General features: G+C 63.6%; 56 protein-coding genes and 1 tRNA gene (1 of these 57 running past the window's edge). 18 read left to right on the forward strand and 39 right to left on the reverse strand.

What is annotated here, in order from left to right:
* From OXT71_09740 to OXT71_09780, 9 genes are all read right to left on the reverse strand, one after another.
* Positions 1–1,583, reverse strand: a 1,583-nt coding sequence (locus OXT71_09740; protein MDE2926666.1) for an aminotransferase class I/II-fold pyridoxal phosphate-dependent enzyme, incomplete at its 3' end; no start/stop codon positions are given.
* 218 nt (positions 1,584–1,801) lie between these two features.
* Positions 1,802–2,464 carry a peroxiredoxin gene (locus OXT71_09745; protein ID MDE2926667.1) on the reverse strand — a complete coding sequence of 221 codons (663 nt, stop codon included), beginning with the start codon at positions 2,462–2,464 and terminating at the stop codon, positions 1,802–1,804.
* A 113-nt stretch (positions 2,465–2,577) separates the two neighbouring features.
* Complete coding sequence (locus OXT71_09750; GenBank protein MDE2926668.1) at positions 2,578–3,603, reverse strand: Gfo/Idh/MocA family oxidoreductase; 1,026 nt, start codon at positions 3,601–3,603, stop codon at positions 2,578–2,580.
* The gene (locus tag OXT71_09755; protein ID MDE2926669.1) at positions 3,596–5,641 is read right to left on the reverse strand and encodes a heparinase II/III family protein; all 2,046 of its coding nucleotides are present in this window, start codon (positions 5,639–5,641) and stop codon (positions 3,596–3,598) included. The genes OXT71_09750 and OXT71_09755 overlap by 8 nt, the downstream gene beginning before the upstream one ends.
* Positions 5,638–6,705, reverse strand: a complete 1,068-nt coding sequence (locus OXT71_09760; protein MDE2926670.1) for a glycosyltransferase family 4 protein — start codon at positions 6,703–6,705, stop codon at positions 5,638–5,640. Before OXT71_09760 ends, OXT71_09755 begins: the two co-directional genes overlap by 4 nt.
* A 29-nt stretch (positions 6,706–6,734) precedes the next feature.
* The gene (locus OXT71_09765; protein ID MDE2926671.1) at positions 6,735–7,673 is read right to left on the reverse strand and encodes an aldo/keto reductase; all 939 of its coding nucleotides are present in this window, start codon (positions 7,671–7,673) and stop codon (positions 6,735–6,737) included.
* A 35-nt stretch (positions 7,674–7,708) separates the two neighbouring features.
* Positions 7,709–9,319 (reverse strand): sodium/solute symporter, encoded by a 1,611-nt coding sequence (locus tag OXT71_09770; protein MDE2926672.1) that lies wholly within the window; start codon positions 9,317–9,319, stop codon positions 7,709–7,711.
* 226 nt (positions 9,320–9,545) lie between these two features.
* On the reverse strand, positions 9,546–9,818 hold the full coding sequence (locus tag OXT71_09775; protein ID MDE2926673.1) for a hypothetical protein: 273 nt from the start codon (positions 9,816–9,818) through the stop codon (positions 9,546–9,548).
* Between the two features lie 3 nt (positions 9,819–9,821).
* Positions 9,822–11,168 carry an aspartate aminotransferase family protein gene (locus OXT71_09780; GenBank protein MDE2926674.1) on the reverse strand — a complete coding sequence of 449 codons (1,347 nt, stop codon included), beginning with the start codon at positions 11,166–11,168 and terminating at the stop codon, positions 9,822–9,824.
* A 104-nt stretch (positions 11,169–11,272) separates the two neighbouring features.
* On the opposite strand from OXT71_09780, the gene OXT71_09785 reads away from it, so the two are divergent.
* Positions 11,273–12,817 carry a hypothetical protein gene (locus OXT71_09785; GenBank protein MDE2926675.1) on the forward strand — a complete coding sequence of 515 codons (1,545 nt, stop codon included), beginning with the start codon at positions 11,273–11,275 and terminating at the stop codon, positions 12,815–12,817.
* A gap of 198 nt (positions 12,818–13,015) precedes the next feature.
* On the opposite strand, the gene xylA is transcribed toward OXT71_09785, so the two are convergent.
* Entirely contained in the window at positions 13,016–14,188 is a 1,173-nt protein-coding gene (xylA, locus tag OXT71_09790) for a xylose isomerase (GenBank protein ID MDE2926676.1), read from the reverse strand.
* A gap of 3 nt (positions 14,189–14,191) precedes the next feature.
* Positions 14,192–15,721: a xylulokinase gene (xylB, locus tag OXT71_09795; protein ID MDE2926677.1), complete on the reverse strand. Its 1,530-nt coding sequence runs from the start codon at positions 15,719–15,721 to the stop codon at positions 14,192–14,194.
* A gap of 439 nt (positions 15,722–16,160) precedes the next feature.
* On the opposite strand from xylB, the gene pdxH reads away from it, so the two are divergent.
* Positions 16,161–16,754, forward strand: a complete 594-nt coding sequence (pdxH, locus tag OXT71_09800; protein MDE2926678.1) for a pyridoxamine 5'-phosphate oxidase — start codon at positions 16,161–16,163, stop codon at positions 16,752–16,754.
* Positions 16,755–16,905: 151 nt separating this feature from the next.
* Positions 16,906–16,981 (forward strand) — tRNA-Ala (locus OXT71_09805).
* 14 nt (positions 16,982–16,995) lie between these two features.
* Here the strand turns inward: OXT71_09805 and OXT71_09810 are convergent.
* The 4 genes from OXT71_09810 to OXT71_09825 form a co-directional block, all read right to left on the reverse strand.
* A complete protein-coding gene (locus OXT71_09810) occupies positions 16,996–17,286 on the reverse strand; it encodes a hypothetical protein (protein MDE2926679.1) in 291 nt (96 codons plus the stop codon).
* A 153-nt stretch (positions 17,287–17,439) separates the two neighbouring features.
* Complete coding sequence (locus tag OXT71_09815; GenBank protein ID MDE2926680.1) at positions 17,440–17,889, reverse strand: hypothetical protein; 450 nt, start codon at positions 17,887–17,889, stop codon at positions 17,440–17,442.
* A 138-nt stretch (positions 17,890–18,027) separates the two neighbouring features.
* Positions 18,028–18,468, reverse strand: coding sequence for a DUF86 domain-containing protein (locus OXT71_09820; GenBank protein ID MDE2926681.1), 441 nt, complete (start codon positions 18,466–18,468; stop codon positions 18,028–18,030).
* Positions 18,465–18,917, reverse strand: a complete 453-nt coding sequence (locus OXT71_09825; GenBank protein ID MDE2926682.1) for a nucleotidyltransferase domain-containing protein — start codon at positions 18,915–18,917, stop codon at positions 18,465–18,467. The genes OXT71_09820 and OXT71_09825 overlap by 4 nt, the downstream gene beginning before the upstream one ends.
* 368 nt (positions 18,918–19,285) lie before the next feature.
* Here OXT71_09825 and OXT71_09830 point away from each other — a divergent pair, with 368 nt between their 5' ends.
* The 4 genes from OXT71_09830 to OXT71_09845 all read left to right on the forward strand — a co-directional run bounded on the left by OXT71_09830 (position 19,286) and on the right by OXT71_09845 (position 20,656).
* Positions 19,286–19,468 (forward strand): hypothetical protein, encoded by a 183-nt coding sequence (locus tag OXT71_09830; GenBank protein MDE2926683.1) that lies wholly within the window; start codon positions 19,286–19,288, stop codon positions 19,466–19,468.
* A 270-nt stretch (positions 19,469–19,738) separates the two neighbouring features.
* Positions 19,739–19,936 (forward strand): hypothetical protein, encoded by a 198-nt coding sequence (locus OXT71_09835; GenBank protein ID MDE2926684.1) that lies wholly within the window; start codon positions 19,739–19,741, stop codon positions 19,934–19,936.
* Between the two features lie 35 nt (positions 19,937–19,971).
* A complete protein-coding gene (locus OXT71_09840) occupies positions 19,972–20,262 on the forward strand; it encodes a hypothetical protein (GenBank protein ID MDE2926685.1) in 291 nt (96 codons plus the stop codon).
* Positions 20,249–20,656, forward strand: a complete 408-nt coding sequence (locus OXT71_09845; protein MDE2926686.1) for a PIN domain-containing protein — start codon at positions 20,249–20,251, stop codon at positions 20,654–20,656. The genes OXT71_09840 and OXT71_09845 overlap by 14 nt, the downstream gene beginning before the upstream one ends.
* Here the strand turns inward: OXT71_09845 and OXT71_09850 are convergent.
* The 4 genes from OXT71_09850 to OXT71_09865 all read right to left on the reverse strand — a co-directional run bounded on the left by OXT71_09850 (position 20,620) and on the right by OXT71_09865 (position 23,467).
* Complete coding sequence (locus OXT71_09850; protein ID MDE2926687.1) at positions 20,620–21,336, reverse strand: AAA family ATPase; 717 nt, start codon at positions 21,334–21,336, stop codon at positions 20,620–20,622. The two genes, OXT71_09845 and OXT71_09850, sit on opposite strands and share 37 nt — an antisense overlap.
* 133 nt (positions 21,337–21,469) lie before the next feature.
* Positions 21,470–22,087, reverse strand: coding sequence for an aquaporin (locus tag OXT71_09855; GenBank protein MDE2926688.1), 618 nt, complete (start codon positions 22,085–22,087; stop codon positions 21,470–21,472).
* A 97-nt stretch (positions 22,088–22,184) separates the two neighbouring features.
* The gene (locus OXT71_09860; protein ID MDE2926689.1) at positions 22,185–22,595 is read right to left on the reverse strand and encodes a hypothetical protein; all 411 of its coding nucleotides are present in this window, start codon (positions 22,593–22,595) and stop codon (positions 22,185–22,187) included.
* Positions 22,592–23,467: a deoxyribonuclease IV gene (locus OXT71_09865; protein MDE2926690.1), complete on the reverse strand. Its 876-nt coding sequence runs from the start codon at positions 23,465–23,467 to the stop codon at positions 22,592–22,594. Before OXT71_09865 ends, OXT71_09860 begins: the two co-directional genes overlap by 4 nt.
* A 201-nt stretch (positions 23,468–23,668) precedes the next feature.
* On the opposite strand from OXT71_09865, the gene OXT71_09870 reads away from it, so the two are divergent.
* Together OXT71_09870 and OXT71_09875 are read left to right on the forward strand one after the other, a co-directional pair.
* Positions 23,669–23,956 carry a hypothetical protein gene (locus OXT71_09870; protein ID MDE2926691.1) on the forward strand — a complete coding sequence of 96 codons (288 nt, stop codon included), beginning with the start codon at positions 23,669–23,671 and terminating at the stop codon, positions 23,954–23,956.
* Positions 23,953–25,422, forward strand: a complete 1,470-nt coding sequence (locus OXT71_09875; protein ID MDE2926692.1) for a menaquinone biosynthesis decarboxylase — start codon at positions 23,953–23,955, stop codon at positions 25,420–25,422. The genes OXT71_09870 and OXT71_09875 overlap by 4 nt, the downstream gene beginning before the upstream one ends.
* A gap of 19 nt (positions 25,423–25,441) precedes the next feature.
* On the opposite strand, the gene OXT71_09880 is transcribed toward OXT71_09875, so the two are convergent.
* Positions 25,442–26,866: a HEAT repeat domain-containing protein gene (locus tag OXT71_09880; protein MDE2926693.1), complete on the reverse strand. Its 1,425-nt coding sequence runs from the start codon at positions 26,864–26,866 to the stop codon at positions 25,442–25,444.
* Positions 26,867–27,144: 278 nt separating this feature from the next.
* On the opposite strand from OXT71_09880, the gene OXT71_09885 reads away from it, so the two are divergent.
* Positions 27,145–27,999, forward strand: coding sequence for a hypothetical protein (locus tag OXT71_09885; protein ID MDE2926694.1), 855 nt, complete (start codon positions 27,145–27,147; stop codon positions 27,997–27,999).
* Position 28,000: 1 nt separating this feature from the next.
* On the opposite strand, the gene OXT71_09890 is transcribed toward OXT71_09885, so the two are convergent.
* Together OXT71_09890 and lysA are read right to left on the reverse strand one after the other, a co-directional pair.
* Positions 28,001–29,074 (reverse strand): hypothetical protein, encoded by a 1,074-nt coding sequence (locus OXT71_09890; GenBank protein ID MDE2926695.1) that lies wholly within the window; start codon positions 29,072–29,074, stop codon positions 28,001–28,003.
* A 211-nt stretch (positions 29,075–29,285) separates the two neighbouring features.
* The gene (lysA, locus tag OXT71_09895) at positions 29,286–30,530 is read right to left on the reverse strand and encodes a diaminopimelate decarboxylase (protein MDE2926696.1); all 1,245 of its coding nucleotides are present in this window, start codon (positions 30,528–30,530) and stop codon (positions 29,286–29,288) included.
* 89 nt (positions 30,531–30,619) lie between these two features.
* Between lysA and OXT71_09900 the strand changes: the two genes are divergently transcribed.
* From OXT71_09900 to OXT71_09915, 4 genes are all read left to right on the forward strand, one after another.
* Positions 30,620–33,400: a VCBS repeat-containing protein gene (locus tag OXT71_09900; protein MDE2926697.1), complete on the forward strand. Its 2,781-nt coding sequence runs from the start codon at positions 30,620–30,622 to the stop codon at positions 33,398–33,400.
* Positions 33,401–33,490: 90 nt separating this feature from the next.
* Complete coding sequence (locus tag OXT71_09905; protein MDE2926698.1) at positions 33,491–34,741, forward strand: O-antigen ligase family protein; 1,251 nt, start codon at positions 33,491–33,493, stop codon at positions 34,739–34,741.
* A gap of 183 nt (positions 34,742–34,924) precedes the next feature.
* On the forward strand, positions 34,925–35,119 hold the full coding sequence (locus tag OXT71_09910; protein ID MDE2926699.1) for a type II toxin-antitoxin system VapB family antitoxin: 195 nt from the start codon (positions 34,925–34,927) through the stop codon (positions 35,117–35,119).
* Positions 35,116–35,517, forward strand: coding sequence for a PIN domain nuclease (locus OXT71_09915; protein MDE2926700.1), 402 nt, complete (start codon positions 35,116–35,118; stop codon positions 35,515–35,517). Before OXT71_09910 ends, OXT71_09915 begins: the two co-directional genes overlap by 4 nt.
* Positions 35,518–35,544: 27 nt before the next feature.
* Here the strand turns inward: OXT71_09915 and arfB are convergent, their stop codons facing one another.
* Complete coding sequence (gene arfB, locus OXT71_09920) at positions 35,545–35,967, reverse strand: alternative ribosome rescue aminoacyl-tRNA hydrolase ArfB (protein MDE2926701.1); 423 nt, start codon at positions 35,965–35,967, stop codon at positions 35,545–35,547.
* Positions 35,968–36,154: 187 nt separating this feature from the next.
* Between arfB and OXT71_09925 the strand changes: the two genes are divergently transcribed.
* Entirely contained in the window at positions 36,155–37,255 is a 1,101-nt protein-coding gene (locus tag OXT71_09925; GenBank protein ID MDE2926702.1) for a glycosyltransferase, read from the forward strand.
* 18 nt (positions 37,256–37,273) lie between these two features.
* Here the strand turns inward: OXT71_09925 and OXT71_09930 are convergent, their stop codons facing one another.
* From OXT71_09930 to OXT71_09980, 11 genes are all read right to left on the reverse strand, one after another.
* A complete protein-coding gene (locus OXT71_09930) occupies positions 37,274–38,488 on the reverse strand; it encodes a Gfo/Idh/MocA family oxidoreductase (protein ID MDE2926703.1) in 1,215 nt (404 codons plus the stop codon).
* 226 nt (positions 38,489–38,714) lie between these two features.
* On the reverse strand, positions 38,715–39,485 hold the full coding sequence (locus OXT71_09935; protein MDE2926704.1) for an SDR family NAD(P)-dependent oxidoreductase: 771 nt from the start codon (positions 39,483–39,485) through the stop codon (positions 38,715–38,717).
* A gap of 36 nt (positions 39,486–39,521) precedes the next feature.
* Complete coding sequence (locus OXT71_09940) at positions 39,522–41,468, reverse strand: family 10 glycosylhydrolase (GenBank protein ID MDE2926705.1); 1,947 nt, start codon at positions 41,466–41,468, stop codon at positions 39,522–39,524.
* A 12-nt stretch (positions 41,469–41,480) separates the two neighbouring features.
* Complete coding sequence (locus tag OXT71_09945) at positions 41,481–43,298, reverse strand: cytochrome b N-terminal domain-containing protein (GenBank protein MDE2926706.1); 1,818 nt, start codon at positions 43,296–43,298, stop codon at positions 41,481–41,483.
* On the reverse strand, positions 43,295–43,807 hold the full coding sequence (locus tag OXT71_09950) for a Rieske (2Fe-2S) protein (protein MDE2926707.1): 513 nt from the start codon (positions 43,805–43,807) through the stop codon (positions 43,295–43,297). Before OXT71_09950 ends, OXT71_09945 begins: the two co-directional genes overlap by 4 nt.
* A gap of 138 nt (positions 43,808–43,945) precedes the next feature.
* Positions 43,946–45,250 carry an OFA family MFS transporter gene (locus OXT71_09955; GenBank protein MDE2926708.1) on the reverse strand — a complete coding sequence of 435 codons (1,305 nt, stop codon included), beginning with the start codon at positions 45,248–45,250 and terminating at the stop codon, positions 43,946–43,948.
* Positions 45,251–45,264: 14 nt separating this feature from the next.
* Entirely contained in the window at positions 45,265–46,008 is a 744-nt protein-coding gene (locus OXT71_09960) for a hypothetical protein (GenBank protein MDE2926709.1), read from the reverse strand.
* 1 nt (position 46,009) lies between these two features.
* On the reverse strand, positions 46,010–47,149 hold the full coding sequence (locus OXT71_09965) for an ABC transporter substrate-binding protein (protein ID MDE2926710.1): 1,140 nt from the start codon (positions 47,147–47,149) through the stop codon (positions 46,010–46,012).
* A 272-nt stretch (positions 47,150–47,421) separates the two neighbouring features.
* Positions 47,422–48,450, reverse strand: a complete 1,029-nt coding sequence (locus OXT71_09970; protein MDE2926711.1) for an alcohol dehydrogenase catalytic domain-containing protein — start codon at positions 48,448–48,450, stop codon at positions 47,422–47,424.
* Between the two features lie 58 nt (positions 48,451–48,508).
* Entirely contained in the window at positions 48,509–49,960 is a 1,452-nt protein-coding gene (locus OXT71_09975) for a DUF1501 domain-containing protein (protein ID MDE2926712.1), read from the reverse strand.
* Positions 49,961–49,965: 5 nt separating this feature from the next.
* Entirely contained in the window at positions 49,966–52,518 is a 2,553-nt protein-coding gene (locus OXT71_09980; GenBank protein MDE2926713.1) for a PSD1 and planctomycete cytochrome C domain-containing protein, read from the reverse strand.
* Positions 52,519–52,617: 99 nt separating this feature from the next.
* Here OXT71_09980 and OXT71_09985 point away from each other — a divergent pair, with 99 nt between their 5' ends.
* Both OXT71_09985 and OXT71_09990 read left to right on the forward strand, forming a co-directional pair.
* Positions 52,618–52,875 (forward strand): type II toxin-antitoxin system VapB family antitoxin, encoded by a 258-nt coding sequence (locus OXT71_09985; protein MDE2926714.1) that lies wholly within the window; start codon positions 52,618–52,620, stop codon positions 52,873–52,875.
* The gene (locus tag OXT71_09990; GenBank protein MDE2926715.1) at positions 52,872–53,258 is read left to right on the forward strand and encodes a type II toxin-antitoxin system VapC family toxin; all 387 of its coding nucleotides are present in this window, start codon (positions 52,872–52,874) and stop codon (positions 53,256–53,258) included. The genes OXT71_09985 and OXT71_09990 overlap by 4 nt, the downstream gene beginning before the upstream one ends.
* A gap of 24 nt (positions 53,259–53,282) precedes the next feature.
* Here the strand turns inward: OXT71_09990 and OXT71_09995 are convergent, their stop codons facing one another.
* The 5 genes from OXT71_09995 to OXT71_10015 all read right to left on the reverse strand — a co-directional run bounded on the left by OXT71_09995 (position 53,283) and on the right by OXT71_10015 (position 55,889).
* Complete coding sequence (locus tag OXT71_09995; GenBank protein ID MDE2926716.1) at positions 53,283–54,401, reverse strand: class I SAM-dependent methyltransferase; 1,119 nt, start codon at positions 54,399–54,401, stop codon at positions 53,283–53,285.
* A 72-nt stretch (positions 54,402–54,473) separates the two neighbouring features.
* Positions 54,474–54,806: a type II toxin-antitoxin system PemK/MazF family toxin gene (locus OXT71_10000; protein ID MDE2926717.1), complete on the reverse strand. Its 333-nt coding sequence runs from the start codon at positions 54,804–54,806 to the stop codon at positions 54,474–54,476.
* Positions 54,806–55,060 carry an AbrB/MazE/SpoVT family DNA-binding domain-containing protein gene (locus tag OXT71_10005; GenBank protein ID MDE2926718.1) on the reverse strand — a complete coding sequence of 85 codons (255 nt, stop codon included), beginning with the start codon at positions 55,058–55,060 and terminating at the stop codon, positions 54,806–54,808. Before OXT71_10005 ends, OXT71_10000 begins: the two co-directional genes overlap by 1 nt.
* A gap of 108 nt (positions 55,061–55,168) precedes the next feature.
* The gene (locus OXT71_10010; GenBank protein MDE2926719.1) at positions 55,169–55,603 is read right to left on the reverse strand and encodes a PIN domain-containing protein; all 435 of its coding nucleotides are present in this window, start codon (positions 55,601–55,603) and stop codon (positions 55,169–55,171) included.
* A 46-nt stretch (positions 55,604–55,649) separates the two neighbouring features.
* A complete protein-coding gene (locus tag OXT71_10015; protein ID MDE2926720.1) occupies positions 55,650–55,889 on the reverse strand; it encodes a CopG family transcriptional regulator in 240 nt (79 codons plus the stop codon).
* A 140-nt stretch (positions 55,890–56,029) separates the two neighbouring features.
* Here OXT71_10015 and OXT71_10020 point away from each other — a divergent pair, with 140 nt between their 5' ends.
* Positions 56,030–56,387, forward strand: the 5' portion of a protein-coding gene (locus OXT71_10020; protein ID MDE2926721.1) for a hypothetical protein. The gene runs 1,145 nt beyond the window's last position; only the first 358 of its 1,503 coding nucleotides appear in the window; it begins with the start codon at positions 56,030–56,032; its stop codon lies beyond the right edge, outside the window.

Genomic DNA, 56,387 nt, shown 5'->3' on the forward strand with positions numbered 1-56,387 from the left:
GCCGAGGATTTAACACCGGGAGTTGACGCTCTGTCAACCTCAATATATAATCCCCAATCCATTCCTGCTCCCGCATCCTTCCATTCGGACACCGCCATCGAACCGAACCGCTCGGCAGCCTCCAATGTCTCGCGAACGTCATCCCACGTCGTGCTGGAGTTGAGGATGCACATCCTCAAAGAGAATCTCCCATGCAACAGCGTCGAAGAAATGAACGCGCGGTCGTCCCAGAAGATGCGGGCCACCACCGTGCGGTTGATCTCTGCCAGCGAGTATTCGTCGATTTCGTCGGCGTCCGGGTTGACCCGGAAACAGATGATTCCCAGGGACGCCGGGTTCAAGACCTCCAGCATCGGGCTCCTTTCGACGTATTCCTGGGCCCGGGAGGCCAGTTCCATCCCGTTGGACACGGCTTGCCGAAAGGCGGCCATGCCGAAGGTCTGAACGGAAACCCAGATTTTCAAGGCCCGGACCGAACGGCTCAACTGCAGGCCGCGGTCCGAGAAGTTGGGGTGATTCGCACCCCAGATCGTGTCCTGCAGCATGTCGTGGGGGATCCGGAAGGCGTGATTCAGCGTCTTGACGTCCTTTACCAGGAGGCAACCGGCCTCGTACGACTGAAAGAACCATTTGTGGGCGTCCATGCCGATGGAGTCGGCCCGCTCGATTCCGCGCAGCAACCTCTTGCCCCTCTCGGTCACCATTCCGAAACCGCCGTAAGCGGCATCCACGTGATGCCAAAGGCCTTCCGATTCGCAGTAATCCGACATCGCCTGGAGCGGATCGATGGCGCCCGTGCTGCCCGCACCGGCGTTGGAGCAGATCGCGATGGGATGGAGACCGGCCGCGCGGTCATCGGCCACGGCACGGATCAGCGCGTCCATGTCAAGCCGGAATCGGCTGTCGCTGGCCACCTTGCGGACGTGCTCCGGGCGGATGCCGACGATCTTGGCCGCCCGGATCTGGGCGCTGTGGCTCTGGTCGCTCATGTAGACCGTGGCCCGTTCGGGATGCCCGGCGGCCTCGCGCGCCGCCACGAAGGCGTCGAGGCTGGCGGCCGAGCCTCCGCTCGTCAGAAGACCGCCCGCAGTCTCCGGGTAACCGACCCAGCGGCGGAACCATTCGATGACGACCAACTCGAGCTGGCTGGCGCCGCTGGAGGTCAGCCAGGTGCACTGGTTGACGTGGAAACCGGCGGCCATGAAATCGGCCACGATGCTGGGCCAAGTCGGAGAGGAGGGGATGAAACCAAAAGAACGGGGATGGTCGTTGCGCAACGCCAGCGGGAGGATGTCCCGCGCGGCCCTTTCGATGACCTGCAGCGCTGGCTGGCCCGACTCGGGTGGATCCTCCATCAACTGGTCCGTCAGATCCTGCCGGAACTCTCCGTCCCAGGCATGTTCGTCCGGCAACCGGCCGGTGCGCTCCAGCAACAGCTCCGCGGCCCGGCGAGCCAGTTCGAGCATGGCTTCGCGGGACATCCGGAGGGGGGCCGATTCCTCGAGGAAGGTGTCGGGAGTGGGCGATTCGTCGGACTGTTCAGGAGTCTGCGACGCTTCCAATAAGCCTTCGGGTCCGTCCATGATCGTGTTCGTGTACCGTATGCCGTCGTGCCGGCGCCGCAAGAACTCGCGTACGGAATCCCTGATTCCACGTCAAGATAACATAAATATCCGGGAAGCCGAACTCGTTCCCCACTGGTGAGTGTCCCGGTCTTCGCGGAATCCTTCCGCAATCGGGCCGTGCGCGATTCCGCGCCGGGCAGTCGTCCTGGAGCGGCCCATGGCGCAGGCGGCCGGTGTCAATCCCCCGGCTGATCGACGAAACGGATGTAGGGCTTGGGGGAGTCCCATCCCTGAGGGTACTTTTCCCGGGCGGCTTCGTCCGAAACCGCCGGCAGGATGATCACCTTGTCTCCGTGATTCCAGTTCACCGGCGTGGCCACCTTGTGGCTGGCGGTCAACTGCACCGAGTCCAACACCCGGAGCACCTCGTCGAAGTTGCGGCCCGTGCTCATGGGATAGGTGATGGTCAGCCTGATCTGCTTGTCCGGTCCGATGACGAACACCGATCGGACCGTGGCGTTGTCCATGGGGGTGCGCCCTTCGCAGCTCTCCCCGGCGTCCGCCGCCAGCATGCCGTAGAGCTTGGCGATGGCCAGCTCGGTGTCGGCGATGATGGGGTAGTTGGGGGCATGTCCGGTGGCGTCCTGGATGTCTTGCGCCCAGGCCCGGTGACTGTCGGCAGGGTCGACGCTCAATCCGATGATCTTGCAGTTGCGCCTGTCGAACTCGGGTTTGAGGCTGGCCATGTAGCCCAGTTCGGTGGTGCAGACCGGAGTGAAGTCCTTGGGATGGGAAAAGAGAATGGCCCAACCGTCGCCGATCCACTCATGGAAGTTGATGGGCCCCTGGCTGGTATCGGCCGAAAAATCAGGTGCGGTGTCTCCGACGGTAAGGGACATGGGATTCCTCCTAATGGACTGCGGGCAAACGATAGGACCGCCTCCAAGAATGGCCGAATCAGCAGCCGAATTCAACTTGTCCCAGGTCCCGCAAAACAACTCAGTATCTCTCTTCACCCAGGCGGAACCGGAAGCTCGACGACGCGGCCGGATCGTCCCGATTCATAGACCGCCTCCACGGTCTGCTGGGCGCGGATGCCGTCTTCGATGGTGATGGACGGCTCTCGCCCTTCGGCGAGCGCGGCGGCGAACTCCTCCAGCACCAGGGCGTGGGTGCTCTGATCGAAGTCGTAGGAGGTTTCGCCGTCCTCGGTGGCCACCACCAGCCGGCCCCGGGAGAACTTGTCGTGCAGGGGGGAGGAGAGGATCACGCCGTCGGTGCCCAGGATCTCGATGTACGAGTTCCGGTGCTCGTCCGGGTCTCCCGTGCTCCAATGGGCCGTGGCCACGCCCTGCGCGCCGCTGGCGAACTTGAGGAGAGCGCTGGCCGTGTCCTCGACGGCGTAGCTCTCCACCAGGGTGTCCACGAACGCGGCGACGGCCACGATCTCTCCCACCAGGAAGCGCATCAGGTCGACGCCGTGGGTGCCCAGGTCGGTGAAGGGACCGCCCCCGGCCCGGGCCGGATCGTGTTGCCAGATTTCCCGGCCCGAGGGGTACCGTCCCGAGAAGTTCCAGCGGACGGCGGTGACGCGGCCGATGCCGCCCCGCTGAATGATCTCCCTGATCTTGCTGTGCCGGGCGCTGAAGCGTTGGTAGTAGCAGGTCATGAAGGTGACCCCGGCAGCCCGGCAGGCCTGCCGCATGGCCTCTCCCTCGGCCACGCTCAGGGCCAGCGGCTTTTCGCACAAGACGTGTTTTCCGTGGGCCGCCGCCGCCAGTGTGTCGGGACAGTGTCGATCGACGGGCGTCGAGACGTAAACGGCCTCCACCTCCGGGTCGCGGACCAGGGACTCCACGTTGTCATAGGCGCTCCGGGCCCCGTGCTCGCGGGCGAACTCCTCGGCCCCGGCCTGGGTGGTCCGCATCACGGCCACCAACTCGCTGCACTCGGTGGCGCGCATGGCCGGCGCCATCACCCGGTGAGAGATGTCTCCGGCGCCGATGATGCCCCATCGTACCGGCTGTCTTTTATGCATGGGTGCCATCCCCCTTTTTCATGAGTTGGATTTGGCCGGTATGGGCGGCGGCCCGCCATTCTTCCGGGCCGGCCGGAGTAGACAAGGTCAGTCTCCAGGCGTCCTCGTCCCGCCAACTGCCGGACACCTCCCTGATCGCCGGGTCGTGATCCATCCCGCCGAGAGCGAAGACGGAGGCGAAGACCGTACGATCCGCCCTGTGGTGCCGGATGACGGTGGAGAGCCGCTGACCGGCAGGGTTGGAAGGAGCGTCGCCCACCAGCAGGCGCCCGAAGGGACCGGCCAGGTGCAGGTCGAGCGAACCGGCCGGATAACGCCAGCGCAATCGGGAATCCGGGGACTCCGGCGTGTCCCCGTCCAGCCGGACGTGCCGGAGGCCGCCCCCGCCGGACAGCGGCGCGGTGGGTTGCAAGTCCGACGCTCCGCGCACCAGTTCGCCATCGACATGACAGACCCAGTAGAGGTCCCGTTTTGCAGGGCAGAGGACCTGAAACAGGTCGACGAAATAGGTGTCCCGCCAGAGCAGGGTGCGCCTCATCCGCACGCCGGCGTAGGCGCCTTCCTCCCAGGCGGCCGAAGCGTCGACCCGTGTGAAACCGTCCTCTTCCGAGAACCGGTCGAGCCGGCCTCGGGTCGGAGGCTGCGACTCGCCGTCCACCAGCACCGTGGCGTGGCTGGCCGTCTGTTGGTACCAGGTGTGGTTGAGCTCGATGCCGTACCCGGGCGTCCCCAGATCGGGAATGAGCGGCGATCCGGAGCCGCACATTTGGATCCGCAACTGGTCCCGGTGTCCGTGGACTCCCCCGTGGCGGCCCGCTTTCAGAAGAAGGTAGTTCCGACGCTGCCGGGACCCGCCTCCGCGAAGGAGGGCGAGCCCCGCCTCCGGGAACAGGCGGCTGTCCCGGTCGGGAGGATCCCCGCCGGGAATCACTGGAACTCCGTCCAGCAAGGCTTCGAAGCAGGTGCGGGGACGGGAGCGGTAGTTCTGCTCCAGTATCCAGGCAAAGCCCGGGTCGCGGAACCACGAATACGCGGTTTCGTAAAAGCCGTCGGCGTCGGGGATTCCATGGCCGACTTTCTCTTCCAGGCCGATGAAGTGCCAGCAGTCGTTGACGGATGGCAGCTTCAGGTCGGGAAGCGAGACCTGAATGGGGGCCAGGAACATGCGCCGTACCACGCCGCCGTCATCGAAGGATTCTCCCGTGGCCTTGAGGATGCGCAGGGTCCTGACGATGGCGTCCAGACTGTAGAAGTGATAGCTCAGGGAGACTTCCCACCAGAGTCCCTCTCCGGTGACCCCCTGCTCCAACTGGGCCGCCAGCCCCAAATCCCCCCGCAGAGCCTCCTCCAGCAGCCGGTCGTCCTCCAGGACTCGGGCCAGCGTCGCCAGAGCGGCGTTGTTCCAATTGCTGACGTTGTGGATCTCCCGGCACCGGACCCGCCGGATGTGGGTGGCCGCCGGCCGGAAGAGCCGCCGCGTCACCAACTCCCGGGTCTCGTCGGAGAGCGTCTCCGCAAGCAGGGCGTACGCCCAGCAGAGGCGGGCGATCCAGACCGATTCGTCCAGGTTCTGCCAGGTGGCGATCCCCGGCTCCTCTTCGTAGACCGTCGGCGCCGGTTTCAGGCGCAGGTAACGGCGGGCGTAGGTCTCCAGGATTCGGGCCGCCTCGGCGGCGTCGGAACCGGCCCGGCTCGTCCCCGATTCCAGGTGCGACCGGAAGGCGAACTTGAGGGCCGCGTCGCTGAGCCTGTCGTTCACCGACCAGAGCCAGGCGCTGTCGTAGGGCTCGCCGCTGAAGACGGCGCCGTCCACGGGGCAGACGTGGCGCCGGGGGCTGCCGGGGTCGAACAGAAGCTGGGTGGCGTGCTCGGCGCAGAAGAAGTCGTGGTAGTAGCCCGCCTGTTGATCCGGCACCGGAGGCAGGGAACTCTGATAGCCCTCCAGTTGAGCGTCGAGGGCTTCCCGGGCGGCGGCCAGTTTGGGGTGAGCCGCCCGAGCCCGAAGGTCCCGGCTCCATTTCGGCGTCAACAGGGTCACGTTCGATACGCCTCCAGGGTCTGTTCGGCGATCCGGTCCCAGTCGAAGCGCCGGACGCACTCCAGGGCGGCCTCCGAGGCGGCGTCCTGGTCCCAGGCACGAACCTCTTCCATGGCTCGCAGCAACGGCTCCTCCTGTCCCGGATCATAGAGCCGTCCGGCTCCGGGCGAAACGACCGTCGGGAGGCAGCCCAGCGCCGGAGCGATGACGGGGCGGGCCCGGGAAAGGGCCAAAATGACGCTTCCCGAGGTCATGGTGGCCCGGAAGGGGAGCACCGCCACGTCGCTGGCTTCCAGAAACAGGAGGAGGTCCCGGTTCGTGGCCTGCATGTCGCCGTCGACGATCTTGGAGACGATCCGGGGACGCCCCGCGACGCGGCGGCGGATCCGCTCCGGAAAGTCGCCGGGACCACCGCCGGCCAGCAGCAGCCAGGAGTCCTCTGTCGAGAGCCGCTCGAACGCGGAGATCAACTCCTCGATCCCCTTGTAAGGCAGGATGCCGCCGATGAATCCGTAGGCGAAGGCGTGTTGCGGGACCTCCAACTCTCTCCGGGCTTCTTCGCGTGTGAAGTCCGTCCGGTAGACGTCGATGAAATGCCCGTGGGGAATGATGAAGACCCGGCGAGTCCGTCCGAAGCGCTCCTTCACCCCGTGGGCGTTGACCGGGCAGTGGGCGATGACGGCGTCGGCCAGTCGGCAGATCTCGAGCCGGAACTCGTGGTCGATGGATCGATGAAGCCGGTTGTGGGGATAGATGTTGTGGGCGGTCCAGACGATCTTGTAGCCCAGTTCGCGGGCCAGCTCCAGTGACGCCGCCATCTCCCGCATCCGTTCCTGCATGATCCGGTAGTCCGGGTGGAAATAGTCATGGTGGGGCCAATGGAAATGAAGCACCTGGATCCGGCCGCTGTTCCCGCGCAGGTATCCGGCGCTGTAGTCCCGGGTGTACTCCACCTGAGCGCCGTGGCGCTCCAGGGCCTCGGTGAGCAGGGCGCCGTAGGGATTGCTCCCTTCATGATCGGGAGGAAGCGGCCGGTCCTGATGGTAGTAGAAGGCGACACGCACGAAAGGGGAACGCTCCTGGTCCGGGGACGTCAGCCGAAGGTGGTGGGGTCGGAGACCCGGTCCAACCGGTCCCGCAACTCCGGGCTCAGGCCCGCGGCGAGAGTGCCGAACGCCTGGTCGATGTGGCCGGGCCGCCTGCCGCCGATCAGGACCGACGTGATCTGAGGTTGGAACAGCGCCCAGGCCAGGGCCAGATCCACCATGGACCGCCCCGTTTCCTGCGACACCGCCCTCATGCGTTCCACCAGCGAAAAGGCCCGCGGGTGGAAGTAGTCGTCCTGCCAGTCCCTGGCCAGATCAAAACGGGTTCCCGGCGGCAGCGGTCCCGAGGGCGAATACTTGCCGGCCAAAAAACCGCCTCCCAGGGGACTGTAGGAGAGAATGCCCAATCCCTGGTCCCGGCAGAGGGGCGCCATCTCCGCCTCCATGGACCGGTCCGAAAGGTTGTACTGGGGCTGGATGGAGTCGAATCGGGCCCAGCCGTTCTTGTCCTGGGTCCAGAGCGCCTTGCACAACTGCCACGCGGCCGAGTTGCTGAGGCCCAGGTAGCGCACCTTGCCCTGCTCCACGGCTCCGGAGAAGGCCTCCAGGATCTCGTCCACCGGATCTCCCTCCAGGGGCCAGTGGTGGAGTTGGAACAGGTCGATGACGTCGGTCTGCAGCGTCCGGAGGCTCTGCTCGATCTTCTGCGTCACCTTGGGCCCGTCCAGCGGTCCGGTGAAACCGCACTTGGTTGCCAGGACGATCTGCTGCCGGGTGCCTCGCGCCTGCAGCCACTCGCCGATCATCCGCTCCGACTCCCTCTTGCTGTAGGACTCGGCGGTGTCGATGAGGGTGATCCCCCGTTCCAACGCCCGGTCCAGCAGCATCCAGGCGGTGGGCTGGTCGATTTCGCGGCCGAAGGTGGCGCCGCCAAAGCCGATGGCGCTTACCTGGAGATCGGTTCTTCCAAGACGTCTGTATTCCATGGGTCCCTAGTTCAATGCTGAGAATTCACCCGTCTCTACGAAGTCAGCCAGGTCTTCTCGTGCCGGGTCTTCCAGGTCAGTCCGGCCAGGCGGTCCTGGTTCCGGTTGGGAAAGATCAGGCTCAGAATCCAGGCCGTGCCGAAGCTGGCGACAAAGGAGGTGGGCATGATCCAGGTGAATCCCATCCCCTTCTCGATGAGCCGCGGACCGAAACTGTCTCCCAGCACCGCCACCAGGGTCTGCTGGGTCGACGGGTCGAGAGACTGGAGCAGGGGTTGGGAATACGCGACAACCAGGGATGTCGTGAAGCCGATGATGGCCGCGGGCCAGACGGTTCGGAGGCCGGCGCGGGGGAGAAACATCCCGGCCAGGAACAGCCCGCCCATGGGACCGACCAGGGCGTTGAAGGTCTTGGGCAGGATGGTGAGTATGTCGTCCGAGCCGGTGAGGTTGTCCAGGAACAGGGCCCCCATGGTCACCGCCAATCCAACCACCAGTGTGATGATGCGGGCCTGGCGGACCTCGTCGACGGGTTTCTTCTTCTTTCGAAGGCGTCCGAAGTCCACGGTGGCCACCGTGGCGAAGGAGTTCACCCCCGAATCGATGGTGGACATGGCCGCCGCCAGCAATGCGGCGAAGATGAGGCCGGCCAGGCCGGCCGGGACTCGGGAGGCCACGAAGAAGGGGAAGATGCTGTCGCGGTCCTTGCCGCTGGCCAGGTCGATGTGACCGGGAAGGGGCTCGGGTCCCTGGGTGAAGTAGTAGACCAGGCTGGCGCCCACGATGGTGAGGACCAGGATGATGATCACGCCGGTGACCGCCCCGGTGACGAAACTCCGCTTGCTGGCCTCGACGTTCACCGTGCTGAAGTAGCGCTGCATGGTCATCTGGTTGGCGCAGTGGGCGACGACGATCCAGAGCGCGTCGGTCAAGGTGAAGGTGACCACCGTCGCGGGCAGGGTGGGATCGGGGGAGAAGAAGGTGAAGCTCTCGTTGTCCCGGGCGTTGACCACCTCCATCCAGTCGAAGAGGTTGGTGCCGGTGGCCCAGGCCACGTAGCCGATGGTGAAGAAGCCGCCGCCCAGGAGCAGCGCCACCTGGATCACGTCGGTCCAGACCACGGCCCGGATCCCGCCCATCATGGTGTAGATCGTGGCCACGACGCCCACGGTGAAGATGATGACAATCAGGGGAATTCCGGTGGCCACGGCCAGGGCCCGGGACGAGACCAGGACGATCACCATCATCAGCACCGATACGAACATCAGGAACATGGAAGCGCCCAGGAGCCTCGCCGACAGGCCGTAACGGTGCTCCAGGTATTCGTAGGCGGTGGTGAAGCGGAACCGGACGAAGAAGGGGATGGTCAGCAGCAGGATGAACAACACGTGGAGGGGAAACCCGAGGAAGGTGCTCATCAGGTTTCCGAAACCGAAACGCCAGACGACGCCGGGATAGGCCAGGAAGCTGATGCTGGAGAGCAGGGAAGCGATGATGCTGATGCCCACGGCGAACCAGGGAAGCCGCCGTCCGCCCAGGAAGTATTCCTCGCCGGTCTTCTGGCCCCGGGAGAGGCGCCAACCCAGAAACATCATGGCTCCCAGATAGGCCACCAGGACCACATGATCGGCGAAGTGCAACTGCATGTCGATGGTCTCCGTATCCGTTCGGAAGAAAAGCAGTGCAGATCGTATTCGTTCCGAATTGGAGGCGCAACAGGAGGGGCGACTTTCCTGTCGCCCTTTGGAGGGGCGGTTTTCCTACCGCCCGTCTTCATTGTTGTTGTGCAAGTCGGTAGGGGAGAAGTGTAGAGGGGGGACTGCCGTCCCCCTAACCCCCCCTATTGGCGACAAGAAAGTCGCCGCTCCACTCCTACAACAACACGACCGATTGTTGGCTGGGGATCTCGAAGCGCCGGCGGCACCTGGGTTTGGGGCAGAAGAGGTACTCGTCCTCGCGGACCATGTAGGAGCGGATCTTGGCGAAGCGGCGGCGGTCATCCGGGTTGGCGCGATAGGGCAGGCGGCCCTTCTTCTCCCGCACCAGCCAGCGGACCTGGTAGTCGCCCGACTGGCGGCAGTAGGGGCAGGTGAACCGGGCTCTCTTGGTTTCACGCCGTTCCCGATAGAAATCCCGTTCCCGCATGTCTCACTCCCTCTCGATCTGACGCTGAATCACCCGGAGTCCCTCGTCCAGCATCGCGACAATCTCGTCGATCTGCTCTCGCGTGATGACCAGGGGAGGGAAGATGCGAATGCCGTCTCCCGGGCTCCCGTCACCGGGACCACCCGCCGCGGCGACGGAGAGTCCCTGCCGGATGAGCAGCCGGTGCAATCGCTCGTGGACCTTCAGCGAGGCGGGAAAGTAGGTGTAGGGCTTCCGGCTGCGCACCAGCTCGAAACCCACCAGCAATCCCCGGCCCCGTATGTCGCCCACGATGGGATGATGCCGCAAGGTCCGGATTCGTTCCAGCAGGTATTCCCCCATGGAGGCCGACCTCTCCACGATGTTCTCCTCTTCCATCAGGTCCAGGACGGTGAGACCGACCCGGGCGGCGAGAGGATTGTTCACGTAGGTGAAGACGTGGGGGAGGGGATCTTTCTTGTCTTCCAGCACCTGCCGGATCTCGTCGGTGAACAGCGCCCCGCCCATGGGCAGGTAGCCGCTGCTGACCCCTTTGCCGAAGGCCATGATGTCCGGAACCGCGTCCCAGTGCTGGACGCCGAAGAATCGCCCCGTCCGGCCGAAGCCGGTCACCACTTCGTCGGCGATCCAGAGCACGTCGTGGCGGTCGCAGATCTCCCGGACCCGGGGGAAATAGTCGGCTGGCGGAAGACTCACGGACCCGGCGGCCAGGACGATGGGATCGGCCACGAAGGCGGCCACGTTCTCCGGTCCGGCCCGGACGATGGCCCGCTCCAACTCCTGGACGCAGGCGAGGGTGCAGGTCTCCCCGCATCCGTCGAAGACGCAGGCTCGAGGCAGGCAGGGGTCAATGTGGTCGAAGCCGGGAAGCCAGGGACTGTAGGCCTGGCGGACTCCGGAACCCGTGGTCGACAGGGCTCCCAGGGTGGCGCCGTGATAACTGGTCCAACGTGCGATGACCTGGTGTTTCTGGCCTTGGCCCCGCCGGAGGTGGTAGAGCCGGGCCAGTTTCAGCGCGGTCTCGACTCCTTCCGAGCCGCCCGAGACGAAGTAGGCGTGGTTCAAGCGGCCCGGCGCCTTTTTTGCCAGCCGTCCAGCCAGTTCGGCCGCCACGGGGTTGGCGAAATGGGCAGTGAAGACGAATGCCAGCTTCCCGGCCTGGTCCGCCATGATCCGGGCGATGCGGCGCCGTCCGTGCCCGAGAATGACGTTTCCTGCTCCCGCGGTGCCGTCGATGTAGCGCTTGCCCGCGCCGTCGTAAACGTAGATCCCCTCGCCTCTCTCCACCACCGGATAGTCATAGGCAGGGTCTTGGAGCAACAGGGCGCCTGAAACCCGCGGCTGGCTCATGGTCGTCCTCCCGGCGGCCATCCTACCAGTTGGGGAGTCTTCCGACGAACTCGATATCGCCTGTCGCATGGCGACTCATCCCCCGGACTGGTAGAGTCACAAGCATGTTCAAAAAGGTCTGTTTGCTGGTCTGGCTGGGTCTGTGGACGGGAAATGCCGCCGGGGGCGGAGCGGAAGAATCCAAGCCCATCGACATCGGGTCCCGGCTCGAACTCTTCGTGGACGACTTTCTGATCGAGCGGATGCCGGGAGTGGAACTGAAGCTCCACCGGCCCCGCTCGGCGGGAAAGGTCCTCTCCTACGACGCTCCCTGGGAGGGGAACACCAGTTTCTACACCAACATCATCAAGGACGGCGACCGGCTGCGCATGTACTTCCGCGGGAGCAACAACAAAGCGTACGTGGACACGGGTCTCCTGGAACCGGGTGAGAAGCAGGTCGAGGACCACCCATTCACCATTTCCTATGCGGAAAGCCGCGACGGCATTGTCTGGGAGCGTCCCTCGTTGGGGCTGTGGGAGTTCCAGGGATCCAAGGACAACTCCATCGTCTGGATGGACAATCCGGACCAGTCGGTCACCGACTGCATGTATGTCTTCAAGGACGGCAATCCGGCAGCTCCCGACTCCCAGCGCTACAAGGCGTTGGGGGGAAGCAGCTATCCGCTGGTCGCCCTGGTTTCCCCCGACGGGTTTCGGTGGACCGAAATGCAGGGCCAAAAGTCCCTGATCCGGAAGGGGCTTCACCGGAACGCCTTCGACGCCCTCAACGTGGCCTTCTGGGACTCCTACCGGAAACGCTACAGCATCTTCTTCCGCGATTCGGACCGTGGGATCAGCCCCCACTCGTTCCCCTTCGACCACACGGCGGGGCCGCCGTTCAACTACGGGAACCGCAGCTTCAAGTTCGCCACTTCGGACGACTTCGTCAACTGGAGCATGCCGAAGTGGGTCGATTTCGGCGAGGCCGCCACCGAACACCTCTACACCAATGGAACGACTCCCTACTACCGGGCGCCTCACATCTACATGGCGTTTCCCAAGCGGTTTCAGCCCTGGCGGAAACGGTTTGCCTCGACCCCCTTTCCCGGCGCCTCCGAAGCGGTCTTTCTGACCAGCCGGGACGGACTCCACTGGGACCGGCGCTTCATGGAAGCCTTCGTCCGGCCCGGCCGGGATCCGCGCAACTGGACGCACCGGAACAACCTGGTGGCGGTCGGAATCCATCCGACCGCTTCCGATGAGATTTCCGTCTACGTGGTCCGCAACTACAACATGCCCAGTTGCCACTTGGAACGGATGGTTCTCCGGACCGACGGGTTCGTCTCGGTCCACGCCGGCTACGACGGCGGCGAGCTGGTGACGAAGCCCATCCTGTTCAAGGGAGAAAACCTGTATCTGAACTACGCCACCTCGGCCGTGGGAAGCATCCGACTGGAGATTCAGGACCTGGCGGGGAACCCGCTGGCCGGTTTCGCCCTGGAGGAGTCTCCCCTGATCTGGGGCGACGAGATCGAGGAGAAGGTGAGGTGGGTGCGGACCCATTCCAAGGGCACGTCGGACCGTCCCTTGCGCCGGATCGCCGGACACCCGGTGCGGCTCCGTTTCGTGATGAAGGACGCGGACCTCTATTCCTTCCGCTTCAAGTGAGAAACAGGACGGGCGATTTCCAATCGCCCGGTTCCGCCTTGTTCGGGGATGCCTAAGAATCGGCGGTTAGGAAATCGCCGTTCCCACGGGAGAATCGGCGGTTAGGAAACCGCCTCCCTCCCTCCCATCCTCCTTCTACCGGGAGTCCGCCGGCCCGGCGCGGTGGGGGAACTTATCTCTTTCCTTGCACAGCCTGCCTCAACGGACTCCCAGCAGCAGGTCCACCGTCAACTGGTCCAGGCGTTCGTGCCGCAGTTTGCGCTGCGCCAGGCGGTGGCGGTCCAGCGGAGCCTCCAGGATGTTCCGGGCAGCCTCCGGCGTGTAGGTCCGTAATTCGGCGGCCGGGACCAGCGAGCCCCTTCCCCGCAGTTCCGCCAGGATCTCCTGAATCTCCGGGTCTTCGGCGAAGCGGCGCGCCTTCTCCTTGAGGATCAGGTAGGTGCGCATGCATCCGGCGGCGAAGTCCCGGACGCCTTCCTCGTCCTCCGTCCGGTAGGCGTGGGCGTCGAAGTGGCGCGGGCCGGAATACCCCACCTCCTCCAGGAACTTGACCAGGAAGAAGGCCGCCTTCAGTCCTTCCGACCCGAACCGGAGATCCTGGTCGAAGCGGTTCGGCTTCTGATCGTTGAGGTCGATGTGGAACAACTTTCCGGCCTCCCAGGCCTGGGCCACCGCGTGGTAGAAGTTCAATCCGGCCATGTGCTCGTGGGCCAACTCCGGATTGACGCCCACCATGTCCGGATCGTCCAGGGTGTAGGTAAACGCCAGCATGGCTCCCGTGGTGGCGAAGTAGATGTCGCCCCGCGGTTCGTTGGGCTTGGCCTCCAGGGCGAATTTCAGGTCGTAGCCATTGTCCTTGACGTAGCCGATGAGGAAGTTGAGGCACTCGCGCATGCGTTTGATGGCCTCCGAGGCGTCCTTGGCCGCGTCCACCTCGGCCCCCTCGCGTCCTCCCCAGAAGACGTAGACCCGGGCGCCCAGCTCCGCCCCCAGGTCGATGGCCCGCATGGTCTTCTGCAACGCATAGGCGCGCACGTCGGCGTCGTGCGACGTGAAGGCTCCGTCCTTGAAGACCGGCTCGCTGAAAAGGTTGGTGGTGGCCATGGGAACGCAGACGTTGTAATCGGACATGGCCTGCTTGAAGTCGCGCAGGATCCGGGCTCTCTCCCGTGGCGTGGCGTCGATGGGGATCAGGTCGTTGTCGTGGAAGTTGACCCCGTAAGCCCCCTCTTCTCCGAGCAACTGCACCAGGCGCGCCGGAGGGATGGAGGACCGGGTCGGTCCGCCGAAGGGGTCGCGGCCCGGATTGCCCACCGTCCAAAGTCCGAAGCTGAACTTGTCCTCCGGGGTCGGTCGATAATCGGCGTTCATGGATCAGTCCTTTCTGTTGATCAGTTGCCGATGGCCGGCAAAGACGGGGCTGGCGATGAGCGTGTCGCTCAGTTCCCGGTACACGGAATAGACTCGCTCATAGAGTTCCTGTCCGGACCGGGACGGCAACCGGCGGCTGGATCCATCCAGCCGGACGAATCGTTCCACCCAGGTTTCGAGACTCTCCTCTTCGCGGCACCAGGCGGCCTGCAGGGCGGCGCCGAAGGCCGGTCCTTCCTCCTGGCTCAGGGAGACCACGGGGCATCCGAAGACGTCGGCCGCGATCTGCCGCCAGACGCGGCTCCTGGAACCTCCGCCGATGAGCCGGATCTCGTCGGGCCGGGCGCCCAGTTCCCGGAGGCGGTCCAGCCCGTAGCGGAGACCCAGGGTGACGCCCTCCATGCTGGCCCTGGCCAGATGGCCGGGAAGGGCGGTTCGGGGCCGCAGACCCAGCAGCACACCTGTCCCCTCCGGGACGTCGGGCATTCGCTCCCCCTCCAGGTAGGGCAACAGAATCAACCCGTCGGAGCCGGGAGGGACCGCCTCGATCCGGCGGTTGAATTCTTCCAGTGACGCCAGGGAGAACCCGGTCCGGACCATCTCGGTGGCCACCGTCACATTCATGGTGCAGGCCAGCGGAAGCCAGCCTCCCGTGCTGTCGCAGAAGCCCGCGATCTCGCCCTGCGGGTCCAGCACGGGCGTGGAGCTGTAGCCGTACAAGGTTCCTGAGGTTCCCAGGCTGACGGTGACCTTGCCGCCCGAGACGTTCCCGGAGCCGATGGCGCCCATCATGTTGTCGCCGCCACCCGAGCTGACCCGGACCCCGGCCGGGAGTCCCCATTTCCCAGCGAGACTCGATCGCAGCGTTCCAGCCGGTTCCCGGGCGCCGATGAGCCGAGGCAGGCAGGCTGCCAGGTCGCGCGCGGGATCGAGCCATTTCAGAGCGCGCTCCGACCAGGCTCTCCCGGCCACCTGGAAGTATCCCGTCCCGGAGGCGTCGCCCGCTTCGGCCGTCTTCTCGCCGGTCAGGTGCAGGTTCAGGTAGTCGTGGGGCAGGAGGAAGGTGACGGCCCGCCGATAGGTGTCGGGTTCGTTCTCCTTCACCCACAGGATCTTCGAGGCGGTGAATCCGGGGGGAAGACTGTTGCCGATCTCCTCCCTGTAGGCGTCCAGCCCGCCGGCCGCGTCCAGAATCCGCCGGCACTGGGCGCCGGTGCTGGTGTCGTTCCAGAGCTTGGCCGGTCTCAGGACCCGGTCCGACCGGTCCAGGAGCACGAGACCGTGTTGCTGCCCGGAGACGCCGATGGCTCGTACCCGTGACAGGTCGGCGCCCTGTCCGGCAAGCCGTTCCATGCATGCGTCCAGGGCTTCGATCCAGGTCTGAGGATGCTGCTCCTTGTGTCCGGGAGGGAGTCCGGAAATCAGGCCGTAGCCCTGGGAGCTCGAGATCAGCGATTCGGAGCCGGGGTCCCAGACGATGACCTTGAGGCTCTGGGTGCCGCAATCCACGCCGAGATACATGCCGTGAATCATCCTACACTTTGCGGATGCGGCGCGACGATACCTGCCGCGACCTGGTGAGGCCTCCCTGAGATTCAGATTATCGTATGCTGTAAATCCTTTTTTATTAGTGGTTTAGGAAAATAGCGGATCCTCTTCGAACCAGAATATTGGATTTTCGTTCCGAGACCTCTGCCGGAGGCTCTGTGCTGGAATTGTCTTAGTAGTTGAAATTAAACGGTTTACGAGGCTTCAGCAGAACTTCGGCACGGGACTTGCTAGACAACGGAGCAACCAAGAAGTAGCGGGACGTGCCGGGGGACGCCATTACGAATTGAGCCTGGGATGCAACTAGTAACTTGGATTTTCCCCGGTACCTCCCCGCTGCTTCGATTCTGACCGGTTCCCCTCTCCATAGTTTCTTGAATCCACCGATGGCGGGCACTATCGTGCAGGTCAAAGGGAGCGGAACGTGAACCGGGATCTGTACCAGGAGGCGCTGGAGGAGTTCGGCCGCAGGCTTCGCCGGGGGCGGGAAGAGGGGTTGATTCGCCAACCTACGGCCATGACGCTGGCCACGGCGGACGATCGGGGACGGCCCTCGGCCCGGACCGTACTGCTCAAGGATTTCGGGCGGGATGGCTTCGTCTTCTACACGAACCGGGAGAGCCGCAAGGGGGAGCAACTGGCCGCCAATTCCTGGGCGGCCCTCTGTTTCTATTGGGACCCCTATTGGGAGCAGGCGGTGGTGGAGGGTCCGGTTCAGGAAGTGAGCCCGGTGGAGGCGGATCTCTATTGGGTGACCCGTTCCCGGATCAGCCAGTTGGGAGCGTGGGCTTCGAGGCAGTCTCGTCCCCTGGCCGACCGAGCCCGGCTGATTTCCGAGGTCGTTGCCTGTGAAGCCAAGTACCCGGGCTCGGACGTTCCGCGTCCCGAGTACTGGTCCGGCTTCCGGGTGATCCCCCATCGCATCGAATTCTGGACCGGACGGTCCTTCCGTCTCAATGATCGGCTGCTCTACGAGAAGACCGGCCAGGGTTGGACGGTGAGACGCCTCTATCCCTGAGTGCAAGGATGTGTATGGAGACTTGTGGTCTCTCACCTGCCGGGACGGATTGCCACTCGGGAGTTCGGCGGCTGGAAGCCGCCGCTCCTCGCCGCCGCTTTATGTCCAGGCGGCAAACGTGCTAAAGTTCCTCCTCCAAACTCTTCAGCGTGGGGCTGTAGCTCAGTTGGAAGAGTACCTGAATGGCATTCAGGGGGTCGTGGGTTCGAATCCCATCAGCTCCACCAACTCCTCAGATTGATTACAAATCCTTCCTGATCTGAGGATCGCTCGGACGGGTCGTGGCCCGGTCGGGAGCTTGCCCTCGGTGCTCCATAGTCCACGTCGCTGACGGCCCATAGAACAGTGCGCCCTCTATCCGTGCCATCTTGTTCTCCAGGACGTCCAACTGTTCCCGTTGTTGTTCCTGATCCGATTGGATTTCCGAGAGTCGCCGCCGGAACCCGATCCACAACACCAGCACGATTAGAAGCAGGAAGAAGATGAAGCCGAATGCAAGGAGGAAGTCGGCGTGCAAAAAGGTGGATGTCATAGCGAAATGTACCGGCGCTTATATATCAAATACGAATGCCCTCGGAATGTAAATGAAGTCTACTATTGTGTAAATCTCGTGCTTTCTTGCCCCAATCTGCGATCAGCGGCGCGACGGATCGCCTTGGAGAGTTTGGTGTGGAGGCGTACCCGACTAGCCCGCGAACCTCTCTCCGGCCCAGCCCATGGCGGCTCCTCCCAAAACGAAAAGAATCAGCCCATCGACGCCCCACCAGAGCACGATCGTCATGGGCAGGGCGATCACCCCGGAGTAACTCAACAGAGTCACGAAAGAGAAGATGCCCAGATAGAGCCCCCAGGTCATCCCGCATTTCCATCCGGGACCGTCGAACGCCTTGCGCAGGCAACTGTAGAGCCCGGCCACGACCAGGCTGCTGATCAGCGACACCAGGATCCACCGCGGCATGACGGCCGCCATGTCGGGTGGGTCCTGGCGCAAGGGCTCGATCCACAGCGACTCGGTGGCTTTGTACATCGGGTCGAGGATCGCTTCGTGGATGATGGGACCGGTGACTCCCAACCCCAGGATGTTCGTTACGAGCCAAAAGGCCAGCCCGCCGATGATGATCAGTTTCCAGTTCATTGGCCTCCTCCTTCAGGACGAAATGTTTCGGCCGCGGGCCGTCCGGAACCCGCTGACTGCCCCTGGTTCCCTTCGGCGCCGGTCTGGTTCTCTTCACTGGCGTTTCCAGTGGTTATCCTGGTCCGATGCCGGACCGAATCAAGTGGCCGGGGACTCGTCGAGCCACCGCTCGACGTGGCGCACGAAATCTTCGAAGTCGTCGAGTCGTTCGGAGAGTATCTCGGCGACCAGGTCGAGGTCGACGTCCAGGTATCCATGGACGAGCACGTTCCGAAAACCGGCAATCCGCCGGAACCGTTCCCCGAAGCTCCGCGGCAGGATATCGGCCTCGACCAGACAGTCGATTGACGATCCATACGTCCCTGGATCATACCCCAACGCTGAACCGAGATGAGTCGCTACGTCGAGAGCGGCTTGGGCCGAAACCTGAAGCCCGTGTTCAATGGCCCACCGGCGGTCGATATCGGCGCTGAGTTCCTGCGGCGTACATCCGGCGTGCCGGCGTAAGACTGAGACCGCTCGACGCAGCGCGATGAGCCGTCTCTGGACGACACGGCGGTCGGGACGGCCTGGAGTCAATGCTGATCCTCTATGGCGGAGCCGGCGGCGTGCCGTCGTGCGCGGTCCATCTTGTCCAGTTGGGGAAGGAAGTCGAAGTAGCGGGACAGGGCCTGACCTGCACGCGTGGTTGTCGCCCCGAGGTCCCGGGACATCAATCGAACGCCGTCGCGCAGAACCCGGTGGTACAGGAGAATGGATGCCTTGTTGAGAACGACGACATCGACGTCGTTCGTACCCAACGCGATCATGAGGTCTGTCGCGAGTTGCGCCTGATAGCCCCACGCCCCGTCGCCGGCTCTCTCCTCATCGATGTAGACGGCGACGTCGATGTCGCTATGCGGGCGTGCTTGGCCACAGGCATGCGATCCGAAGAGGTAGGCTTCCAGGATCTCCTCGCGCTCCTCCAGAGCACTTGTCAACTGCGCAAGAAGTTCACCGTCGACGCGCTCCCGTTCCATATTGTTCATCAAGACGTCTCCGACTCGACGAGGCAACTTCGTTCAAGCGACAAAACGACAATATCCGTTCCACCGGCTTCAATCTACCGCTGAGAAAAATGGTTGGCTCCCGGCAACGGCAGATGTGGGTTTCTCCAGTTTCCTTTCACCACTCAGATGGCCCCGAACCGATGACTTCGACCAGCTCCGCCACCACTGCCACAGCCTCCTCATCCAGCCTTGATCGCCGGCGCGCGGGCGGGTCCTTGGCGCGAACCCTTGAAGTATGGGACCTGAGCCAAGCCGAAGCGGCCCGTCTCTTCGGTGTGAGCCGCCAAGCAGTCGGCAAGTGGCTGCGACAGGGCGTGCCCCCCAAGCGTGCTGGAGCAGTCTCGGACTTGGCTGCCGCCACCGACGTCCTCGCGCACTATCTCAAACGCGACCGAATCCCCGCCGTCGTGCGCAGGCCGATCCAATCGCTTGGCGGCGCGTCCCTGGTGAGCCTGCTGGCACACGGTGACACGCAAGCGGTGGTGGCGGTATGCCGCAACATGTTCCGGTTCGAGCGAGTGCACGCGTGACCATGGAACTGCGGTGCGAAACAGTTCAGGATGCCCACGTCGGGTGGCGTATCGCCGATCCGGCATGGATCGCGATCCGCTTGATCCGAACAACAAGCAACAAAGTGACCGTCCCCTTCTGCACACTTCTCTGAAAGGAGGCGATTTCCAATCGCCCATTTCTCCATGTGTTACCGGAGTCCGGCGGTTGGGAAACCGCCGCCCATACTTTTTCTACCGGGATTTCGCCGGCTACCGGCAGGCGGGGGAGCTTCTGAGAAATGCGGGCTGATGAGGATCGCAAGAGAGAATGACCTCCTCCGCGAATACCGGACGCACCTGATTGCCGCTGTCGTCACCGGCAAGCTCGACATCCATGAATCGGCGGCCGTGCTGCTGGACGAATTCGATGCACCGACAGACGCAACAGCGCCGATCAAGCCTGAGAACGCTGCTGAGAGGCAACGGGTGAATCCTCTTCACACGTAGATCCTGTGATACACTGAAACTGTGAGATTGTGTCGATGAGGAACATCACGGTATCCATTGACGACAGCACGTATCGACGTTCTCGCATCCGGGCGGCGGAATTGGACACCTCCGTGTCTGCTCTGGTGCGTCGCTTTCTCGAACGTCTGGTTCGAGACCCCGTCGAGTGGACCGGCGATCAGGAACTGGAGGTGGAGACCGAGCGCGACCGCCGCCGCCGGCTATTGAAAGAGGTGTTCGAGGACATCTGCGCTACCCGTAGTGGATTCAAGGCGGCCGACAATATCCCCCGAGAAGCCCTATACGACCGCGATGCGATTCGTTGACACCAACGTCTTGATATACGCGGTCAGCCCGTCTCCCAGGGAGGCCGAGAAGCGTCGCCGGGCGCAGGAACTGTTGCGAGAGGGGGGCTTGGTAGTGTCGGTGCAGGTGCTCCAGGAGTTCTATTCGCAGGTCACGAGATCCAGTCGTACAGAACCGCTGACCTCTTCGCAGGCGCTGAGGTTCATCGAATCCATTCGCGAGTTCCCGGTGCAGGACATGACCCTCGCGGTATTTCGGGTTGGCGTGGCGCTGAGTCAGCGCTTCCGGCTGTCGTACTGGGACGGAGCGATTCTCGCTGCCGCGCGAACAAGCGGGTGCGACGCGGTGTACTCTGAGGATCTGAGCGACCAGCAGAACTACGCGGGCCTGCGCGTGATCAATCCGTTCCGATAACAAGGGAACCGAACATCGTCACCGATACCTCCGAGCGCGGTCAAGATGGAAGCGCGCCAACGGTCCGGCTCGTGGATGTACGGGGCGCCGCCGGGGTAGCCGCCGAAATAGACGTAGCTCCGAAAGTCGAAGTCGAACGTTGCCGCCATCTCTGCAAACGACCAGTGTGTGAGACGGATAGTCTCGAACCGGCCGGCCAGGCTCTCGGTCAAACCTTGCTGCATGCGAAGCGGGGCCGAGCCCAACAGGACCACGTGGAGTTGACGGCCATGACGCCGGTCGGCGTCCCACAATCCCTTAACGGCTTCGGACCAGTTGGGGATTTTCTGGATCTCGTCCAATACCAGGACGAAGCCCCGTTCCGAATGGCTGGCTTCTATCCGGGCTCGTTCCCAATGGCGGTCAAGCCACTGTAGATCTCTCTCGTGTCCGAGTGGAACGAACAACCGAGTGGAGGGCAGTGCCATGCCTTCGGCGAGCGTCGGGAAGGAGGGGAGCGTCGCCGTTTCAGGTTCGTCGACGGCCAGATAGTGATGAGGTCGTCGAATCCGCGCCAGAGCTTTCCGGACGAGTGTCGTCTTGCCCGTCTGGCGGGGTCCGGTGATGATGATCAGCCGGTGGGCAATTTCCGCGAGGCAGTCAAAGAGCTTCGAGACGTGGGCCCGTTCATAGGTGGCCATGCACTCCTGATACGGTATTGCCTAAATTTACTCAATATTGGAATCGAGCCATCAATGCGAAACACGCTCCGATCAAGGACGGATTACCGTAGTTGCCGGTTTCTCGCTGTATCGACCGTCTTTGCGGAACCGGCTACGCAAACTCGTCCGGGTTGGTGATTCGAAACACGAGTGAGGCCGCGACGCCGCCGGCGACGGGTCCCAGCAGGTAGATCCAGATGTTTCCCAGTGAGCCGGAGACGATGTTGTGGCCCAGCGCCACCGCCGGGTTGAAGGCCCCTCCCGAGATGGGGCCCACTGAAACGGCCCCGACGAAGATGGTGAATCCGATGGCCAGCCCATAGAACGAGTTGTCGGGATGGTCCTTGGAGGTGGCGACGTTGAGGACCACCGAGGCCAGGGCAAAGGTCAGCAGAAACTCGGCCAGGAGCGCGTTCGTGGCGCTCACGCCGTCGCCGGGGGCCACCGTGGTCGCTTGGCCCGCCAGGAAAGTGGCCGTGCAGGCTCCTGCCAGCGCCCCCAGGATCTGACTCACGATGTAGATTCCCGTGGTGGCGCCGTCCAGGGCGCCTCGGACCAGACAGGCGATGGAGACGGCCGGGTTGTAGTGGGCCCCCGAAACGTGGCCTCCCATGTAGACCATGATCATCAGCGCGCCGCCAATGGCCAACGGCGCCAGGTCTCCGGAAGCCAAGCCGATGACCAGCACCAGGAAGAATGCCCCAATAAACTCGACCACGTAGTTTTTCATGCCTGTCTGCTCCCTCGATTCTGATTTCGATAAGCGGAAAAATCGGGGCAAATGGTAGCACCCGGGAGCGGCGGGTTTCCAGCCGCAGAACCCTTGGCTACCTGAGATCCTGCGATTCGGGAGCCGGTGGGTTGACGCCTGTCCGTGCCCGGCCGCTGCGGTTGCAGTAGGGGCAGCGAAACTCCACGGTGTCGTCGGTGAACTCGGTGCAGACGATGTAGGAATCATCCACCGGGCAGCGGGGCGTGTCCCCTTGGCGGTACCGTTCCAGGCAGTAGGAGAGCTGAATCGAGGTCCAGTCTTCCCGGTCCCGGTCCTGCTCCCAAATGAACCCGGCGCGGCAGTCGGGACAGTCCACCCGGAGCCGGTACGGAGAATCTCCTGAGGGGTATTGCGATCGAAATTCCAGGTCCTCACCGCAGTCGGGGCAGAGCGGCTCGTCTTCGGACGCGGAGCCGAAATAGTCCAGGAGGATCTCTTCCCGTTCCTGGGCGCTGTAGGAGTTCATGGCTCAGGTTTGTCCAACAGCGAGCGCAGCACCTTCAGGTTTCTCCGGTCGGCCTCCCCCTCGTTTTCTTTCGGGGTCTCCAGCAACTTGGGGACCTGGACCAGGCGGGGGTCGTTCAGAAACCAGCCGAACGCCGCCTTCCCGATCTCCCCCTTTCCGATGTGCTCGTGCCGGTCCACGCGGCTTCCGAAGGATCGCTTGCTGTCGTTGAAATGCAGGACTTCCAGTTTTTCCAGGCCCACGACCTGGTCGAACTGGCCCATGACGCCGGCGTAACCCTCCTCGGTTCTGATCTCATAGCCGGCGGCGAAGACGTGACACGTGTCCATGCAGACGACGATCCGCTCCGGGGACCCGCACCCGGCCATGATGTCCCGGAGATGTTGAAAGCGGTGGCCCAGGGTGGTTCCCTGGCCGGCAGTGGTCTCGAGCGCGATCTTGACCTGGTAGGAGGCCGTTCGCTCCAGGATCCGAACCAGTGCCGCCGCGATCCGGTCGATGCCCCAGGCCTCGCCGGCACCCACGTGGGCTCCCGGGTGGGTGACCAGGTGACTCAGTCCCAGCCGTTCGCAGCGTTTCATCTCGTCCAGGAACGCGGCGATGGAGCGTTCCCAGAGATCGGGTTTGGGGGACGCCAAATTGATCAGGTAGGAGTCGTGGGCCACCACCTGGCGGATGGGGGACTCGGCCCAGCGTTGCCGGAACTCTTGCACTTCGGGGTCGTGCAAGGCTCGGCCCCGCCATTGGTTGTTGTTCTTGACGAAGATCTGAAGGACGTTGCAGCCGGCGTCCATGGCCCGGTCGAGGGACTTGGGAATGCCTCCCGCAATCGACATGTGGGCGCCCAGCAAGGCCTCGTGTTGTTTCGGCATGCCTCTCAGGTTAGCCGGGCCGGGTGCGGCAGAAAAGAGAGGAGGGACGATTTGTAGTCGCCCGGTTTCTGATGTGGGTACGGGATTTCGGCGGTCGGAAACCGTTGTTCCGGTTCGGCGACAAGGATATCGCCGCTCCGTTCGGGGCGGCTCCAATTTGACCTGCAATGGACCGCGTTGGAGAATTACCGGCTGACAGCCATGACACTTGAAGAGATTTCCGACTATTGCCGGCTGCGGGATTGCCAGGTTCGGCTGGGGAGTTCCGACACCGGTTTCATCCTCGTGAGTTCGGGGGGCTTGGAGCGGGCCAACAACTATGGCCGGTTCCTCGCCTTGAGCGAATTGAGAGGCTTGCCCTCGCCGTCCGATGTGATCCGGCAGGCGGAACTGTTTCGGGTGGACGGCCCCGATGGGAGCCGGGATCTGAACCGGGAGGCGTTCCGGCGGGAACTGGAGGATCTCCTGCGAAAGGTGGGGCTGAGATGAAGTATCCGCACCGGGACCTGAGAGAATTCGTCCAAGTCCTGGAACGGCAGGGAGAACTCAGACGCATCGACACGCCGGTGGATCCGGTGCTGGAGATCGCGGAGATCGCGGATCGGGTCTCCAAGCGCATGGGGCCCGCGTTGCTCTTCGAGAAGCCCAAAGGGTCGAAACATCCGCTGCTCATCAATGCCCTGGGTTCCTACAACCGGATGAATCTGGCCCTGGGGGTCGATTCCGTCAATCGGATTGCGGATCGGATCGAGGACCTTCTGGACCTGAAGGCCCCCTCCGGTGCGATGGACAAGCTGAAGCTGCTTCCCAAGCTCACCGAATTGGCGTCCCTGACTCCCAAGATGGTGCGCCGGGGCGTCTGTCAGGAGGTGGTCAAGACGGAAGGCTTCTCCCTGCTCGACTTTCCCATTCTCAAGTGCTGGCCCGGGGACGGCGGCCGCTTCATCACCATGCCCCTGGTCTTCAGCAAGAACCCCGAGTCGGGAAAGCGCAACTGCGGCATGTACCGCATGCAGGTCTTCGACGAACGGACCACGGCCATGCACTGGCAGACTCACAAGCACGGCGCCCAGCATTTTCGGGAGGCCGTCCGCCTTGGCGGCGCGGAGGCGAGCGGAAGGCGCATGGAAGTGGCTGCCGCCATCGGGGCGGATCCGGCCACCGTCTTCTCCGCCATCGCGCCCTTGCCCGACGACCTGGACGAGATGATGTTCGCCGGGTTCCTGCGGCGTTCCCCGGTGGAGATGACGGCTTGCAAGACCGTCGATCTGGAAGTTCCGGCCAACGCCGAGATCGTCCTGGAAGGGTATGTGAACCTGGACGAACTCCGGACCGAAGGACCCTTCGGGGACCACACCGGGTACTATTCCCTGGCCGACGAGTACCCGGTCTTTCACGTGACCTGCGTCACGCACCGCCGCGATCCCATCTACCAGACCATCATCGTGGGCAAGCCTCCCCAGGAGGATTGCTACATGGGATATGCCGTGGAGCGGATCTTCCTGCCCCTGATACGAAAGCAGCTCCCGGAGATCCTGGACATGCACCTGCCCTTCGAGGGCATTTTCCACAACCTGGTCCTGGTCCGTATCCGAAAACGGTATCCGGGACACGCCCGCAAGGTCATGAGCGCCATCTGGGGATTGGGTCAGCTCATGTTCTCCAAGTGCATCATCGTTCTGGACGAGGACGTCGACCTCAACGACTATCCGGAGGTCCTCTTGAGGGCTCTCAACCACATCGATCCCGAGCGTGACATCCAGTTCACGCTGGGCCCCGTCGACTCCCTGGACCACGCCTCCCGTCTGCCCGACTTCGGTTCCAAGATGGGGATCGACGCCACTCGGAAGTGGCCCGAGGAGGGATTTCAGAGAGATTGGCCCGAAGAGATCGTCATGGATACGGACACCCGGGAACGGGTAGACCGGCTCTGGCCTCACTTGGGACTGGACTGAATCTCTTCGCCGTTGCCCGTCAATTCACCGGAACGCCAACGCTTTCGCCGGTGGCGTCAGGGCCCACCATGGAACTCAAGGTCGCACCGGGGTGCCGGCCCTGGAGCCGCCTCAGCGCGACGTTTGCAGAGGAGATCACGTCAGAGTTTTCGCTCCGGGTCAGGGGTTCCACCACCGCCAGGGAAGAGGTATCGCCGCGCTGACCGATGACGTCCAGGAGACGGACCTGAATACCAGGTTCCTTGGCGTGGAGCAGGAGATGCGGATGGAGCTTGGAAACCTCCTCCGGTTCCAGTTCCAACAGGTAGAAGTAGACTTGATCGTTGCTGATTCGGTCCACCAGTTCGGGAAGGTGCGCGTCACCGCCCAGGCGAAAGAGGGCAAAGTTCAGGGCCGAGATCACTTCCGGTTCCTGCTCGCCTTGGAACATGTACGCCAACTTGGGGATCAGGCTCGGGTCTCCGATTCTGCCTAAGCCCTCGGCGCCATACCGGCGAAAGGCAGTTCTTTCGTCTGTGATCGCCTCGATGAATATTCCCTGACTGCGACGGTCGCCGATATTCGCCAGGGCTTCGAGGGTCTTTCGCCTCAGATCGTCGCTTCGACTCACGGGGACCAGCCCGCCGAGAATCTTCTTCCGCTCCGTAACGCCGCTGTTGTATAGCTCCGTGAGCGCCGGGACCGCAGCTTCCACCCTCAGACGCCCCAACGCGAAAATGGCCTCGTCGTGGACCTTCTTGTCGGGGGCCCAAATCAGGGGAACCAACGTGACGCCGGCTTCGGGGTCCCCGATCTTGTAGATGGCGCGGATCATCTCCACCTTCACGCCGTTTTCCGGTTCTTGCTCCAGAGCGGCTTGTAGTGTGGGAAGGGCTCGACGGCCGCGCAGTATCCCCAGAGCAAGGGCGGCGTTCCTCCGAACGTCCGCGTCCGAGTCACTCTGCAGAGTGGCCAGCGTATCGATCGCGTCAGGGCTGACGGAAATGTAAGGTTCCACGACCAGGGGATCGTAGTCGTCGTCCGCTGGATTCATGAAACTGACAACACGTTTCACCCCGTGAAAGAAGCCGTCGGGAAGGTTCACATAGAGTTTGACCAGCCCTTGAACCGCCACGAGTTGCGTCTGTTTCCTGGAATCGTGGCAGAGCGTCATCAGAGCCGGAAGAGCCCGGATGTCGCCGATCTTGATCAGAGCCCGGGCCAAAGCGGTCCGGAGAAGGTCATCCGGGTCCTTGACCAGCCTGGACAATTCCGGGATGGCCTGCCGAATCCGATGTTTTCCAAGCCCCACGACCGCCGTCTTCCGCCGCTCCAACTCGGGGTGTCTCAGGTCATAGATGAGACCATCGACCTCCCGCAGTTCTTCTTGCCCTCTCAGGTCAGGCACACCCGCCAGGAGCGATGCTGCAATCAGCGCCACGGTCAGGGTTCGGTTGAAGGACATGGCTCTTTCCTCCAGAGTTTCAGTCGCGGTTTCGAACCAAATGGTTTCCCCGATAGTCCAACCGACAACTCACCAACCTACGATTTCAAGATAACAAACGACTCTGACCTGCCGGAGCGGGAAGGAACTGGCCCAAGGCTCAGGAAAAGCGGAATCTGGAGGAGAGTCCTTCATCAGCGAGGTTTGCAGCTTGTTGTTAGAGTGCCTCTGGCGCGGTAGTGACAATGAGTCATTTGATGCTGGTTCCGATTGAGTCGGTTGCGGTCTTATGGTTGGCAATGTGTACGTCCCTCGGCGCCGCCGCCGGTCGGCAGGACTCGGCCCAGGTGGAGCGGGCGTTTCTTGCGGCGGAGGCCCAGGCTGAGGACTTCCGGGCAGTGGCCTCCCATCCGGAATTGCTGGATCGGCGGCCGGTACAGATAAAGGTGTTCCGGTCCCTGGCCTCCAAGGATCCCGTGATATTCCGGGCGGCCGTGGAACTGTGTCTCGAGGCGCCGCGACTGGAATCGTTCGCCATGATCCGGAGACGGTTGAGTCTGGCGTTTCGCAGCCGGGACGCCTGGAAGCGCGAGGCGATCCTGCAGTTGGCCGGTCAGGAACCGGGACGATTGCAGGATCTCCGATTCGTCAGTCTCCTGAGCGAGGCGTTGAGGGATCCGGATCCCGCCCTGGGCGAGTCGGCGCTGGAACTGGTTCGAAGCCGTCCCGAACTGCGCGACCTGCCGGCGATCGCGGAGAGCCTGACCCAACTCCCGGGAGAGGGTCCGGCGACGGATCTGACACTCCCCTCGCTCCAATTCTTTCGGGACCGCGTGCTGCCTCTGCTGGAGAAGTCCGGCGCCGATGACAAGAGCTGCTTCGACTGCCACAAGTCACACGTCATCTTCCGCCTGGAGCCGGCTCAGGAACGGGCCGGAACGGAAGAGGTGCGGAGTTACTATCGTTCGGCGTTGCGGGTCATTGATCTGAAGCGGCCGCAGGAGAGCCTGCTGTTGCTGAAGCCCACCCGGGAGAAGCCTCCCGAAGGGACTCGGGCTTCGGGGTCCGGCCAACACGGCGGAGGCGTTCGATGGAGCCGGGAGTCCTCGTCCTACCGGACGATCCTGGAATGGGTCCGCACGGGCGGCGGTTGATTCAATCGAATCGGACCAATGAGATCTCCAGGCGCCGCGTATCCGTTTCCGGGCGGTCCCATTGCACCAGGATGGGACTCTGGTAGGTCCCATTGACGATGGAGCCGGGGCCGGTTCCGTTGGCATGGGCGCTGGACACCAGCAGGATCAGCGAACGGTCCATGCCCATGAAGTGGTCGGCGGGCGCCCGGACGAATCGTTGCAGAAGGCGCTCGAAGACCGATTCGCTCAACCCCAGGGCATCCACGGTCTGATTCAGAATCTGGACCAGATCGTATTTGGCGTAATCCCTGGCCCTTCCCGGAATGGCCCTCGGGTTCCCCAGCATCTGCCGGCCGCTCTTGGCCATGAAATGCAGTGGATTTCTCAGCACTTTGGCCAGATCGTGTTTCATCAGCAGGGTCTCGTACTCGTTCACGGTGAGACCCGCATTCCGTTCTTCCGGACCCAGGGAGATGTCGATGCGCCCCCGATCGACCCGATGGGTCCGGATCAGGTCCTGGAGCCGGGAGAAGAAACCCAGATGGGGATCCATCAGGTTGATGGAGTCGATGGGATGCCGGGACACCGGAACCGGGAGGTCCACGCGAGCCACCACCTGTTCTTCGTTGAAAGCCAGCACCGTGGTCCGGCGCCGGCGCCGGACATCGTTCCAGATGCCGTCCAGGTCCACGAAGTAGACGGGCGTATCCGGGCGATTCTCATAGGTCGCGCAATTGGTGAGGCCGGAACTCATGAAGGTGAGGTGGGAGTCGGCGTTTAGAGGCTCCGTGGCCTTTTGCTCCTGGCTCAACTCGGTGCGCAGATCCAACTGGTCGTGGCGGTACCCGCGCCGGGAAGGGAAGAGGGTCTGGAACACCTGCACGAAGTTGCGCAGGGCCTCGCCGCTGTGGTTGAGCTGGGCCGAGAGCTTCTCGCCGAAGTAGCCGGCCGTGGTGTGGTAGGAGTAGTAGACCGACTTGGAATACCGGGACAACCGGGAGCGGATCCGATCGGGAATCCGCTCGCGGACGTTGATCACGTCCACCCGGGATTCGGGCTGGATTTCCAGCGTAACGTCAGTCTCCAGGGACAAGGCTTGGCTCCTTGCGAACTGCAGTTATCCTGGCGGAAACGCCATCTGACCCAGGATGTTATTCAACCGCCCGCGTTCCAGTCAATCCAACCCCGCCTGACCGAAACATCCCGGTGCCCGATCCGGAGGCGGGACCGGACCTCGCCTGCTCTTCGGCGTCAATTGGAAACGACTTCAGGACAAGCGCCGCGCCGGCGTTCGGCGAAGCCCGTCAGGGAACGGATTCACGCCGGATCAGGTCGTCGTATGATTCCCTGACCCGGATTGTCCTCCAGCCGTCTCCGTCCACGAGTATCTCGGCCGCCCGCCTCCTGGAATTATAGTTGGAGGATAGGACAAAACCGTAGGCGCCTGCGCTCATTACGGCCAAGAGGTCTCCCGGGCGTGCGTCGGGAACCTGCTGGCCGCGGGCCAGGAAATCGCCGCTCTCGCAAACCGGCCCGACCACGTCGGCATTGATCCGGGGTCGACCGGACCGCACCGGAAGAATCTGGTGGCGGGCGCCGTAGAGACTGGGGCGCAGCAGGTCGTTCATGGCGGCATCCACCACCAGGAAGACCTTGCCGCGATTGGTCTTCCGATAGAGGACGCGAGTCAGCAGGACGCCGGCGTTTCCCACCAGATAGCGTCCCGGCTCCATGACGATGCGGTAGCCGTCTCCAGGTTGAGCCAACGCCTCGGCGTACCGTTGGAGATCAGGGCCCGTTTCTCCCTGGTAGGAGATTCCCAGGCCGCCGCCCAGATCCAGGTGTTCCAGTGGAAACCCCCGGTCCCGGACCCGGTCCGCCCATTCCCTGAGCTTGCCGAACGCGTCCAGAAACGGCTGGACATCCAGGATTTGGGAGCCGATGTGGTAACCGAGCCCCACAAGCCGGATTTCGGCGGAATCCTCGACGATCTTCAACAGGTCGTCGATCTGACCGGTCTCGACCCCGAATTTATGGCGATGCAGACCGGTGGCGATGTAGGGGTGGGTCCGGGCATCCACGTCCGGATTGATTCTGATGGCCACCCGGGCTTCGCGGCCCATCCTCCGGCTGACCCGGGCCAGGGTCTCCAGTTCCTGGCGGGACTCGACGTTGATGCTGAAGAGCCCCCATTCCAGGGCCATCTCCATCTCCTGGACCGTTTTACCGACGCCGCTGAAGACGATGCGCGCGGGATCGGCGCCGATCTGCCTCAACCGGAAGAGCTCTCCTCCCGAAACCACGTCGAAACCGCTGCCCTCCTCCTGCAGGACCCGCAGCAGCGAGAGGTTGTCGTTGGCCTTCAGGGAGTAGCAGATCAGGGGGTCCACGTCGGCGAAAGCGCTTTCCAGCCGGTGGTAGCGGTCGCGCATGGCGCGCCGGCTGTAGACATAGCACGGCGTCCCCGCCCGCCGGGCGATTCGGGACAGGGGAGTCCCTTCGCAATTGAGCTCCCCGTTGTCGTAGGGAAAGGCGTCGAATCCGGTCACGCCGGGATAGTAGCAGAAAGGCGGAAGAGGAAATGAGCGAATAGAAAAGTGAAAATGGGGGATGATAGGAGGCAGGAGGGAAAGGAAGAATGAAGCTGAAGCTTGGTTGGCGGCTCTGGGCGGCAATGGTGGCAACGGTGCTTCTCGCCGGGGAGGACGCCGGCGGCGGGCTTTGGGCCCAAGTGTGGCGTCACGAGGGATTTCAAGCCTTTTCCCGGGGGAAGTTCGAGGACTCCGGCTCCAACATCTACGTTTCCCGGCGCGGCAGGATCCAACTGATCAACCGTTTGGATCTGAACCGGGACGGTCATATCGATCTGTTCGTGGCCAACGGACACGGACACAGTGAAGACGAGGACGCTTTCGTCTATCTGAACAACGGCGAGACCATCGATCCTCTCCGGAGGATCGCTTTGCCTACGGATGGGGCCGTCGAGGGGCTGGTGGCGGACCTGAACCGGGACGGCATCAGCGACGTGGTGGTGGTCAACGGAACGGGCGGAACGACCAACAAATCCGACAGCTTCATCTACTACGGGTCCGCGGGACGGTTTCCAGTGTCCGAGCGCCGGCGACTGAGGTCCTGGTCCGGAAGGGAAGCCGCCGTCGGGGACTGGAACCGGGATGGATGGCCGGATCTGGCCATTGCCTGCGCCAATCCGGGGAGAGGCGGGCAATCGGTCCACTCGGCCGTCTACTGGAATTCGGCCCATGGCTTCGATCCCCATCGCCGGACCCCGCTGGCCGGTCCGGGATCTGCGGTCCTGGTTGCCGATCTGGCCGGAGACAACGCGCTCGATCTGGTGCTGGCCGCCGGGTCCCGTGTCTTCGTCTATGCCGCCGGGGAGGAGGGGTTGGACCTGGAGAAACCCCTCGTCCTGGATCTGGAGGCACGGCATCTGGGCGCCGGGGACCTGGACCGGGACGGACGGATCGAGCTGGTCGTTGCCGTCGAATCGGGGGTCCAGGTTCTGGCGGCGGCTTCGGGCCGGTTTCAGGTCCGGCAGCGGCTTCAGGTGGAGAACCCCTGGCAGTTGGCGGTCCGGGACCTCGATCGGGACGGGCTGCCGGATCTGGCCGTGACCTCTTCCGACCGCGCCGGGAACGGTTACACCGACTCCCTGATCTTCTGGAACCGCGGCGGACGGTTGTCCGAGACCGATCCAACTCCCCTGGCCACGGTCCACGCCCGGGGAATCAGCGCCGGAGACCTGGACGGGGACGGTTGGCCCGAGCTGGTGGTGAGCAACCACCACTCCTTCAACGACCTGAACGTCCAGTCCTTCGTTTTCTGGAACCGGGAAGGGAAGTTCTTCCCCGGTCACAAGTCCATGCTGGACACGCGGAGCGCCCATGGCAACGGCATCGGCGACGTGAACAACGACGGGCGCCCGGACGTGATCTTCTTCAACCTGGAAGGGGGACTTAGGACCGGCTACAACCCCAACTTCATCTACTGGGGCGACGGGACCCGAAACTACTCGACCCGGCGCCGCAGCCAACTCTGGGCCGGCTATACGGTGGGAACCGCCCAGGCCGATCTGGACGACGACGGCTGGGTGGACCTGGTGTCGGCCGAGGCCCGCTACGCACTGGACCGTCCGGTGACCCTCAACGGGGTCTATGTCTGGTATGGAGGAGCCGACGGCTACGAGCCCCGCCGCCGGGCCGTCCTCTCGACGGAGGACCCGGAAATGGGGGCCGTCACCGCCGACCTGAACCGGGACGGTTACCTGGATCTGGTGATCGGCGCCGCCGAGGGCGACGCCCACGGCCGCCGCGGTTACGTCATCCTCTACGGTGGGAAATCCGGTTTCGCCCCTCTTCGGCGCGAGGTGATTCCCGTCGGCGGATTGGGGTTTCCCCCGGTGGTGGCCGATTGGAACCGCGACGGGTATCTGGACCTGGCGGGGGGCTCCGCCAAGGACGGACTGCACCTGGTCTATGGTTCGGAGGAAGGATTTGGAGGGAAACACCACCGGTTGATCGAAAAGGGACGGGTCCCCTATCTGGAGGCCGCGGACTTCGACTCGGACGGTTGGCTGGATCTGGTGGCGCCGGTCAACGACTATCCCCGGAACAAAGAAGGGGAGGTCCGGATCTACTACGGTTCCGCGGACGGTTTCCGTTTGAGAGAGGGCCGGCCGCTGCCGCACATGTCGGCCCTGGACCCCAGTGTGGCCGACTTCGACCGGGACGGATTCCTGGACCTGTTCGTGCCCAACTACTCCAGCAACACCGCCCGGAGCGTCCCCTGCTTTCTCTATTGGGGAAGCGCCTCCGGATTCGATCCGGACCGCCGCCTGAACCTGCCGGGGGACTCGGGGACCGCCTCCCTGGCCGCCGATTTCGACGGCGACGGCTGGACCGACATCTTTCTGCTCAACCACAAGCGGGACGGAAGCGTCGATCGCCCCGGAGAACCCATCCGGCACACGACACCGTCGGTCCTCTATTGGAACGGAACCGAAGGCTTTTCCCTTGGGGACAGGACCTGGCTTCCCACCGTGGGCCCGCACGGCCAGATCCTCCGCGACCCGGGGAACATCTACACACGTCAGTTGGCTGAGACCTATGTCTCACCGCCGCACCGGTTCGAACCCGGCGTGCGGCCAGTCTCCATCGGGTGGGAGGCGGAGACCCCCTTGGGAACTACGATCGCGCTCCAGATTCGAACCGCCGGGAGCGAGGAGTCCCTGCGGCAGGCGGCCTGGAGAGGCTCCCCGGGGTCCGGAAGCTGGATCCTGCAGCCGGGTCCCGTTTCCGGCGGCGAGCCGTCCGATTCCTGGCTTCAGTACCGCGCCCGGCTCGCGACTCCCAACGGCGGAGCCAGCCCCGTTCTGACCCGGGTCGAGGTCAGGTTCCGGTAGTGGCGGATGTTGCGGACGGGAAGCCGGAGTCGTAATCTCTCCCGCAGACAGCGGAAGCCGGCTTCGGGAAACACTTCGGCGAACGGTGTAATGGCATCGGTAAAGCAGCACATTTCCAGTCAGATTCAGGCACGTTGGATTCCCTGGTGCGCCGCCGCGTCCATCGTAGCGTCTCTCATCTCCATCGCGGCGGCATACATTTTCGCCGGGGTTGCCCTGCTCCTCTGGATCGTCGATACGCTGCGGCGGCGGCGCCTTCACCTCCGTTGGCCTCCTTTCACGCTGCCGCTCCTCCTCTTTGTCATTTCCATCGGGATCGCCGTGCTCTTCTCGGCAGACCCCGGGACCAGTTCCGGCTCGCTCAAGAAACTGGTGCGCTTCCTCTTCGTCCCCCTGATGTTCACCTGGCTCGGAATAGTTCACGTGAAGTGGACCGTGAGGCGCATCTATTGGGTTGTCGGCGCCAGCGCCATTTTCGCCTTGGCGCAGTACTACTGGCTGATGGAGCCGGATCTTCAGCATCGGATCACCGGTTTCATGAGCCATTGGATGACCTTTTCCGGCCAGCTCATGATGGGGGCCGTCTCGCTGGGGGTCTTTCTCTGCCGGGAGCGTTTCGCGGCGGCCGGCTCCGCGACGGCGAAACGGGAGGAGATGGGACGCCGGCGCCTGCCAGTCCTCGGATTGCTCCTTTTGATCCTCCTGAGCTGGTGCCTGCTGGTGACCTTCACCCGGAACGCCTGGCTGGGAGCGGCCGCGGGCGGTCTTCTGTTGGTGGTCTTGACGAAGAGGACCCGGGTGCTGCTGTTGCTGCTGGCGCTGATGGCTCTGTTGATCGTGGTGCCGACGCCGTTTCGGGACCGCCTCCTGTCAGGTGTGGACTTGAGCGACACGACGACCCAGGTCCGTCTGGAGATGGTCCGGTCCGGATCCCGCCTCATTGCCGAACATCCCTGGACGGGAGTCGGACCCGGCATGGTCTACCGCGAGGTTCTCAAGTATCGGTCGCACCAGGAATACCCCGATTGGGCCTATCAACACCTGCACAACAATTTCCTCCAGGTGGCCGCCGAGACCGGCCTCGTGGGACTGGCGTTCTGGCTGGCGCTCTGGATCGTCCTGATCCGGGACCTGATCCGGATGTGGCTCCGGTCTGAATCGGAGTGGGTCCGCTTCCTGAGCCTGAACGGCCTCTGCATCACGGCGGCGTTTCACGTGGCGGGCTGCCTGGAGTACAACTTCGGCGACTCGGAGGTGCTGATCCTGCTGCTGTTCTTCCTGACGGCCCCTTATGCGGTGCAGAGGCGGGAATTTTCGCCGACGGGATCTGAAGAAGGATAGCCGGTCCAGCCGGCGGAACGCCGAGACGTTCCTTCATCCACCACCGGGCCTGTCCTGGTCAGGGAAGTTCCGATCCTCCGGATCGGCTTCGTCCAGGTCGCAGTGACTCGCAAGACTTGATTCCCGCGCAAAAAATGTGTATAATCCACTTGATTTATACACATAGTCCGGCAGGGCCTCCAAATGCGAACGAATATTGTCATTGACGACGACCTCCTGCAACGAGCCATGCGCGCCACCGGGGCCAAGACCAAACGTGAGGTCGTGGAATTGGGTCTGGCCTCGTTGATTCGTTTGAAGGAACAGGAAGAAATCCGAGGATTGCGCGGCAAACTTCGTTGGACGGGTGATTTGGAAAAGATGAGGCGAGACCGATGATTCTGGTCGATTCCAGTGTTTGGATCGACTATTTCAACGGCATCCCAACACAGGAGACCCATCGTCTCAATGATCTTTTGGGACAGGACGTGGCGGCAACCGGCGACCTGATTCTGGTGGAAGTTCTCCAGGGATTCCGAAACGACTCGGATTTCAGAGCAGCAGAGAGAGCACTGGCGAAGCTTCCGTCCTTCGACCTGCTCGGCCGCGAGCGGACACAACGGGCTGCCATGCGCTACCGGGAGTTGCGCAGGACGGGGATCACGATCCGCAATACCGTCGATGTTGTCATCGCCTCTTTCTGTATCGACGAAGGCTTCCCGTTGCTGTTCTCCGACCGTGACTTCCTGCCCATGGTCAAATTTCTGGGATTGAAGCCGGTCGTATATCTCCACTGAACCCTTTGGAGGGGGGACACTCCTGTTTCAATACTCGGAGGCCGCCGGTTTACGCCGCATTTGCTTGGTCCGGCTGCGACGTGCCTTGTCTTCCAGACGCCGCACTCTGGAGCGGGCCGGAATCCGGGTTTCGTAGCGCCGCTTCCGCTTCTCCAGGGCCGACGCCAGCAGGTGGCGGAAGCGTTCCAGAGTCTCCTGCCGGTTCCTCCATTGGCTCCGGTGCCGTTGAGAAACCACCCGCAGCTCGCCTCGGCGGTTGAGGTGACCGGCGAGGCGCCGTCGCAGTTCGGCCTTCTGCCTGGGGGTCAGGCTGCCGGAACTCATCAGGTCGAAGACGAGGGTGACCCGGGTGTCCACCTTGTTGACGTTCTGCCCGCCCGGCCCGCCGCTGCGGGAGAAGACGAAGCGGAACTCGTTCTCCTTGATGTCGACGCCGTCCCGGATATGCACCGTCGTTCGCTCCCTGGGAGGTCCATTCTAGCAGTCGGAATTCCGGGGGAGCGGAAGCCGAACCGGAGGAACCAGGGCGGGAGTCCGGGAGCTTCGGGAGGGATATCTTCGCGCAGGGACACGACCGGATCGCTCTGGTTCGACGGCATAGTGGTGGTAATCTCTGGTCCGGAAGGGGAAATGGCCTATGGGGATCAAGGTCGGCATCCTGGGCACTCGCGGGATTCCCGCCAACTACGGCGGGTTCGAGACCTTTGCCGAGGAGCTGGCCGTCCGTCTGGTCCGCCGGGGACACCGGGTCACGGTCTACGGACGGAGCCACTTCGTAGATCCGAAGCTCTCCACCTACAGGGGAGTCCGCATTCGGGTCCTGCCCTCGATCCGGCAGAAATACCTGGAGACGGTTTCCCATACTTCCCTGTCCGTTTTGCGCGCCTGTTTCCGGGGCTACGACGTCTGCCTGGTGTGCAATGCGGCTAACGCCTTTCTCTGCTGGCTCCCGCGGCTGGCGGGCCAGAGGGTGGTCCTCAACGTGGACGGCATCGAACGGAAGAGGAAAAAGTGGAACTGGTTGGGCCGGTCATTCCATCGAATGGGCGAGTCTCTGGCTGTCCGCTTTCCCGATTGCTTCGTGACCGACGCCCGGACCACTCAGGACTACTATCTCAGCCGTTACCGGAGGAAGTCTCCGTTCATTCCCTATGGAGCCCCGGTGGGGCGGCTGGAGAGCCGGGAGGTCTTGCGGAAGCTGGGTCTGGAGGCGAATCGGTATCTGCTGTTCGTGAGCCGGCTGGAGCCGGAGAACAACGCCCATCGGGTGATCCGCGCCTACCGGCAGTCGGGTGTGGACCTCCCCCTGGTGGTGGTGGGCGACGCTCCCTACAACCGACCGTACATCGACCATCTGCGGCGACTGGCCCGCGGGATCAACGTGCTGTTGCCGGGAGCCATCTACGGGCAGGGGTACCGGGAGCTGCTCTCCCACAGCCGCTGCTACGTCTACGGGGGGGAGATCGGAGGGATCCATCCCGGTCTGCTGGAAGCCATGGGAGCCGGCTGCCTGGTGCTGGTCAACGATATCCCGGAAAACCGGGAAGCCGTGGCCGACGCCGGACTCTTCTATCCCTTCAACCAGGAGGCGCGGCTGGCCCGGCTCATGGCCAGAGTCTGCGAGAGCCCCGAGGATTACCGGGAACTGGGGAAGGCGGCTCAGGATCGGGTTCGCCGCCGTTTCGACTGGGAACGAATCACGGAACAGTACGAAGAATTGTTCTACGGGCTGCTGTAGGTACGCCGCAACGTCACCTTACGCTTCGACCATCTCCTGTTTCCTGTAATCCCAGGTCATGAGCTTTCTTCGAGCCCAGGACTCGTTGCACATGACCACGGCGACGACTCCGCGCAGTCCCAACTCGGCCGGGCAGGCCAGAGCCTTGCCGTCCCGAATAGCCGCCTGCAGGTTGCGATGGTGGAGCGCCATGTCCTCGGCGCCCGTTTTTCTGTGGGTTTCCACGACCTTTCCGGATCTCTGATCCAGGATCTTCCAGCCTCGCCTGGTGAAGACCAGCGTGGCCTTGTGTCCCCGGATACAGTGCTCGACACCATGCTTGTTCGCCATGGTGCCCAGCATGTGGAGAGTCATCCCATTGGTGATTCCCTCGACTGCCGGGTATTCGGCGATCATCTCCAGGTTGTCGGGCACGTCGCGGCCGTCGTCCCAGATGTAGATCCCCCCCAACCCGGCAACCGAATTCGGGTAGGTCAGTTCGCAGGCTTTCAGCACGCGGGTGAGGCGGTGAATGAACAGGTCCGTGGAGATCCCTCCCGAATAGTCCCTGTAGTTTCTCCATTCGAAGAAACGGTGGGGAGACCAGGGACGCCTGGGCGCCGGCCCCAACCAGCGGTTCCAGTCCAGGTCGGACGGCTTGGGCGCGTCCGACCGGATGCCCCTGCGCCAGGGGCCCTTGTGGAGGGGGTGATTGCGGACATATTCCATCTGGGCTTCCACCACCGTACCCAGCTTGCCGGCCCGGATGGCCCGATTGGCGCTGGAGTAGCTGTCGTCGCTCATCCCCTGAACGCCGACCTGCAGCTTGAGACCCGTCTCCCGGACCTTCCGAACCACCTCCTGGGCTTCGGGGATGGTGTGGGTCATGGGCTTTTCGCAGTAGACGTGCTTGCCCGCATCCAGCGCGTCGAGTGTCTGCCGGTGATGCCAGTGTTCCGGGGTGGCGATGACGACATAGTCCACGTCCTTCATCTCCAGCAGGTCCTGATGGAAGAGCTTCTCGATGGCCATCCCACCCGCCTTCGAAATCCGATCCTGAAACTTTTTCGCCCGCGACCGGTAAACGTCCGACACGGCCACGACCTCGACGTTGGCGCTCTCGGACATCTTCAGGAGCTTGGGCAGGTGGTGGCTCCCGGCAATCTTTCCGCAACCGATGATGCCGATGCGAAGCCGGTGATTGGCCCCCCGGACCCGCCCGTAGCTGCGCGCCGAGAGAGCGGCGGCGGCCAACCCGCTTCTCCGGAAAAATCCTCGTCGATCGAGCTCTGATTTGTTGGTTGCCATAACCCGGCCACTATAGTCCCGGGCGCCGACAAAAGGGAAGGAATGGGAGCGGGGACATTCCTGTCCCCGATTCAGGGGGGCAGGGGGGACGGAGTCCCCACTCCGCGTAGCGTCTTCCAATTGGGCGAACCGAAGAATTGGCGACAAGAAAGTCGCCCTTCCACGCGGCAAACTACCCGAACACCCGCCCGCCGCAGACGTTGATGCACTGGCCGTTGATGCCCCGCGCTTCGTCCCGAGCCAGTTGCACGGCCAGGACCGACACCTCTTCCGGTTCCAGGCGGCGTCCCAGCGGAGTGGATTCCCTCTCCAGTTGTTCGAAGCTGACCCCCAGCCTCCGGGAGTCGTACTCCAGCCGCCGGTCGTTGAGGCGGGAGCGGGTCACGCCGGGGCACACGGCGTTGGCGGTGATGCCGTGAGCGGCTGCCTCGACAGCCGTGCTGCGGGTCAGCCCCAACAGACCGTGCTTGCTCACGCCGTATGCGGCGCCGTGCTCACCCCCGATTCTGCCGGCGATGGACGAGATGTTGATGATCCGTCCCCATCCCCGTTCCATCATGGAAGGGAGGACCAGCTTGGTGAGGAGGTAGGGCGCGGTCAGGTTGACCATGAGCGTCAGGTCCCAGAAGTCGTCGTCGAATTCCACCAGAGGCTTGGGGTTCTGACTGCTTCCGACACCGGCGTTGTTGACCAGGATCTCAATGGGACCCCAGGTGTCGGCAACGGTCCGCACGATGCGGTGCGGAGCCGACCGGTCCGACAGGTCGTCCGGGACCACCAGCGCCTCTCCACCTCCGGCTCTCACCTCACGGGCCAGGTTCTCCAGTTCGTCCACGCTGCGTGCGGTGACGGCGACAGGCGCGCCTTCGGCGGCGAGCCCGGTGGCGATGGCGCGTCCGATGCCGCGGCCGGCGCCGGTCACAAGGGCGATTCGATTCTCCACGGGATCAGTCCCCCAGCTTGACTCTGCGGTTCGGGTTCACTCGGGAAAGAAGCTCAGGTCCCAGTCTCCCAGTTTGCGCAAGCGGGAGAAGGGCAGTTCCTCCGCCGGCTGTCCCGCCTTCAGCCAGGCGGCGATCTCTTCGGCGTGTCCCAGGCGGCGCAGCGCCAGGGACGAGGCGCTGCCTTGGATGACCGTGTCCCAGAAGGCCAGATACTCCACGCCGGCGCCATAGAGGGTATTTGCCTTGCGCCTGTATTCGGCCACCGGCAGGTTGCGGGGCATGACGTTCAGGGCGAGCTTGGTTCCCGTCCCCCGGGTCAGCGACACCCACGCGGCCACGTCCCGAGGGTCTTCCCACGACGGCTGCCAACTGAAGAGGTGCTTGGCCGACGAGTAGGGGATCAGGGTGTCCACCAGCCGCTCCCGCACCCAGAGTTCGGGATCCAATCCGAATTCCAGGTTCTCCTGCAGGTTGCCGAAGACCCAGGCCGTGATCTCGAAGGGCTCGTCCCGGCCCTGCTCCCGGGCCGATTCTTCCAGTGTCTCGCGAAGGTCCCTCATGAACCGGGTGGTGGCCCGGCTCCGGTAGGCCAACCATTCCCGCCACTCCGGGTCCTGCTCGTCCAGCTCCCTGGGGTCCTTGCCGGACTCCGCTCGGAAACCCTCCACCAGCGGCGCTTCGTACCCGACGTACGGGGGTTGGCGATTGTAGAGGATGGCGATGCCGTCGACGGGATAGGCGGCCATCTCCTTCACGAAACTCAGCATGTAGTCTCGAACTCCGGGAAAGGCAAAGGACATGGCGGTGCCGGGCGTCCCGTCCCGGCGCACGGTTCGCCACTCGGGATGCCGGTCCGCGAAACCTCCCCGGTTGAAGGCTTCCCAGGGCGGCGGCCAGTAGAAGGGGCCCCAGCCCAGCCGGTAGTTGACGTGGAACTCGAGACCCATCTCGTGGGCGGCGTCGGCTGCCACCCGGAGGGGATCGATCCCTTTCTCCACGTACTCGGTCCAGGACTGGATCAGGAGCCGGTCGCCCTTCCTGACGAAATCCTCCAGCGGGAAGTGTTCCCGGGTCCACATCTTTCCGATCCGGGTGAAGTAGTTGCAGACTTCCCCACTGATCCCGTCCCAGTAGATCCGGCGGAAGTCGGTGTTGCGGTAGGGCTCCAGGTGAGACCGGACGAATTCCGCCGAGGGCGGTTCCGCACGTCCCCAGGCCACGGCCCACGAGTCGTTGTAGCCGAAAAGCCGGCGGGTGTCGGATCGCGCCCGATCCTGCTTCAGGACTTCCACCTCTTCCGGATTCAGCGGCACCAGCTTCACGTAGGCGACCCACACCTTTTCGCAGAAGTTGCCGTACTCCTGGTCCGGCGGGACGACCCGCTGGCACGGTTGCCGGATGATGAGGTCCTGTCCGCTCAGGTCGGCGGTCTTGTAATAGACCTCCTGAATCCGGGGGCCCCGGACAGTGTCGTCCTCGGGCACACCCGAGGGCAGACCCTCCGGCGCCGGCAGGAACAGTGTCGAAAATGCCGGGTCGCCGCTCAGCTTGGCCTGCACGCGCATATTCTGGTAGGGCCTCCAGGCGGTGTTGAACATGCCGACGTACACGTCGTGGACGCCAGCCGTGTCCAAGCCCAGAGTCAGGTCGGGAGCTTCGGCCTCCTCCCCCGCAAAGACCAGCGATCCCTTGAAGTCCTCGGTCTCGTAGTCGATGAGCCTCCAGGCGAAGCGTTTCTCCCGCCGGGTCAGGGCCGACTCCGGTTGTGCCCGGCTCAGATCGGTGAAATAGATGGGAGTCCCGGTCCGGTGGAAGATGGGGAACCGGCCGTCCTCCCCGGTTTCGACCGGAGCCGGCTGAGTACAGCCGGGGGATAGAACGGCGGCGGTCAGGACCATGAAGAACAGGGTTCGGGAGCCGGGTCCGCAGCCGGTCGAAGCGGCGGCGAGCTGCATCCGATCGGGCCCGATTTCCGGGTTCATGGTCGCTGTCCCCTACTTTCCGGTTGGGTTCTCCGCCAGGATCCAGTCGGTGAGGAGTTGGAGCTCCTGGTTGCGGAGCCGATGGGCGAATTTGGGCATCCCGGAGTTCTGGCTGCCGTAGAAACGGGGCTGGGAAGAATCCATGATGATTCCGCCCAGCCACTCCGGTGAACCATATCCGGTCAGGTCCGGCCCCAGAGCCATTCCCGCCCCCGACACCTCCGGGTGGTCGAGTTGATGGCACAGGACGCAGCCTTGGGCCCCTTCCGAAGTTCCCGACGAGAAAACGCGCGCTCCGAGCGCCATGAGTTCCGGGTCCGCCACCGCTGGTTCGGGATCGCCGGTGTGGTGGATGACGAACGCCGACACGGCTTCGATCTCTCGCCCGGTCATGAGAGGAATGTTCTTCCGGGACCACTGGACCATGGTCCCCTCCCGGTGGCGGGTCTTCCCGAAGAAGCGCTCCGACGACGGATCCCTCAAGAATTCGGCGACCCATTGCGGAGTGCCGAATCCGGCCAGATCGCTGGCGCTCGCCGCGACCGCCACGGACTCTCCATTCCGGACCTCCGTCACCTGGGCCCCGGTACCGTCATGGCCGTCCCAGCGGTGGCAGGCGGAGCAGTTGTCTCGAAACAACGGCGGACCCTGAGTCTGCGGGTCCCGGTGCAGCATCGCCAGGGCCCCGCCGGGAGGAATCCCGTTTTCGCTGGCCAGTTCCAGGACACGCCGGGCCTTCTTTTCCGCTTCCGCCAGTCCCGCCTGGTACATGGGCCGGGTCTGGTCCTCCCGCACGGCCGTCACCGTCAGCAGCAGCGCGCCGGTGAGCGTGGCGACGGTGATCCCGACGCACAGCGCGTGCCCCCGGCGGATGCGGCCCAGAAAGGGGAAACACAACATGACCCCAACCACCACCGAGGGAATCACCACCGCGCCGATCACCTCGGTCCGTCCCGGGAAATACTTCAGGAACTGGTACAGAAAGAGCAGGTACCATTCGGGGCGCGCCGAAGGGGAAGGCCGGGAAGGATCGGCCGGCGCATCCAGGGGTGCTCCGCCTTCGGGTCCGAATACGAAGCCCCGCTCCCATCCGCCCCAACCGGCCAGCGCTGCCAACACGACCATTACGGCCAAGCACGCGATTCCGTCAAGCAACGCCTGCCGGGGCCAGAAATAGTCCTCTCCTTTGGCATTCCGGGGATGGGTCACGCCGTGGCGGCGGAACAGGACGACGTGCAACACCGTGGCCAGCACCAGCAGAGCCGGCAGAATGCCGGCGTGCAAAGCGAAGAAACGTGTGAGCGTGTGGTGTCCGTAAGTCGGTCCGCCCAGCAGCAGGCGTTCCAGGGTCGGTCCCATCAGGGGGACGATTCCCAGGATCTTGGTGGTCACCTGGGTGGCCCAGTATCCCCGTTCGTCCCACGGCAACAGGTACCCGGTGAGGGCCGTTCCCAGCACCAGCCCCAGCAGCAGCATGCCGAACCACCAGTTGATCTCGCGCGGAGAACGGTAAGCCCCGGCGATGACCACCTGCACCAGATGAAAGACCAGCAGCACGATCATGGCGTGGGAGGCGTAGTGATGAAGTCCCCGGATGAACCAGCCCAACTCCATCTGGTGTTGAATGAAGTAAACGCTCTCCCAGGCCGACCGGATCGAGGGACTGTAGGCGGTCCATAGGAGGAATCCGGTCAGGATCTGGAGCAGGAAAGTGAAGATCAGCGTGCTGCCCCAGACGTAGCGCCATCTGGCGCCGCCCGGGATCGACTCGTACAGCAGCCAGGAGACGAGTCGCCGGTAGCCCGTCCTGCGATCCAACCAGTCGCTCACGAGACGGCGATCCTCTCGCCGATACCCGGTCGAAACTCCTGGTAACGAACCAGGACCTCGCCCTTCTCGATCTTGACCTCCAGCTCGTCCAGACCCCGGGGAGAGGGGCTGCCGGGATCGGCGACGGCGCCGTCCAGCCCGAAGGAGCTGTCGTGACAGGGGCAAAGGAACCGCCGCTTGTCCGTTTCATATCCGACGAAGCATCCGGCATGGGGACAGATCACCTGGAAGGCCCGGATGCCGGTCTCCTGACGGACCAGGTAAACGGCCCCCAGCGGGACCTGGGCGCCCACTTCCCAGGCGTCCCGGCGCTGGCCACGGACCATGAAGTGCCGGGGGACGCCCATCGGAAGGCTTTCAACGGACGCCACGCGGCTGAAGCCGTGCTGCCCGGCACGGCGGCGGAGGGGGTTGAGGAGGAAGACCAGACCCGCTCCCAATGGAACGACCAACAGGCCGATTCCAACGAGTCCCCCCACCAATTTCCGAAACCACTCGCGTCGTCGCATGATCTCTGGATCGCCGGCGCCGTCCGTCCGAGCCGTAAGCGGGGACAAGAATACCGCAATCCGGTGGCGGAAGTCGGACTGAAAAACTACGATTTAATGTATTCCGATTCGGGATGCAACAAACGCGCCGGGGCTTTTTCAGCTCTTGCCCGGAACCGGAATCCCGTAGCGGTGCAGCGTGTTCTCCAGGGTGGGACGCCCCAGCCGTATCCTCCCGTCATTGAGCAGGTAGGAAAACAGATACCCGGCTCCCAGCATGAGGATGCCGATGAGAAAACAGTACATGACGGCCCGGTCGGGGTAGGTGTCCTTCAGATATCCCATGTAGAGCGGCCCGCAGATGCCGGCGGCGGCCCACGCCGTGAGAATCACGCCATAGATGGTGGACATCTTCCTGCTGCCGAAGACGTCGAGCACGAAGGGGGGCATGGTGGCGAACCCGCCGCCAAAGCAAAGGAGCACGTAGCAGACCAGTATCGAGAAGATCCAGGGGTTGGTCTCGGTCATGAGAACCCCGAAGACCACCATTTGGCTGGCCAGCAGGATGCGGAAGACCGCGGCCCGGCCCAGACGGTCGGAGAGGAGTCCCCAGAAGAGGCGTCCCACACCGTTGCAGAGCGAACTGACGGCAATGAGCGTCGCGCCGTATGCGGCCAGCATGGTGGGCTCGATGGACGGATCGGAGAGACCCCAGATCTCCTGAAGAAGTTCCGATTGGAAGCTGATCACGGAAATCCCGGCGGCGATATTGAAAAAGAAGACGATCCACATGATGACGAACTGGGTGGTGCCCAAATAGGTCCGGGCCGATCGCGGTGCGGCGGCATCCTGCCGGATGCTTTGGTTTCCCCGGGTCTGGGCGGCAGGAGCGGGGGGATTGCTCAGGAGGAGGCTGCAGGGAATCAGGATGCAGGCGAAGATGATTCCGAGCCAGAAGAAGACCATGGGGAGCGTTCCCGCCGTCCGGACGATCAGGAGTGGCGCCAGTCCCTTGCTCAGAAGGAACGCGCCGACTCCGAAGCCCATCACCACGATGCCGGTGGCGAGCCCCTTGTGGTCCGGAAACCACTTGGCGACCGTCGCGACCGGCGTCACGTAACCGAATCCGATCCCGGCGCCGCCGATCACGCCGTATCCCAAATAGAAAAGAGGGACCAGATCGAGTTGCAGCGCGACGCCCGCGATCAGGTATCCGCCGGAGAACATGATGCTGCCGGCCAGGGCCAGTATCCGGGGGCCCAGCCGGGGAAGCATGCTCCCCGCCCAGGCCGCCGAAACGCCCAGCGAGAAGATGGTGATGCTGAAGGCCCAGGCGGTTTGGGTATGGGTCCAGCCGACCTGCCGAACCAGCATCGTCTGAAAGAAGCTCCACGCATAGACGGTGCCGAAGCAGATTTGAAGAGTGGTGCAAATGAGAGCTATGCCGCTTCGCGGTATGCGCACCGCTCGAATTCCTCCTACCCGGGCTGTCCCGGCGAGGTCCCGGACGACTCCGAACCGGACCCGCGGTCGGACACGTAACGGAAGAGGCGGGCCAAGTCGCCGACTTCGTCGTCGCGCGCCAGCAGTTCGTCGTCTCTCGCCTCGTCCGTATCCCGGTTGCCCGCCAGGTCGACGGCATAAGCCAGGAGTCCACCCAGCGGCTTTGCCGCCAGGTTCACGAACCAGATCGACGCCAGAATACCGACCACGAGAAAGATGCAGATCAGGATGACCTGCTGGCCGATGGCCCGCTGGATCTTAAGGGCAACCAGGTCCAGATCCATCCCCACGTGGACGGTGCCGGCGACCCCGGCCAGGATGGGGCTGCCCACTTCAACGAAGTCGCCCATTCCGGGAATGCTGCGTTCCACCGGCTCGGTGCTGGACGGATCACTGGCCAGGACCTGCTCGGGAATCCCCGGGACGAAGGTGTGGGCCAGGTATTCCCCCGACTCGCTCGTGATGTAGATGTAGCGGATTCCCTGGATCTCCACGAACTGATCGATCATCGACTGCAACGTCGCCAGATTCCGGTTCAGCAGGATGTCCACGCTGGCATCGGCGATGGTCTTGGCGATATTCCTGGTATTGGTCTCGTATTCGGCCGACAACTGGGTGTCGACGGTGTAGATGCACAGAATCGACGTCGACAGGACGATCAGTCCGAAGAGGGCGAAAATGCCGAAGCGGGTTTTCTGGAAAAGTTTCTGTATCTTCATTTCAGGAAACCCAACCTTGCCAATCGTCCAGGGTCACGAAGCGGCCGCCCTCGACGACGGTGTAATAGACCATCTGAAGCCCCTGCCGGCGGTCGGGGCCGAACGAGACCGGTTCCCCGATTCCGAGATCGTAGTTCCGCACCGAGAAGACCGCCTTCTCCAGTTTCGTTCGATCGTGCCCGCCCCCCATGCGCCGAAGAATCTCCGCCATCAGTTTGGCGTCCAGGAATCCCTCCAGACTGACAAAGCTCTGGGGGAACGGACTGTATGGTTCCTTGACCAGTTCCTCGGGAACGGCGGGGTCGTAACGCTCCATCAATTGCCGGTACTCCCGCACCGCCGGAATGGAGGTGTTCTCATAGCTGGGTACAACCTGCGAGTTGACCAGAAACCGGGTGTATCTCTCTGCGTCGTCGCGGCCCTCGGTGAGCAGTTGGAGGAGGTTCTCGCTCCCCACGAAAGAGAGGTTGGCGATGGGAATCTGAAGCCCCAGGTCCACGGCGTCGCGCGCGAACGCGGCGCACGCGGCGTACGAACCGATGCAGATCACGGCGTCGGGAGAAGCCGCCTGGAGAATTTCGACCTGTGCCCTCATGGTGCCGGTGAACCGTTGCCCGCGGCGGTACGTGGCCTCGCCGGCCAGTCTCTCGCCGTGGGCCGCCAGGGCCGCGCGGACGCCCGCCCAGCCGCTCCTGCCATAGGCGTCGGCCTGGTAGAACACGGCGATGCGCTTCTTGCCGACGCGAAGAAAGTTGTCGACCAGGCCGGCGGTCTCCTGCCGGTAGGACGCCCGGAGGTTGAAGGCGAAGTCGCCGTAGGGCGGTTCCCTCTGGGGCTGGGCTCCGGTGAAGGGAAAGAAGAGAAAGACCTTCTCGTCCTGAAACTTCTTGAGCAGGGGCAGCACCCGCGTCACCGTCGGTGTCCCCACGTAGCCGAACAGGAGGAAGACCCGGTCCTCCAACATGAGCTTCATGGTGTTCCTGACGCACGGGTCCGGCTGATAGCCGTCGTCGTAGAGCTTCAGGAGGATCCGGCAGCCGTTGACGCCGCCATTTTCGTTGACGTGGTTGAAATAGGCCTTGGCTCCCCGGTAGAGCTCGCTGCCCAATCCTCGGGAGGGGCCGGAAAAGGCGGCGGACATGCCCAGCACGATCTCCTTCCGAGGTGGGCCGGAATGTGAATCCGGATGCGTCCGTTGGGCGGCCGCGGCCGGGTTGGACAATTGTACGGGTGTGGCCCCGGCCCTCCGTCGACTGGTCCACGCCGTCGCCGCAATACCCGCGAGCCCGCGAGTCAGCAGCGATCGCCGTGTCATGACCGGAGTACGTCGTCCCTGCATGGGATTGTCGCTCTCTGGTTCCAGGATACCTGCTTTTCGCCTTTTTCGTCGTATCGGAATGGAGCGGGGAAAGATCACTGGCAGAGGTGGACCTTGATGGAACCGGAGGATTTGTCCGCGGCCACGCGAAAGGCCTCTTCGACGGCTTCCAAAGGAAACCGGTGGGTGACGAGACGGGTCGCATCCACCCGGCCGCTGGCCATCAGGTCGATGGCCGCGCCGAAGTCGGTGTCCAATCCGGTTGAAGCGTAACAGTGGGACCCGGTCACGACCGCCTCGGATTCCAGAACCCGGCCCAGGTCCACCTGGACCGGTTCCGGATAGCCGGCCACCAGGACCACGGTGCCGCGGGGCCGGACAATCCGAAGGGCGAGGTCAAAATTGCCGCCTCCTCCCACCGTTTCGATCACCGCGTCCGGCCGCGGACCCTGGTCCAGGCCGCTCACCCAGTCCTCAAGGTTGTTCTCACCCAGCACGAACACGTGGTCGGCGCCCAGATCCTGGGCCATCCGGGCCTGTTGCGGGTACTTGACGGTGATCCAGGTCTCCCGCACGTTGGCCGCCCTGGCTGCCGCCACGCAGACCTGGCCGATGGTTCCACCGCCCAGGATCACGACCCGATCCCGCCAGGTCGCGCCGGCCTGGCCCACCGCCCGGCAACCGACCGCCAGGGGTTCGACCAGGGCCCCTTCTTCGAAGCTCAGGCTCGCAGGGAGACGGAAGAGAGCCGAGGCGTGAGCGGTCGTGAACTCGGCAAAACCTCCGTGCGAATCCTGCGAAACCCACTGGCGCTCCCGGCAGTGGTTGTAGTGGCCGCTCCGGCAGTAGCGGCAGCGGCCGCAGTGCGAGAAGCACTCGATGGCGACCCGGTCTCCCGGCTCGAATCCCGTGACCCCCTCCCCCAGCTCAACCACGACGCCGGAGGTCTCGTGCCCCAACGCCAAAGCCTTGGGCTGGGGCCAGTGGCCGCGGTAGGCGTGAAGGTCGCTTCCGCAGATGCCGGTCTGCCGGGTATCGATGGTGACGAATCCGGGTGGGGGCGGAAGCCGCTCCACTTGCTGCAGACCGATTCGCCCGATTCCCCGATAGATGGCGGCTTTCATGACCTCGGTGGAGCGGCCGGAGCCGGTGAAGACGGGGATGACAAAAGGTGAGTCCTGTTTAAGTCAATAGCTTCTCGATCACGTTGCCGGCGACGTCGGTGAGGCGGAACTCCCGTCCCTGGAAACGGAAGGTGAGCCGGGTGTGATCCAGTCCCAGCAGGTGCAGGATGGTGGCGTGGATGTCGTGGACGTGGACCGGGTCCTCCACCGGAGAGAAGCCCAGGTCGTCCGTTTTTCCAATCGTCTGGCCGGGCCGGATTCCGCCCCCGGCGAACCACATGGTGTAGGCGTCGATGTGGTGGTTGCGCCCGATGGAGTCCCGTTTCTCCCCCATGGGGGTCCGGCCGAACTCTCCTCCCCAGACCACCAGGGTGGAGTCCAGGAGTCCCCGTTGCTTCAGGTCCCGGACCAGGGCCGCCGAGGGGCGGTCGGTCTCCCTCGTGACCTTGTCCAGTCCCTCCTGAAGATTCACGTGTGCGTTTCCGTGATGGTCCCATTCGGCGTGATAGAGCTGGACGAAACGGACCCCGCGCTCCACCAGGCGCCGGGCCAGCAGGCAGTTGTTGGCGAACGACCGGGCTCCCGGCTCGGCGCCGTACATGTCCAGGGTCTTCCGGGTCTCGCTGGAGAAGTCGATGAGCTCGGGACCGCTGGTCTGCATCCGGTAGGCCATTTCGTAGGAGGCGATCCGGGTGGCGATCTCGGGGTCCCCGGTCTCGGCCAACCGGGCCAGGTTCAGTTTGCGGATCGCCTCCACCCGGCTGGACTGCCGGTCCCGGCTCATGCCGGCGGGACTGGCCAGGTTCAGGATGGGATCGCCGCTGCTGAAGAAGGGGATCCCCTGGTGGATGGTGGGGAGGAATCCGCTCTCCCAGTTGGAGATGCCGGCTCGGGGACCTTGCCGGCCGGACTGGAGGACCACGAAGGCAGGCAGGTCCTGGGATTCGGTCCCCAGGCCGTAGCTGACCCAGGAACCCATGCTGGGCTTCCCGGGCCGCGGCGAGCCGGTGTTGCTGAAGATCTGCGCCGGCCCGTGGTTGAAGTTGTCGGTGGAGACGGTGGAGACGAACGCCAGGTCGTCGACGATGGACGCGGTGTGCGGAAGGCACTCGGAGAGGGTCTTCCCCGATTGCCCGTATCGTTCGAACTCCCGTTCCGAACCCAGAAGCCGCGGCTTCTCCTTGGTGAAGAAGTCCATGAAGGCGAAGCGCTTGTCCTTCAGGAAGGAATCGGGAATCGGCTTGCCGTCGAGTTCCTGAAGTTTCGGCTTGTGGTCGAAGAGATCCAGTTGGCTGGGCCCTCCCACCATGTAGAGATAGATGACGTTTCGGATTTTGGCCGGAAAATGGGGGTCCTGGGCCGCCAAGGGGTTCGCCAGGTCCGGCTTCCGGGCCAGAAGCCGGCCGTCGCTGAGCAGGGAGGCCAGCGCAACCTGTCCCAATCCCAGGGAGCAGCGGCTGAAGAAATGTCGCCGGGTCTCCGAAAGAAGCCAGGGTCGATAGCTCTGCATGGGGTTCACTCCCGGGTGATGAATTCGTCCAGGTTCAGGAGCACGCTGGAGAGGAGGGTCCAGGCCGCGAGTTCCTTCGGATCCTCGTCCTCGGAATCAAGCGAAAGCAAGGATCGGGCCTCCTGCGGGTGCTGTGCCAGGTCGTTCCTCTGGCGATCCAGAAACCGCTTCAATTGAGTGGTCTCCTCCGCGCTGGGGGGCCTCGACAGGCACACGCGGAAGGTGTAGCCGATGCGCTCCGAGTCCTGGTCCGGACCCTCCCGGAGCACCCGGCGGGCGAGACCCTGGGCGAACTCGAAAAAGGCCTCGTCGTTGAGCAGGGTCAATGCCTGCAAAGGCGACGTGGAGCGGCTACGCCGGGTGCAGGTGGTGATCCCGTTGGGGCTGTCGAAGACCATCAGGGCCGGGTGGGGTGTGGAGCGCCAGAAATGGGTATAGAGGCCCCGGCGGTATCGATCTTCACCCTGGCTGGCGACCCACTCTCGTTTGGAATGTCCCAGGCGGCTGCTCCCCTGAGGTTGGGGAGGAAAGACGGGTGGCCCGCCGATGGCCCGGTTCCAGAGTCCGCTGGCAGACAGGCAGACGTCTCGCACCACCTCCGACTCCAGCCGCAGACGGTGCTGCCGCGCCAGCATCCGGTTGTCCGGGTCCACCTTGGAGGCGTCCGCTCGATGGCGGGACGACTGCCGGTAGGTGGCGGAGGTGACGATCAGGCGGTGCATCGCCTTCAGGCTCCAGCGCTGGCGTATCAACTCGGAGGCCAGCCAGTCCAGAAGCGCCGGATGGGACGGCTGGGCGCCCTGGATTCCGAAGTCGTTCTCGGTCTCCACCAGTCCGGCGCCGAAGTACCGTTGCCAAATCCGGTTCACGGTGACTCTGGCCGTGAGGGGATGATCCGGTTCCACCAGCCATCGAGCCAGGTCCAGGCGGTCGGGCCGGGACCGGGCGTCCAGCGGAGGCAGGACGGCGGGCACGTCCGGGCGGACCGGATCTCCCCGGCGGGTGAACTCGCCGCCCAGATGGACGTAGGCCTCCCGGGGCTCCGGCAATTCCTTCATCACCAGGGTGCTGGGGAGCTTCGGTTCAGCCTGCTTCAGAGAGTCGATGCCGGCCTTTCGGGTGGAGAAGCCGAGATCCTGCTCCTTGTAGAGCAGATGCAGGGTCTTGAGCTGGATCTCGTTCCGCTCGTCGGCCGGAAGCGCCAGTATCTTCTGAACTTCGAGAGGAAACTCCCGCCGCCGCTCCGGTTCCAGCTCCTTTTCCCATTGCGGCAAGCGGTCCAGGAGTCCTTTCTCGTAGGATTTCAACTCCTCCTCCAGCAGCGCCAACTGGCTCCGGATGATGTCTCGCCGGGCGAACTCCCGGTCGGTCCCGAACTCCAGAAAGGGCCAGTGCCGCGGCCGGTCCGTCTTTTCCAGTTCGGGGCTCCTCTCCTCGGCGTTGTTGAAGAAGGAGTAGAGCTGGAAGAACTCCTTCTGGGAAACGGGATCGTACTTGTGATCATGGCAGCGGGCGCAACCGACGGTCAGGCCCAGAAAGGCGGCCCCGGTGGTTTCGACCCGGTCCACGACCCGCTCGACCCGGTACTGCTCCACGTCAATGCCCCCCTCCTGGTTCAGGAGGGTGTTGCGGTGGAATCCGGTGGCGACGATCTGTTCCTTGGACGCATCCGGAACCAGGTCGCCCGCCAACTGCTGGATGGCGAAACGGTCGAACGGGAGGTCATGATTCAGGGAGCGGACCACCCAGTCCCGGTACATCCAGATCTGGCGGGGTCCGTCGGAGAACCCGTCAGAATCGGCGTAACGGGCCACGTCCAGCCAATGCCGGCCCCAGCGTTCTCCGTAGTGGGGCGAAGCCAGCAGGCGCTCCACGGCGCGCTCGTAGGCGCCGGGGCGGGTGTCCGCCAGGAAACGGCCGACGGCGTCCGGAGAAGGCGGAAGGCCCAGAAGATCCAGGCTGAGACGGCGCAGCAGCGTGATCCGGGAGGCTTCGGGTGACGGTTGCAGTCCCTCCTCCTCCAATCGCTGCAAGATGAAATTGTCGACCGGTGTGCGGATCCACGCCGCGTCGGAAACCTGAGGCGGCGCGGGACGCCGGACGGGTTGAAACGACCAGTGACCGCCGGTGTGGGAATCGCCCGACTCGTCCCAGGGAGCCCCCAATGCCACCCATTGTTCCAGGGCTTGGATTTCCGCATCCGGCAGCTTGCCTCCGGGAGGCATATTCAGATCGGACGAATGGGCCAGTGCGTGGATCAGACGGCTCTGTTCCGAGTCTCCCGGCAGAACGGCTGGACCCCGAGTTCCGCCGCTGAGGAGTCCGTCCCGGCTCTCCAGCGAGAGGCCGCTGCTTCGAACCTTCTGGTTGTGGCAGGCCAGGCAACGGTTCTGGAGTATCGGCTGGACGGTTTCACGAAAGAGCAGCGGCCCGTCGTCCGTGGCGCCTTCCCCAATTTGGCCCATCAGTGGACAGGCGGCCAGGATCAGGAAAAGGACGGTTCCGAATCGAACATTCATGGTGGGACCCAGCGCCATTTTGGGCCAAGGCGGTGTCATCTGGCAAGAATCAGCGACACAAGTGCTGTTGACGCCGAGGACAGGACCAGGGTAGAAACATTTAGCGGTTTTCTACCATCTTCTATCAAAGGGAGTTCCATGGGTCTCAACATCAAGAACGAGGAAACCTGCCGATTGGCCCGCAAACTTGCCCGCCTGACCGGCGAAACCATGACGGGGGCAATCACTATTGCGCTGCGCGAGCGGCTCGACAGGGAAAACCACCGGCACAGTTCCGAGACCCTGGCTCGAGAACTTCACGCCATCGGACAACGCTGCTCTCGTTTAATTGCGGCGGGACCCTCGGCTACGGATCATGGTGAGCTGCTCTACGATGATAGAGGCTTGCCCAAATGATCATCGATACTTCCGCAATTCTGGCCGTTTTGTTCGGTGAACCCGACGCTCGCCGGTATGAGCAAGCGATCGCCTCGGCTTGGCCCCGCCGCATGTCGGCGGTCGGATTGCTGGAGGCGGCGATTGTCGTCGAGAGCAGGGGCGGGACGACGGCCGGACACGAACTCGACCGGCTTCTGACCAGAGCCGAAATCGAGTTGGTGCCGGTAACGCGTGAACATGCCGACGCGGCTCGCCGGGCTTGGCGCCGTTTCGGCAAGGGCAATCATCCGGCGGGGTTGAATTTCGGAGACTGCTTCGCCTATGCGCTCGCCGAGTTGAGCGGCGAGCCGCTGCTTTTCAAAGGCGCGGACTTTTCCCGGACAGACGTCCTGGTCGCTTGATCCTGCGAATCCCCCAAGACGGCGTCAGGACGCGTGTTTTTCCAGCACCAGCCGGTAGCACTGCAACCGGTTGCGCAGGAAGCAGTGCGCCGATCCCCACAGGTAGAGTCGAAAACGCCGGTATTCGGCCTCGCCAAAATTTTCGACGATGAAGTCCCGGTTGGAGTCAAGGCGCTCGGCCCAGCCGACGCAAGTCCGGTAGTAGCTGATCCGGTCGTCCCAGACGCCCTTCAAATCGAACGGGAAAGAGGTCATCGACTTCAAGAAATCGTGGAGTATGAGAAACGAATTGTTTCCCGGGTAGATCTGCTGAGAAATGAACGACGACATCTCGTACTTCCGGTCACAGGCGCCGGCATCGATAAAGACCCGGCCACCCGGCTTCAGCACCCGGTCAAGACGCGCCAAGACCCGCGGGTAGTCGGGCATATGCTCCATGATTCCCAGCACCACGACGGCGTCGAATTGTTTCTCCGGCTCGAACTCCAGGAAGTCGCGCAGCAGGGTGGTGATGGGCAGACCCTCCCGGGCGGTGAGCCGATCCATGAATTCGAGCGACTTCGTGGAAATCGTGACGCCCGTCACCTCGATCCCCTGACGCGCCGCGTACGCCGCGAATGCGCCCCAGCCGGGGCCGACCTCCAGCACCCGGCTCCCGGGAGCCAGCCGGCACTCTTCGACGACGTGATCCATCTTGCGGCGAAACGCCACCTCCAGATCCTCATCCGGCGACAGGAAGACGCCCTGGGTGTAGCAATGGAAACTCTCGTCCAGAAAGGTCAGGAAGAACTCCGCATCCCGTTCGTAGTGCCGCCTGATGGACGACTTGTTGACCGCGATCTGCCCCATCAACAGGGGTGCGGCGAACCGCCAGAGCCGATGGAACGGGTGCCGGTCGTGCAATTGTTCACGGAGGTCGAAGATCTTGATGAAATCGCCGTCGACGTCGAACCAGCCGTCCACATAGGCCCGTGCAATGGTCCCCTCGTCGAGTGAGGCGATCGCCTTCAGCGCCGACGGATGCGTGATATTCACCCTGAAGCTGGCGGGGCCGGCGCCGAAACGGCGGGTATTTCCGTCAAGCGCCGTCATCTCGAACCCGATGGCGCTGTCTTGCAACCGTCTTTGGAGGTAGTTCAACAACCAGGCACTTCTGCGAGATCCGGCGAGTGGCGCCGCGCCTGCCGCTGATACGTCCGTTGTCATATTGAACCTCTACTCTCCGTACATCTCGGTGATCATACGCCGGAGCCGGGCCGCCCCGTCGGCGGACAGCCGGTCAAGCTTGTTCCCCAGTCGTTGCTTGCTGATGGCGCGAATCTGGTCGACTGCAATCTCAGCCCTCTTTCCCGCACATTGAATCTGGAGGCGGCTCCGCCACTGGGGATGCAGGGTGGAAGTCAGAGGACACACGATAATCGTATCCAGAAACTGATTCATCTGATTCTGACTGACCACCACGACGGGCCGCACCTTGCGGATCCCGCCACCTGATGTGGGATTGAGATCAGCGAAGAAGATAGCGTATCGCCTGGGAAAGCTCGCCATCAATCCAGACCGTCGGCGACGGTCGAGTCCAGGTCGCTCCAAACTTCGTTTTCGCGGGCCATGGCGCGATAGGTGTCCTCCCAGGACAACTGATCCCCTTCCTTGCCGTGCAGCACGATGCGGTCCTCCCTCTCCTCCAGGACGAGCGAGCCGCTCCAGCCATATTTTCGCAACAGTATCTTCGGAAGGCGGATGCCCTGGGAGTTGCCGATGGCGATCAGTTTCACCTCTCTGGCGACCGCTTTCCTGCTCAATTTCGTGACCTCCCGCGAGTCGTTGGGAATGGTAATTACAGTAATTACCCGCATGAATTCTGTCAAACCTCCGGGTTGCCGGCAGGCACCACCCGATGGCGAAACATTTTACTCCCTTGTCGCGAGGAAGCTGTCCACCACTTGACGAGGAGTTGCGACGACGGCGGTGGCCGGAGGGTTCTCAAGCAACAGCCGGTCACCGGTAACGAGCCGGCTACCCGGCCAGGAAGAGAGCAATGCCCACAAATGGTCGCCGCCGGATTCTGGAGCGGGAGGACCGGAGGAAGGGTGGCGCCAGACGGCGTTTGCCGTCAATTCGGTGAGCAGCCGGTCCAACTCGTCGTCTGCTCGGCCGTGCAATCGGGCGATTCGGGGACGCCGCAAACCGGCTGAGTATTCCGCCAGCAGATCGCTGGACATCAGATACAGAAGATCTCCATCCAACATGGCGTCCAGGATGCGTGCGGGGGGGCTGATCGCGTCGGCAACGATAAGCCCGGACACGATGACGTTGGTGTCCACGACGAAGAGGTGCCGGGTCATCGGATCCGTTGTTCCCCCCAGCGCCCGGCAGCATGCGCCGGTCGCTCTATCGTCCTTCGCGGTGGAGTTGAGTCTCCTTCACGGCCACGGCCATCGCGTCCTCATCATTCAGTCTGGAATGAGCCCGCGCCTTGGCGACGATCTCCCTGGCGGTGTCATAAGTCTGAAGACCTCGAAGTACGAGGCTTTCTTCAATGATTGAACCCATGGATCGGTGTTGGCGCGCGGCGGCTTCCTTCAACGCGCGGTGGGTGCGGTCGGTCAGGCTGATGGTCAGGCGGGGCATGACTCGGTCTCCGTTTTCTCGAACCGGTGATTTAACACCGTCACACAATAACACCAACTCACCATACCAGCAACATTCATGGTGACATCCCGACTGAGGACACCCGGATCTGCGAGAATGCTCCAGTCTGGAGGAAATATATGAGGAAAAGACCGATATTCATCATTTTCGCCGCTCTCGTGTTCGGTTCAACGGCGGCGCTGGCCGGCAGCGCCCACAAGTCGACGACCGAACCCATCGAAATCGGCTCCCGCCTGGAACCCTTCGTCGACGATTACCTGATCGAAAGCATGAGCGGCGGCCTCTCCCTGCGCATGCACCGGCCCCGGCTCACCGATCCGGTGCTCAAGTTCGACGCTCCCTGGGAAGGGCCCGGCAATCACTACATCACCGTCTTCAAGGACGGGGACCTCTACCGCATGTACTACCGGTGCGTGCGGGCCGGGGACATGCCGGCCAGCGGCAAGGGGTGGCCCATGAACACGTGTTACGCCGAGA

The sequence above is a fragment of the Acidobacteriota bacterium genome (assembly GCA_028874215.1).
Classification (GTDB): domain Bacteria; phylum Acidobacteriota; class UBA6911; order RPQK01; family JAJDTT01; genus JAJDTT01.

What these genes read in the sequence shown, in the direction of transcription:
- OXT71_09965 (MDE2926710.1), bottom strand. Translation starts at nt 47,149, where the DNA reads ATGTCCGCCGCCTTTTCCGGCCCCTCCCGAGGATTGGGCAGCGAGCTC.
- OXT71_09770 (MDE2926672.1), bottom strand. Translation starts at nt 9,319, where the DNA reads ATGCAGTTGCACTTCGCCGATCATGTGGTCCTGGTGGCCTATCTGGGA.
- xylA (MDE2926676.1), bottom strand. Translation starts at nt 14,188, where the DNA reads ATGAACGCCGATTATCGACCGACCCCGGAGGACAAGTTCAGCTTCGGA.
- OXT71_09940 (MDE2926705.1), bottom strand. Translation starts at nt 41,468, where the DNA reads ATGAACCCGGAAATCGGGCCCGATCGGATGCAGCTCGCCGCCGCTTCG.
- OXT71_09910 (MDE2926699.1), top strand. Translation starts at nt 34,925, where the DNA reads ATGCGAACGAATATTGTCATTGACGACGACCTCCTGCAACGAGCCATG.
- OXT71_09825 (MDE2926682.1), bottom strand. Translation starts at nt 18,917, where the DNA reads ATGAACAATATGGAACGGGAGCGCGTCGACGGTGAACTTCTTGCGCAG.
- OXT71_09835 (MDE2926684.1), top strand. Translation starts at nt 19,739, where the DNA reads ATGAGGATCGCAAGAGAGAATGACCTCCTCCGCGAATACCGGACGCAC.
- OXT71_09905 (MDE2926698.1), top strand. Translation starts at nt 33,491, where the DNA reads ATGGCATCGGTAAAGCAGCACATTTCCAGTCAGATTCAGGCACGTTGG.
- OXT71_09785 (MDE2926675.1), top strand. Translation starts at nt 11,273, where the DNA reads ATGTTCAAAAAGGTCTGTTTGCTGGTCTGGCTGGGTCTGTGGACGGGA.
- OXT71_09810 (MDE2926679.1), bottom strand. Translation starts at nt 17,286, where the DNA reads ATGACATCCACCTTTTTGCACGCCGACTTCCTCCTTGCATTCGGCTTC.
- OXT71_09780 (MDE2926674.1), bottom strand. Translation starts at nt 11,168, where the DNA reads ATGAGCCAGCCGCGGGTTTCAGGCGCCCTGTTGCTCCAAGACCCTGCC.
- OXT71_09990 (MDE2926715.1), top strand. Translation starts at nt 52,872, where the DNA reads ATGATCATCGATACTTCCGCAATTCTGGCCGTTTTGTTCGGTGAACCC.
- OXT71_09875 (MDE2926692.1), top strand. Translation starts at nt 23,953, where the DNA reads ATGAAGTATCCGCACCGGGACCTGAGAGAATTCGTCCAAGTCCTGGAA.
- OXT71_10010 (MDE2926719.1), bottom strand. Translation starts at nt 55,603, where the DNA reads ATGACCCGGCACCTCTTCGTCGTGGACACCAACGTCATCGTGTCCGGG.
- OXT71_09850 (MDE2926687.1), bottom strand. Translation starts at nt 21,336, where the DNA reads ATGGCCACCTATGAACGGGCCCACGTCTCGAAGCTCTTTGACTGCCTC.
- xylB (MDE2926677.1), bottom strand. Translation starts at nt 15,721, where the DNA reads ATGATTCACGGCATGTATCTCGGCGTGGATTGCGGCACCCAGAGCCTC.
- OXT71_09840 (MDE2926685.1), top strand. Translation starts at nt 19,972, where the DNA reads ATGAGGAACATCACGGTATCCATTGACGACAGCACGTATCGACGTTCT.
- OXT71_09975 (MDE2926712.1), bottom strand. Translation starts at nt 49,960, where the DNA reads ATGCAGAGCTATCGACCCTGGCTTCTTTCGGAGACCCGGCGACATTTC.
- OXT71_09765 (MDE2926671.1), bottom strand. Translation starts at nt 7,673, where the DNA reads ATGGAATACAGACGTCTTGGAAGAACCGATCTCCAGGTAAGCGCCATC.
- OXT71_09960 (MDE2926709.1), bottom strand. Translation starts at nt 46,008, where the DNA reads ATGAAGATACAGAAACTTTTCCAGAAAACCCGCTTCGGCATTTTCGCC.
- OXT71_09845 (MDE2926686.1), top strand. Translation starts at nt 20,249, where the DNA reads ATGCGATTCGTTGACACCAACGTCTTGATATACGCGGTCAGCCCGTCT.
- OXT71_09775 (MDE2926673.1), bottom strand. Translation starts at nt 9,818, where the DNA reads ATGCGGGAACGGGATTTCTATCGGGAACGGCGTGAAACCAAGAGAGCC.
- OXT71_09915 (MDE2926700.1), top strand. Translation starts at nt 35,116, where the DNA reads ATGATTCTGGTCGATTCCAGTGTTTGGATCGACTATTTCAACGGCATC.
- OXT71_09855 (MDE2926688.1), bottom strand. Translation starts at nt 22,087, where the DNA reads ATGAAAAACTACGTGGTCGAGTTTATTGGGGCATTCTTCCTGGTGCTG.
- OXT71_09865 (MDE2926690.1), bottom strand. Translation starts at nt 23,467, where the DNA reads ATGCCGAAACAACACGAGGCCTTGCTGGGCGCCCACATGTCGATTGCG.
- OXT71_09900 (MDE2926697.1), top strand. Translation starts at nt 30,620, where the DNA reads ATGAAGCTGAAGCTTGGTTGGCGGCTCTGGGCGGCAATGGTGGCAACG.
- OXT71_09985 (MDE2926714.1), top strand. Translation starts at nt 52,618, where the DNA reads ATGGGTCTCAACATCAAGAACGAGGAAACCTGCCGATTGGCCCGCAAA.
- OXT71_09745 (MDE2926667.1), bottom strand. Translation starts at nt 2,464, where the DNA reads ATGTCCCTTACCGTCGGAGACACCGCACCTGATTTTTCGGCCGATACC.
- OXT71_09870 (MDE2926691.1), top strand. Translation starts at nt 23,669, where the DNA reads ATGACACTTGAAGAGATTTCCGACTATTGCCGGCTGCGGGATTGCCAG.
- OXT71_09750 (MDE2926668.1), bottom strand. Translation starts at nt 3,603, where the DNA reads ATGCATAAAAGACAGCCGGTACGATGGGGCATCATCGGCGCCGGAGAC.
- OXT71_10015 (MDE2926720.1), bottom strand. Translation starts at nt 55,889, where the DNA reads ATGCCCCGCCTGACCATCAGCCTGACCGACCGCACCCACCGCGCGTTG.
- OXT71_09815 (MDE2926680.1), bottom strand. Translation starts at nt 17,889, where the DNA reads ATGAACTGGAAACTGATCATCATCGGCGGGCTGGCCTTTTGGCTCGTA.
- OXT71_09970 (MDE2926711.1), bottom strand. Translation starts at nt 48,450, where the DNA reads ATGAAAGCCGCCATCTATCGGGGAATCGGGCGAATCGGTCTGCAGCAA.
- OXT71_09980 (MDE2926713.1), bottom strand. Translation starts at nt 52,518, where the DNA reads ATGACACCGCCTTGGCCCAAAATGGCGCTGGGTCCCACCATGAATGTT.
- OXT71_09950 (MDE2926707.1), bottom strand. Translation starts at nt 43,807, where the DNA reads ATGCGACGACGCGAGTGGTTTCGGAAATTGGTGGGGGGACTCGTTGGA.
- OXT71_09885 (MDE2926694.1), top strand. Translation starts at nt 27,145, where the DNA reads ATGTGTACGTCCCTCGGCGCCGCCGCCGGTCGGCAGGACTCGGCCCAG.
- OXT71_09925 (MDE2926702.1), top strand. Translation starts at nt 36,155, where the DNA reads ATGGGGATCAAGGTCGGCATCCTGGGCACTCGCGGGATTCCCGCCAAC.
- OXT71_10000 (MDE2926717.1), bottom strand. Translation starts at nt 54,806, where the DNA reads ATGGCGAGCTTTCCCAGGCGATACGCTATCTTCTTCGCTGATCTCAAT.
- OXT71_09880 (MDE2926693.1), bottom strand. Translation starts at nt 26,866, where the DNA reads ATGTCCTTCAACCGAACCCTGACCGTGGCGCTGATTGCAGCATCGCTC.
- OXT71_09860 (MDE2926689.1), bottom strand. Translation starts at nt 22,595, where the DNA reads ATGAACTCCTACAGCGCCCAGGAACGGGAAGAGATCCTCCTGGACTAT.